Genomic DNA, 48,904 nt, shown 5'->3' with positions numbered 1-48,904 from the left:
TACGCCTCGACACCCTCATCACCACCCAAAAAACCCTCAACCTCGAGACCCTACTCGCCGAAGACTCCACCTTCTACGGCGACCTCTTCCCTCACGTCGTCAAATGGGGAGGCGAACTCTACCTCGAAGACGGCGTGCACCGCGCACTGCGTAACGCCCTGCACCGCCGCGCCGTCATGTATGCGCGCGTACTGGACCTGGACTCCATCTCCCCGGCGCTGCTGCCCGGCGCGTAAAAACCTACTCGCGTAAAAACCTAACCGCGTAAACGCCTACCCGAATACAGAAAATGCCGCGGACCGATGCAAAGAAGCATCAGGTCCGCGGCATTTTTGTGACGTATAACTGAGCTACGTTCCGCTACGCAGAGATACCACGCTTAGGATGCGACCTTCAGGTTCGCCTCCTGCAGCGGGGACTGCTCCGGCAGGGACTCCTCGGAGTCCAGGCGAACCGGGTTGCCCTCGGCATCAAAACGTGCGCCCAAGCCCATCTGAATAAAACGGATAGTATTCAGGATCTGGCGCTCGCGGGTCTCTTCATCCGGTGCATCCTCGGCGCGGCCAGCGCTCGAAGAGAGCGAACCGTGCACGAGCATCGCCAGTTCGCGAATGTCGTTCTTGGGAATGTAGTTCTCAACAATGGCGGCAGAGAGAATATGCGCCAGCACCATCTGCAGCTCGTGCACGTGCTTGCCGAGCTTTGCGTAGGACTCGGGGGAGAGCATGGAGCGCATTGCCGGACCCGGGGGCAGGTGGCGGCGCGCCAGGTCGTTGATCTGCAAGCGAATGTAGACCGCGAGCTGGTCGATTGGGTTTTCGATGCCCTCCAGGCCGACGCGCAGCTCGTTGAGGAAGCGTTCGGTCTCGTCCAGGGCGTAGGCGACCAGCAGTTCGCCCATGTCGGCGAAGTAGTTGTAGACTGCGGTGCGGCCGATGCCGGCGTTCTTGGCGACGTCGGTCATGGTCAGGCCGGAGAGGCCGCGGTTGTAGAGGATCTCGCCGAAGGAGTTGAGGATGGCGCGCTTGGTGTTTTCGCGCTGGGCGGCGTTGGTTGCTGCAGAAATACGAGGCATAGTGACACTCTACCCTAAATCGTCAGCAAATGACGAATGTATTGAATGTGTCACCAAGAAATTTGCCCAATCCATGCGAATTTTCACAAATATGACAGAACGACCGGCACTACAAGAAGCCCAAACGCGTAGCAGCCGCCAAATCAGCACCCACCAACGACGCAATCGGATACCCCGTATGGCCACGCCCCGGAGTCACCTGCAACAAAGTCCGCGCCCCCAAACCCTCGTAGAACGCACTACCCTTCTGCACCGCAATTCGCGCCGACCAACTCCCCTCAGAACTCGTCGCCATACGCCGACGACCCGACGGCGAACGCCCATCCAACACACCCACATGCCAGCTCATCAACAGATGCGCATGCGAAGAAGGATTCAGCGCAGCCCGTTCACGCACCGGAGCCGGCACGCCGTCAGCACCGCCTCCACCGATGAAAGTCGCGCCGCCTCCGCGAATCCACTCAATATCGTGCGACAGCAGCTCGTAGCTGAGAAACTCCGCACCACCTGAATAGCCCGCAAGCCAGACGCGGCTCATATCCACCTTGTACGCCAGGGCAATCTCCTCAATGAGGGCGCGAACCATCCTGCCGTTCGAGCGGGCACGAACCCACCAGTTATAGGTCAGCGGAGGCGCATAAGAATCACCATCGGCCAGGCGCGGCTCCCGCAGGCTACCCGGCGACAGCACCGGCACCGACAGCATATTGAACTCAGCCGCCACCTGCGCCAACTCGGCACGCAACGGGGAGTCTCGGCGCAACAGGCGGCTACCCACACGGGAGAGGTGGTCGCCATCAAAATAGAACAGCACACCGGGCGCAGACTCAGACTCGAACAGAAGGTTCAGGTTATCGACCCGATAGTAGATATTGCGCCCGCGATGCGTAAACGACCGGTAGCCGAGCAGCTCAGACGAAGCCAGAAACATCGGCTCCAGCAGGGAAAGACCGGTGCGCACAGCCTGCGCCGCATAGGTGAACAGCGGATGCAGACGCGGAATATGCGCGCTCAGCCGCCGCTGGTTACGGTGCCGCCGCCTACGCACCTGCTGTGAAGAACCCCGTACCGACCGCCGAAGCGAGGCGCGTAGCGCACGCCCCGCCCCCAGCAGGGATACCACCTGCTCAGTGCGGTGAATTCCGTGGCCCAGATTCTTCATACATTTATTGTAAATGTGCGGTCAGGAAGGCTGGCGGGGTGGTCATGAGCGTCCACACTCTTGAACGAAGTCCGTAAACCTGCCGCCAGCACAGCATATAGGTACTATTAGATAGGCTCGGGTGGCAGACGAGCCGGTGAGTAGCGCCCTGCATAGCGCGCTCACCCACCACGCGTGAGGGCTCGTACCTTACGTGAAGAAACACATCGCATGAAGAAAGACTTGGGGAAAGTAATGGCTAAACCCGTTAGCGAATCTAAGGCTCAGACGAGCACCGTTACGGTGCCCTGGGCTGGTCGCCGCGGCTACTTTGATCTGCTGCTGGGCGCATCCTGCGTCATCCTAATCATCTCGAATATTGGTGCAACCAAGGGTGTGGAGTTCGGTCCGCTGCCCTTCGAACTGCCCCTGATTGGCTCGACCATTGTCACCGATGGTGGTTTCTTCCTTTTCCCGCTCGCCTACGTGATTGGCGACCTTCTTTCAGAGGTGTACGGCTTCAAGCGTGCCCGCCGCGCGATTGTAGCCTCCTTCGGCTCGGCTGCTTTTGCTGCCCTGTGCTTCTTGCTGATCGTGCACCTGCCCGCTGCGAGCTTCTACACCGGCCAGGAGGCATTCGCTAGCGTACTGGGCCCGGTCTGGCAGATTTTTGCGGGCTCCCTGCTCGGTTACCTCTTCGGTCAGACCCTGAATGCCTGGGTCATGGTGGCAATGAAGAAGGCAGGCAAGGGCCGTTTCCTGTGGCTGCGTATGATTGTCTCCACCCTGGTTGGTGAGCTGCTCGACACCCTCATCTTCTGCTCCATCGCGGCACCGGTGCTCGGCATCGACACCATGGAAGCATTCATCAACTACGTACTAATCGGTTATATCTACAAGTGCCTGGTCGAGGTGATCCTCATGCCGATCAGCTACCCGATTATTGGTTGGTTCAAGCGTCACGAACTCGAGTACGTGGCATAAGCTAACCTCCTGACAGCTGATGTGCAGAGCCGCCCGGCCTAACGCCTGGGCGGCATTGCCATTTCAGCTTTATTCAATACACAGCATGTCTAAGAAAGAGATACGTTATGTCTAAACTGCAGGGGAACACCCCCGCGCAGTCGGAGAAGAACGACTCGTTGAATCGTTCCCTCTCCCACGGCCAGTTGACCATGATTGCGATGGGCTTGGCGCTGGGTACGGGCCTGTTCCTGGGCTCCTCCTCCGCCATTAAAATTGCGGGCCCTGGCGCAATCCTCTCTTACGCTATTGGTTCGATGATTGCGGCAACCATTGCTGCGTGCGCGGGCGAAATGTCCGTGCGTCACCCCGTCCAGGGCGGTTTCGGTACCATTGCGAGCCGATACCTGAACCCCTTTAGCGGCTACCTGACTCGCTGGGCGTATTGGGCGTGCACCGTGCCGCTGGCTGGTGCTGAGCTGGTGGCGGTTGGCCACTACATGGCGTACTGGTTCCCGGATGTTCCCCTGGCTGTGTTTGTCGTTCTCTTCGGCGCAATTATTCTGGTGCTGAACCTGGTGAGCGTGAAGTCCTTCGGCGCCCTGGAGTTCATGCTCTCTTCGATTAAGGTTTCTGCCGTCATCGTGTTCATGGTGATTGGTGTACTGCTGGTGTTCGTGGGCCTGCCCGGTCATGCCGCGGCGGGTACCGCAAACCTCGTGAACGACGGTGGCTTCCTGCCCAACGGCCCGGCCTCCATCTGGATTTCGATGGCTGTTGTCATGTTCTCCTTCGGCGGTGTGGAAATGATTTCTCTCTCCGCAGCGGAGGCGAAAGACCCGGCACGCTCGGTGGCAACCAGCGTGAAGGCAATGATTTGGCGCCTGTCCACCTTCTACGTGGTGTCCATGGCAATTATTCTGTGCCTGGTGCCCTGGCAGACCGCCGCACAGAACTCGGAGCTGACCGAGTCGCCGTTCGTGCTCGTCTTCTCCGAGCTGGGTATCCCCTTCGCGGCGGACATCATGAACTTTGTGGTGCTCGTTGCTGCGCTCTCTGGCGCTAACGCCTCCCTGTACGCGGCAACCCGCCTGCTGCACGCCCTGGGCTCTGACCGCATGGCTCCCGCAGTGGCTGCCCGCACCTCCTCGCGTGGCGTGCCGGTCGTGGCTCTGCTTATCTCCTTCACCGGCGTTGTCGTGGCAACCGTGATGGCTGTTGCCAAGATTGGCGACATCTTTGCCTTGCTCATGGCGCTGGTGACCCTGTGCATCCTGATCGTGTGGATCATGATTCTGCTGACCTACCAGGCGTACAAGAAGGACCAGAAGGACGCCTCCTCCTTCACCGTGCTGGGTGGCCGCGTCACCGCAGGTCTGGCTCTGGCGGGTGTTCTGGCGACCCTGGCGGCAATGTTCATGCTGCCCGGCTCGGGTGTTCAGGAATCCATCATGGTCGGCATCGTCTTCTTCGTGCTGATTTCTATTGGCTACGCCATCTCCTCGAAGGCTCAGGGCGGTTATGAGCGCCCCGACCTGGACGCTATGCACGCCGACGAGGATACCAGCGCGGCACAGCACTAAATAGCGTGAAAGCCTCGCGAGGCTAAAACATAAAAGGCACCGGATGGGGGAGCACCCCCGTTCGTTGCCTTTCGCTTGTGTGCTCTAGACGGTGCCGTTCTGAGCGATGTGAGTGTGCCCGTAGAATAGTTAACTATTCGTACCCGTCAACGAGGCTAGAAGCCGCAGAAGCCGGGTGCGAGCACACATTGCACATCACGCCCCTAAGGCGTACTGACGGAAGGCACCTTCGTGTCCCACAACGACGATACCCGCAGCCACGCTGCAGCGGGGACCGCCGGATCGCGCACCCTGAAGCGTTCGCTGTCCCACGGACAGATGACCATGATTGTGATGGGTTCTGCGCTCGGTACGGGCCTCTTCTTGGGTTCGGGCACCGCCATTGCGATGGCTGGTCCTGCGGTCATTCTCACCTACGCTATTGGTTCTGCGCTCGCTTCGGTGATTGGCGCGGCAACCGGTGAAATGGCGGTTCGCTACCCTGTCCGTGGCGGTTTCGGTACTATTGCTACCCGCTACTTGGGCCCCTTCGCGGGCTTTTTGACTCGCATTGCCTACTGGACTGCGACTGTTCTGATTGCCGGTGTTGAGCTGGTATCGGTGGCAACCTACCTGAATTATTGGTGGCCGCAGTTGCCTCTGTGGGTTGGTATTGCTGTGTTTGGTGTGGCGCTGATTGTGCTGAACCTGACCAGCGTGAAGTCTTTCGGCATGTTGGAGTTCTTCCTGTCTTCGATTAAGGTCATTTCGATTGTTGCCTTCCTGCTGGTGGGCCTGTGCCTGGTTTTCTTCGGTCTGCCCGGTCACGCTGCGGTGGGTACCGCGAACCTCTTCAACGACGGCGGTTTCATGCCTAACGGCCCCCAGTCGGTGTGGCTGTCGCTGGCTGTTGTGATGTTCTCCTTCGGCGGTATTGAGATGATCTCGATCTCCGCTGCGGAGGCGAAGGATCCTTCTCGTTCGGTGCGTTCCTCAGCGAAGGCGATGATGATCCGCCTGGCAACCTTCTACGTGCTGGCAGTTCTGATTGTTGTTGCTATCATTCCGTGGCGTTCGGCCTCGGGCATAGGCGATGCGGTGGATGCTTCCCCGTTCGTTCTGGTCTTTGAACAGCTCGGCATTCAGGGCGTGGCGCACTTCGTGAACTTTGTGGTACTGATTGCGGCGCTGTCGAGCGCGAACGCAAACCTGTACGCGGGTGCGCGTCTGCTGCACTCCCTGGCGGCTGACGGCATGGCGCCTCGCCAGCTGGCTCAGGTGAACCGTGCTGGCGTTCCGGCTCGCGCAGTGTGGGCGTCGACCAGCGGCATGGTCATTGCTATTCTGCTGGCGCTGTACAGCCCGAAGGAAGCGTTCCTCTCCATGATTTTCGTGATCATGGTGTGCGCACTGACCGTGTGGGTTCTGATTCTGTTCGCTTACGTTGTCTACAAGCGTGTTGAGCCTGCAACCAATGGTTTCCGCCTGTGGGGTGGCCAGTTCACCGCGGCGGTTGGCGTTTTGCTGCTCTTCGCGGTGTGGGTTGCGCTCTTCATGGTGCGCGGTTCTATGGTTCCGGCAATTGTGGGCGTGGGCTACTTTGTGGTGCTGAGCCTGCTGTACTTTGCTCGTATCCGCCACACTCACGTGATTGATGAGCAGACCTTCGTGGAGGCTCAGCAGGCAACTGCCGAGTACGATGCCATGAAGTACGACGCTGATCATGCCCTGGAGACTGCGGCGAAGCTGGGCCGTTAGGTTCTGCAGCTGCCGGGAGGGCCGGTGTTGGGGCCTGCAGAGACTCCAACACAGTAATAAACGAAAAATACGGAAAATTTCTGGAATTCCTCGTAATAAAACCGTAAAAATGCAGTTGGCCCTCAGAGTGGGGTCTATCATAGACAGTGAACCGTATGATCTTGTATGCGTTCAAATGTCTGTGTGTTGGATGAGGCTCGAAAGCATCGTAGCTTTCGAGCCTCATCGCTTTAACTATCAAATATATTTCTAGCCCCCGAATCATTATCAGCTGATTCATTTGCTGTACCTTGCGGATTCGTACGAATAGCCGCCCCACAGCGGCGGGGGAGTAGAGTTAAAACCATGCAAAGCCACGAAAAGAACCGCGAAAACACCCCCGCCCCTGAGGCCGGTACCACCGACGAACTGCTGGTGCACGTACCCGCACGCTGGGGCGATATGGACGCCTACGGGCACGTCAACAACGTTGCCATCCTCTCGGTCATGGAAGAAGCCCGCGTGGCGCTCTTCGGCCCACCGCCCTCCTCCGGGCAGAAGCCCACCGTGGCACCGCAGCCTCCGATTCCGCTTTTCGACCTGGTTGCCGAGGGTGTGCAGGCACTCATTGCCGAGCACGGCATCCGCTACCTGGCTCAGCTGCCCTACACTGGTGAGCCCGTGCCAGTGCGCCTGAGCGTGGAGAAGGTCAGCGCCGCATCCGTGCGTATTGGCTACTCGATTCTCTCCCCGGTGGACGGCCGCGAGTGCGTGCGTGCCTTTACCGTGCTGGCGTTCTGGGATTCGGTTGTGGGTCGTTTGACCCGTCTGAGCCCCGAGCAGCGTGAGCTGTTGAGCTCCTACCTGCCGCAGAAATAGGGGTAGATACCGGCGCTCCGCTGTAATAAACCGGTCTTGAACGGGGTCAAGCGTATGCTTTAAATACCTTCTGCAAAGGGTACAAAAGGTTCATTCCCGGGAGAGATAACAATGTCGTTCCACCACACTCAGGCAGACTCCGCCAGCCGGGGTCGCCGCACGATGCGCGCCACCGGATGCGCCGCCGCCCTGCTCCTCGCCCTGACCGGCTGCTTTGGCGGTTCTCAGAGCGAAAACTCTTCGTCGAGCCCCAGCCCCTCCAACACGGCTAACCACTCGCAGTACCCGCTCCCTTCCTCCACCGCGTCCCCGTCACCGACGAAGAAGACCGAGCCGACCGTCACCGAGACTCAGGTGTCAGCTCCGGCAGAGAGCGCCGAGGCGAAGGCGTCCGAATCCTCCGCACTCGCTGATGCAAAGGCAACCCCCGTCGCGGCAGCAACCCCCACCGGTGACACTCCCCGTGCGCCCGAGAAGGTGGAGGCTGAGCGCGCCTCCGCCGGCGAGCGCTGCGGACACATCGGACGCAAGGGCTACCTGAAGACCGGCGCGGAAATCATGGTGCTGCGCGGTACCGTGGACTGCGCCCACGCCCTGGACGTGCTGACCGAATACGTCACCACCCCGCGTGCCGACGACAACCTGACCCAGCACCAGGTGGCGAAGGTTCAGGATGCCACCTGCTACTGGAACCCGCAGTACGAGATGGCTGAGAACCGTCGCGAGGATCGCGGTGCCCCCGAATGCACCATTGGCGAGGATGTCGCCTTTGTGGCTCGCCTGGAAAACCCGGACGCTCCCCAGATTCCCTTCCTCATGGAGCCCTCCTACTATGATTCTGGCGCTGGCTATTACCGTTTCAAGAGCGATGACGAGCGCACCCTCTGCGAGCTGAACCCCGCGGATGGAACCCTGGTGTGCGAGCGCCGCACCGGCGAGCAGACCGGTGACGGTAACGGTGCGGTCGGTCGTACTTTTGCCGGTCCGGTGGAGGTGACTCGCATGAACTTCCTGACCGGCGCTAGCGAGGTGAATACCGTGAATGAGTCCTCGGCTCTGCACGCGGAAACCACCACCGCAAACACGAAGATGATGCACACCTGGGATGTGGTGACTGTGCCCGCAGCTGAGGGTCATCAGCTGACCTGTTTCGGCGAGATTGAGAATAGCTCGATAAGCTGCCATGACGGAAACGGCCACACTATTCTGGTGCGTGGCAGGCACGAAGGCTAAACACCCGCGTCAGAATTATTGAGTTGCTAACGAGCTATCAATGAGTTGTGAATAGCTAAGGAGGGGCTTTCCGCACTGCCGGGAAGCCCCTCCTTTCGTGCTCCTGGGGCTACCTCGCGAGTTCTTGAGATGTCATATCCGTATAGCTAGCTCACAGGTAGCGTCTTTAGAATACTGGTTAGGAACCCGAACCGATGACGCAGAAAGGTCACCATGCATCCGGCACAGAAGCACTCTACCCAGACTTCTACCCAGGCTCGTTCTACTACGCTCCGCACCGCTAAGCGCTACAGCCCCGTAGCGCTCGGTGCCACGCTGTTGCTGGCGCTGTCGGCATGCTCCGGAGGCGCTACCACCGCCTCCCCGAGCGCCACCGCGACCCTTAGCCCCAGCGCTACGAGCGCGAAGGCGACCCCTTCGCCCACCCGCACCGCAACGGTCACTGAAAGCACCCCGACTGCCGGTACCGTGCACACCCCCACCGCGGCGGCTACCGTGAGCCCCGGAACCATCACCACCGCAAGTCCCGCGGCGACCGCGCAGGCGAGCGCGGCGTCGAGCCCTTCCGCATCGGCTAAGGCGAATACTTCGGCGAAGGCGTCGAGCACCGCGAGCCTGTCCAGCTCGGATGTTCAGTCTGCGGGCGGTAGCTGCGGCAGCATGGACGCTACTGGCTACCTGAAGCACAACGCTACGGTTCAGGTGACCTCGGGTGCGGTGGATTGCCTGTTTGCGCGTGAGCTGATCCGCCAGTTTGTGGTGCAGAACCCCGCCGAGGTGACCGATAAGGCGAATGGTGAGCGTACCGTCATGTCGGCGCGCTGCTACTGGAAGCCGGGCGACGGCGCGGATCGTGCGACCCCCGAGTGTGTGTCCCTGGATGGTGGCAGCACCGTCATTACCGTGAAGCTGACCAACTAGTTTACGATTCCCACCCGGCAAGGCACGGGTATTAAACACAAGCGCCGCGTTGACGTATCATTCGTCAACGCGGCGCTTTAGTATTCCCACCCGCAGGCGGGCAGAATCAGAGCTGGTGCGAGTTAGAACTCTCCGCGGGCACGGGTGGCAAGCACGTTATCCAGGCGGGCGAAGGTCGAACGCCAGGTGGTGCGTACCTCCTCGTGAACCGAGGCGGGCATGGGGCCAATCTCAATAACGATGCGGGTACCGGCTCCCACGCCGTCGGCGGTAATCACGGTTTCGGGGAAGAAACGGTGACGCTGGTACACCAGCACGCTACCGGGGTTGCCCAGGTGGTCGGGCAGCTGCTCTGCGTATTCGAGCTCCTTGAACGGTTCAATGCTCAAAAAGCGGCTCTGCAGAATGCAGGACACCGAGGGGTCAACCTCGTTGATCATGGACAGACGCTGCAGACCGCCGACGACGGGCTCCACGACTACGTCGGTGGGGCGCACGTGCCAGCCGGCGGGGCCGTACCAGCGGACCAGCAGTTCGGGGTCCAGGTAGGCGCCGAAGACGTCCTCGACCGGGGCTGCGATCTCGTGGTCGAAGACGAGAAGCTCCTCATCGGGAACATGAGTGATGCTCATAGGGTTCTCCTTAAACGGGTTGAAGAGCGGGTTTAGGGCTTCTTGCCGGAGTAGTAGTTGCCGAGGAACTCGTCACGGTACTCGAAGTAGGTGCCGTCCTTGATGGCTTCGCGGGCGTCGTCCACCATGCGCACGATGAAACGCTCATTGTGGATGGAGGCGAGGGTCGCCGCCAGACGCTCGTCCGCCTTGAAGAGGTGACGCAGGTAGGCGCGGGTGTAGTGGGTGCAGGTGTAGCAGTCGCAGCCCTCGTAGATGGGCGAGAAGTCCGCCTTGAAGCGCGCGTTGGTGATGTTGTAGCGGCCGGTGGGGGAGTAGACGGCGGCGTTGCGTGCCACGCGGGTGGGGGAGACGCAGTCGAAGGTGTCTACACCGTTTTCGATGCCGACGAAGATGTCGTCGGGTTCGGAGATGCCGAGCAGGTGGCGGGGCTTGGATTCGGGCAGCTCTTCGGCGCACCAGCGCACGATGGTGCCGAGGTTTTCCTTCTCAAGCGCACCACCGATGCCGAAGCCGTCGAAGGGCATGGAGCCCAGATCCTGGCATGCCTTGCGGCGCAGGTCCTCGTACTGTGCGCCCTGAATGACGCCGAACAGCGCCTGGTAGGGCTTGCCCACGCGCTCAGTGGTCAGGCGCTGGTGCTCAGCGATGCAGCGTAGCGCCCACAGGCGGGTGCGTTCGAGCGCCTCCTCCTGGTAGCCGCGGGAGTTGTAGAGGGTGGTTAGCTCGTCGAAGGCGAACATGACGTCGGCACCAATCTGGTGCTGAACCTGCATGGACACCTCGGGGGTGAAGCGGTGAATCGAGCCGTCAATATGCGACTTGAAGTTCACGCCGTCGTCGTCAATGTGGGCGAGGCGTTCCTTGCCCTTTGCCACGTCGTCGTCACCGAGGGGGCGGCCGTCGGCGCCCTTAGCGCCCGCGACGGTACCCATGTCGATCACCTTCTTGAAGCCGGAGCCCAGGCTCATGACCTGGAAGCCGCCGGAGTCGGTGAAGGTGGGTCCGTCCCAGTTCATGAATGCGCCCAAGCCGCCTGCCGCGTCGAGGATTTCGGGGCCGGGCTGCAGGTACAGGTGGTAGGCGTTGGAGAGCAGAGCCTGAGCGCCGAGCTCCTTCATGGATTCGGGTAGGACCGCCTTGACGGTTGCCTTGGTGCCCACGGGGGTGAAGGCGGGGGTCTGGATCTGTCCGTGCGGGGTGGTGATGACACCGGTGCGTCCGCGGAACTGTCCGCCGTTGGCTTCTACACGTTCAGCGCTGGGGGAGGCGGTGTCCGCCAGGCGACTGGTGATGGTGAAGCCAAAGTCCTCGGTGGGGAAAGAGTTATCTAGAACGCTCATTCTTCTCTCGATTGTTTGCTTTCCGTCTGAATGTCTATACCCTAGCCTACCGGAAAACCCCGCCTCTCTCGCCGGAGGCGGGGTTTTCGCGGGTACCGTCAGGCTAGGGTACAGCCAGGCTGAGGTACAGGCAGACTAGGGTACAGGCAGGGTGGCTGGGTTTAGCTCGCCCTAGCCGGTGAAGTTAGCCGGCGAAGTCGCCGAGCATATCCACGGTCGGCACGAAGAAGAGGGTGCCAGTCACCGCGGTACTGAAATCCAGCAGACGGTCGTAGTTGGCGCCATCCACTCCCATGAACATGTTCATGAGCATCTTCTGAACGGTCGAGAAGGTGCTGGCGTAGCAGATGAAGTAGGTGCCCAGCTCGTTGTTGCCCACGGTGCCGAAGGGCATGTTGTCGCGAATAACCTTGAAGTCGTCACCGATATTGGCAATAGCGGAGTGCGAGTTGGCGGGCTTCTCGTCCTCGCTCATCTCGATGTCGTCGTGCTTGGAACGGCCAATGACCTTCTCCTGCTCGGAGACGGGCAGGGCATTCCATGCGGTCATGTCGTGAATGTACTTCTGCACGAACTGGTAGCTGCCGCCCTTGTACATGGGGTCGTTGTCACCGATGAGACCGAAGTATTCGCGTGCCGCGGGGGTCTGCGGGTTTTCGGTGCCGTCCACAAAACCGATGATGGAGCGGCCGTCCCAGTAGCGGAAGCCGTGCACCTCATCCGCGGTCTCAGCAATATCGCGTAGCGCCGCAGTAATAGCGGAGGCCATATCGTAGGCGACGGACGGCTGGGTCGCACGGATGTGGAAGTGCAGATCACCGGGAGTGGACACCGCGGTGTGCTTGGGGCCCCTAATCTCCTCAAATTCTTCGAGCTCCTGCGGCAGGGGCTTGGGCAGATCCAGGGTCAGCCACGCGCTGTGGCTAATGCCCAGAACAACGTTAGCGTTCTCGGGCGAGTAGCGGTTCGCGGCGGTGTGGTTGAGGTTAATGACGAGCCCGCAGAGGTTCTGGAACCCCTCAATGAGCGCATCCTGAGAGGTGCCTTCCTTGAACTTCCAGACCATGAAAATGGTGTTAGCGTTCGGGCTGGCAGTGACCTGTTGTGATTCTGGTGCAAGCATAAAATTCACCGTACGCCCGTGTACACGCCCCCGCAATGAATCTAGCTCTAACCTTCTGCACAGGCCCTAACCTTCTGCACTGAAGGGAGAAGATGAGGGCTGGGGGCAAAGAACAGCAGGGTTTTAGAAGCCGTACTTTAGAAACTGTGCTTTTAGAAACTGTGGGAGGCGAGGTGACGCGCATGCGCCAGACGCGCCGCCGTCTCAAAAATGGTCCACGCCTGCACCTGAGTGGACAGCTCCACCGGTGCACCGGGCTTCACAACCTTGCTCATCGGCTCGGTGAACCGCGGGGAGAACTGCACGAGCGCCTTACCGCGAATCTCATTCGGGTCAATGCCGTACTCGTTCATCGGCAGGTTGGGGTCGAACTCGCGGCGACCCTCCCACAGGGCGCGTGCGGTCGAGTACACCAGGGTCGAGGCGAGCGCTCGCGCCTCATCACTGAGCAGCGGCGAGGACGCCGCCATGCCCAGGTAGCGCACGAGAATGCCGGTGAACAGGCCGCCGTCGCCGTCACCGTGAGAGATGAGGATGCGGCGGCGCGCACCGGAGAGGAACTCCACCTCTTCGGTCATGTGCTTGACGATGCCGACGATGAGGCGCTCGGCGCGCTCGGCGGGGTCCACCTCGCAGGGCACACCGGAAGCTGCGAGGCTCAGCAGGGCGCCCAGGGCGGTTCCCTGGTTGTAGGTGAATTCGCTGCGCTCGTACTCGTACTCGTCGCCGCGCACGTTCACGCCGTCAATATAGAGCGAACGTTCTGCATCCCAGAGGGTTTCGTTCATCCAGTCCATGAGCGCGGCGGCAGTCTTCGGGTCGCCCGCCCGCACATACGCCAGAGCGGTCGGCGCGGTCGCCGCAGCATTCACAAAATCACGCTTGGACTTACGCCAACTCATGCCGCCCACCGGGGAGAAGCCCTTCGCCAGCTGCTCGAAGAGGGCGGCGCCAGCATCCTGGGCGGCAACATCATTAGCGCCGGTCAGTTCAATGCAGAAGGAGTTCATGCGGCCCACCGCGAGGGTTAGCCACGCCATATCGTCAAAGTAGTCGTTAGCGAAGCGGCCGTAGTTACGCACGTTAATGCCGCGCAATAGTGCGCGGGCGCGGTGCAGCTGCTCCTGGGCGGCAGTAATATCGCCCTCGCGCAGGTGACGCTGACCGGCATCAATCATGCAGTCCAGCAGGTGCGCCTGCCACCAGTAGTGCCAAATGCTCAGGCGCTGGCTCAGCGGGCGCGGGTCGGGAACCTGTACCGAACCGATGAGGGCGCCGGGAACACCGAGGATGCGGTGCACGAAGGTGTCGGTGACGCTGTCGGCTGCGGTAGCGGCGTGCGAGGAGGTGCGCTCGGCGTACTCGCTAATCGACTCCAGAGACTGCGCGTTGTGGGAAGACGGCTGGGAATTCATGGACCCTCTGTAGTTGCGGTGAAGTATTACGTCTGAAATTATCCCACTTTTTGCCCTCTGAGCGCCCGGATGCTGTGGGCGGGCTCTCGGGTGTGATTCCTTTTCGAGAGCCCGCCGAGAAGATGCACCGCGGGGAACGAGGTGAACGCCACTCAAAAACGGGTTAGGCGGCGGCAGCCAGCGAACGCCCGCTGTACAGGTCCACCTGTTCGCCGGTGATGGGGTGCTCAAAGTGCAGGCTGTACGCCAGCAGCTGCAGCGGGTACTCAGGACGGTCTGGGGCGTCGGGTAGCACCTGCGGGTAGAGCACATCGCCCAGAATGGGGGAGCCCAAAAGGTTCAGGTGCGCCCGTAGCTGGTGGGTCTTGCCGGTGTGAGGCGCCAAATCATAGAGCGTCCATTCTCGTTTTTCGTTCAGTGTAGGCTCGGCACGCCACCCCTCAACAGCCTGCGCACTCGGGGTGAAAGTCCGCAGAATCTTTACGGTCGTCAGCGTATTCGGTTCCACGCCCTGCGCCGCGCACTGCTCCTCCGAAAGTTGCTGAACCTGCAACTGATCACGAATCTTCTGAATATGCGAACGCACCTGCAGGCCCTCCTCGCTCAACGCCTGCTCGGCGGCGGTAGCATCGGCGGGAACCGGCGCCACGGCGCGGTAGGTCTTCGACACCTGACGGTGCTGAAACATCATCTGGAAGGGGCGGCGCGCCTCCACGGTCTTAGCGAAGAGCAGCACGCCCGCGGTCGGGCGATCGAGGCGGTGAATCGGAATCAGCAGCGGGTTGTCCTCGCGCACCCGCAGCTTGGTCAGCGCGGTCTGCGCAATATAGGCACCGCGCGGGGTGGTCGGCAGAAAATGCGGCTTATCAATCGCCAGCACGTGTTCATCCTCGTAGAGCACCGGCATATCGGAGGGTAGCTGCGGCTCATCGGCAAGCTCACGGAAGTACCAGATGCGCTCGCCGGGCATATAGGGGCTATCGCTGGTCAGCACCGTGCCGTCATCGAGGCGCACCTCACCGGTATTAAAGCGGGCGTGAATAATCTGCGGGTCGTTCGGGTAGAATCGCGCAACCAGGTAATCCGCAATGGTTGCCGGGGCCGTATTGTTCGGGGTGAGCTCGGCGGGGAGCTCCTCCACGCGCGGCAGGATCAGCTGAATCGGGTCGATACCGTTCTTCTGAGCCAGCGGAGGGGTCAGCAGACGGTGATGCGTGCGGCGTGCAGGCTTTGCCTGATAGGCGAGCTGTATTCCCTGCTGTGTATCGGGGCGTGCGATAGGCTGCGGGCGTGGGGTGTTCTGTGCGGGCATGGCTCTACTCTACCGCCTGAACCCTATCACCTGAGCGGGGTTAGGATCGAGGTAAGCTGAGCCGGACCGCCTGCCGGATGAGGCGGCTAGAAATATTGCCGTGGGCTTGGTGTGGGTTGCAGAAGACAGTTTTGTCTGACACTCATGAATGTTTGTGTGAATACGTGGAACAGAAAACGAAAACTTCACAAATTTTTGAAATTATTGGACATTTAATTTAAAAAAAGTGCATTAATTTTACAAAAACTATCGATTGAGTGCGGTATTTTCGAAAATGCTGTCAAATCAGAAACTAATAACCCTCAATTTAGCCCCTGTGGTTTTTCTAAGTATAAAAGATGTAAAGCAATTAAAGACCTGATAACCTGGGCATCCTACGTCATAAACACCTTAATAAAGGCTGGAAACAGCCTTAAAGCGGTACGATTAAGACACAGAAGTTCGATATTTCGAACGAAGGGGTCGAAATGGGACAGAAGCAGCGCAAGGATGCAGAGGTTAAAGGAACACCCCCAAATACAGCGGTGCAATCGGACAATTCCAAAGCACCGGAAAATGCGATAGGAGAGGTTATGGAACATTCACAAAAGAATGCGGAGCCTCGCACCGGTGCCCTGCGTATGGAGCCGCACGAACGCGAAGAGCAAATTCTGAAAATCGCTGCAGAACATTTCGCTCGCCGCGGCGTGCTCGGTGCCTCCATGAGCGCTATCGCCCGCGATGCAGGCATTACCCGCGCCCTGCTCTACCACTACTTCCCCGGCAAGGACTCCCTGGCGGCCGCTGTCACCCGACGCGAAGCCAACGCAGTCCTTGAGGCCCTGGGCGAGCATCACGAAAACCCCGAAGAGGCGTTGCGCAATGCGCTACGCACGTACTTCCTCGTTGTAGCCGGCGTTCCCACCCCCGGTGGGGAGGACTTCCCGAACAACCCTACCGACTACCTCGAATGGATGCTTGAACGCACCGGCATGCCGATTAATGACCGCACTCGCGTCATCCTCGGAGGCTGGTTGCAGCTCGTCGACTACTTCGCCATGCACGTCGTGCAGCTCAACCCCCGCGATCAGCGCACCGTTCGCTCCCGCGGGCTCGGGCTCGAAGAAGCTATCGACCTGTGCCTGGGTGCCGTTGACACCCTCACCGGCGGCTACTAGCCACCTGTCACCCTAAGAGGTAACAGGTCAGCGTAGGACTTCCCGCTCCGATGTTTGGTTATGTGCTCCACGGCAAAGGCGACGTGGACATCCGGGCGGTTATTCCTCCACCACGCCGCTTGCGACGTGGCGGAATCCGGGAACACCACCCGGTTCGTGAGTAGGGAAACATAATGCCCCGCACCCCCTTCCGTGAGGGTGCGGGGCATTATGATGCTCAGGTTGAGGTTAAAGGAATTGATTTAATCTGAGGTTGAGCTTGAGGCTCTTTCTGGAGAAGGCTAAATGGAACGGCGCAGCGACAGTCCGCGAACCGTCGCGTAGAACCCCTGTGCCTGCAGTGCTGCACGCAGAGCCTCCACCGGATGCTCCATAACCTCGCCGCCGGAGGCGCTCAAGGTATGGGTGCCCAAAAGCTCCACATCGTTGACCTTCTCCACCGAAATCTTCTCCGTACCACCGGCGGACACCAGGCGCGCCAGGGCGGGGGCCGCCGCCTCCAGAAGTACCGGGTCGGTGGTGAAAGCCAGCAGGGTCTTCGCGCCACGCTCCACATAGAGCACCGGGGCGCCATCCACCAGCACCACGCAGGCACCCGCCTTGCGTGCCGGGCGGTGCTTCACGGTGCCCTCGCCCTTGTGCGCAAAGGAGGGAATCGCGGGCCAGCTCAGCGCCGCACCGTACGGGTTCGCCGGGTCGGTCGCCGCCAACAGGGTCACCGTGAACGTGCCGTACACCCGCTCCGTATCGGTACGCTGCGGGGCGTAGGCGCTCGCACCAAAACCCTGTGTCGCACCAAAACCCTGTGGACTTGCGGGAACACTGAGGCTATCGGCGGTAGAACGCAGCAGGTCCACCGTCGCGGGGGCGGCGAACTGCGCCGCACCCAAACCCTCAATAAAGTAGCCACGACGCACCAGCGCACGATCCTCAGCCGCCGAATAAATCCGGTACAGCTGCGAGAACCCGCCGGCAGAATCCTCCACCTGCAGGCACCCGCGAGTCAGTACACCGTAGCGGTCCAGCAGCAGGTCGGCGCGTGCGAGCGCCGTAACCGTCGCCTCCACCGGCTCCTGCAACAGTGTGTCCACGCGCGAGAAGCGGCCGCTGTCCTGCGGGGCAACGGCGGGAGCGACGGCATGGAGCCCGCCGCGCAGGGAGCGCAGACCGCGCCCGGCGGCAGGCGCAGAGTAGCCGCTGGAACCATAGCTATCAGCGCCGTAACCGCCCGCCAAGCCGTTACCCATGGAGGCGCGCGCCGCCGCAATACGCCCCGCACCACGGCGGCCCACCCGCGTCAGACGCGCAGGAGCCGCCGGAGTCGGATGTGCACTGCGGACGCCCGCAAGCATCGCCCGAACCGGCGCGAAACTATCGTTCGTCACCGCACCAGCCCACACCAGACGCCACAGAGCCGCCGAAATCTCCGCCGTATCCGGGAAAGTCACCACCTGACCGGCAGGTGCCGCAGCGCTCATCAGCTGCGCCACCCGCTCACGCAGCGCCGGCACGAACAGGCCGCCGTGAGCCAGCGCCTCATAGATGGCGTGCTCGAGCGTGCCCGGAGCCTGCAGCGCCTCCCAAAGCTCCGGGTTCTCCGCGCGCAACAGCTGCTCTGGGTAGTCCTCACCCAGAGTCAGCGAGGAACTCTCGCTCAAGTGCAGGCGAATCCAGCCGTCAGACTTCTGCGCGCTACCGCCGCCGAGCTGCCCGGCGCCGGTGAAGAACACCCTGCCGCTTGCCATCAGCTCGTCCAGCATGTGCGGCTGGTAGCCGGGCACGCGTGCCGGAAGAATCAGCGTCTCCAGCGCGGAAGCCGGTACGCGCACACCCGCCAGTTGGTCGATGGCGGTGAGCAGATTCTCCGTGGCGGAGGCGGAATCTTGTCCCGTATGTTCTGCGCCATTCTCTGCCGCCGAGCCGAGGGGTGCCACCCTCTCGCCCACCACCGTGGCGGCGCGGCGGGAGGGCATGAACGCACCGTAGGCGCTCGCCTCCGGCAGGGTCTGAGCAACCCGCACGGATAAAGAACGAACGTTCTGCCACGAAGGTAGGAAAACGCCATAGACCTGTGCCGATACCGGCTCAATCTCCTCACGCAACGCCGCCAGAGAGCGGGCACGAATCGTACGCAAAACCTGAGCATCCACCCACTCAACACCGGCAGACCCCAAAGCACGCAGCACCTCGGGCAGGAACTCGCCAGAGCTCAGGCGGCGCTGCTGCTGAAGACGCTGCAACACCGGAGTCAGCACGCCCACACCCACCGGGGTCAGGCGCGAAAAATGCTCCGCCGCCTGCTGTGCCGTAAAGGGAATATGGGTGCGCGCGTAGCGAGAAACCAGATCCTCCAAAGGCTCCGCAACCGGCTCCAAAAGGGCAACAGGAAGCGCCGCGGCGGGCATAATGCCCAGCCCATCGCGCAGACGCGCGGCATCCTCAACCACCGCATAGTACAGCTGCGGCTCGGCGGAACCGTCGGCAGCTCCCATGTCGGCAGCTCCCATGAACGAGAACGCACGGCGCGAGCGCACCAGCTCCTCCGCTAGAGCACGCGCCTGATCCGTGCTGGCGTGCGCACTGTACTCCTCGCCGTAATCTTCGGAATCTTCATGCTCAATGCCGGGTGCCGCCGCCAGCAAGCTGTCAGCCCGCAAACGCAGGCTCAATTCCTGCGCGCTCAACGGGCCCAGCTGACGCAACAAATCCGCCACGCCCTCCACACCGCAGGCGCGGTAACGCTCACCCGTGCGCTGCAGACGCTGCTGAGTCTGCACCAGAACCGCCGGGTCCAGTAGCTCGCGCAGACCGCTCGACCCCAGCAACTCAGCCAGCAGAGCCGGGTCCAGTGACAGCGCGGCGGCGCGGCGTTCGGCGGCGGGCGCATCGCCGTCGTAGAGGTGCTCGGCAACGTACTCAAAGAGCAGGGTGCGCGCAAAAGGCGAAGGGTCGTTCGTCTCAACTTCCAGCATGGACACCGCCCGAGACTGCAACGAACGGTGTACCTGAACCAGCGCCGGAACATCGTACACATCCTGCAGACACTCGCGTGCCGTCTCCAAAAGCACCGGAAAATCAGGGTACTTACGCGCCACATCCAGCAGCTGCGCCGCACGCTGACGCTGCTGCCACAGCGGGGTGCGCTTACCCGGATCACGGCGCGGCAACAGCAGGGCACGCGCCGCATTCTCACGGAACCGAGACGCAAAAAGCGCCGAATCGCCCACGCGTTCGGTGACAATCGCCTCCAGCTCGTCCGGGTCGAAAAGGAACAGGTCAGCGCCGGGCGGCACATCCTCCACGGCGGGCAGGCGCAGAATCAAGCCGTCATCGCTCGCCATGACGGAGGCGTCCACCCCGTACTGCTCCTCAATGCGGGCGCGCACCGCCAGCGCCCAGGGCGCGTGTACCCCGTAGCCGAGCGGCGAGTGCAGGACCACGCGCCAATCGCCCAGTTCGTCGCGGTGCCGCTCTACAATCATGCGGGTGTCGGAGGGGACCGCTCCGGTGGATTCGCGCTGCTCACGCAGGTAGGCGAGCAGGTTATCGACCGCCCAGGTGTCCAGTCCGAGCTGTTCGAGCTGCTGGCGGGCGGCGGCGCTATCGGTGGCGTCCAGGCTGGAGAGGGCGCGCGTGAACGCACCCGTCTGCACGCCCAGGGCGTAGGGGCGGCCCATGCGGTCGCCGTGCCAGAAGGGTAGGCGCGCGGGCTGACCGGGTGCGGGGGAGACCCGTACCGCGTCGTGCGTAATTTCTTCAATGCGCCAACTGCTCGCGCCGAGGGTGATGACCTCGCCGGCGCGGGATTCGTACACCATTTCTTCGTCGAGCTCACCCACACGCTTGGGGCCGCGCTCTTCATCGCCGCTGACCAGGTAGACGGGGAAGAGCCCGCGGTCGGGAATCGTGCCGCCGCTGGTGACGGCGAGGCGCTGCGCACCGGGGCGGCCCTCAATACTTCCGGAGGGTGCCTCCTCGGTGGGGGTGCGGTCCCAGATGATGCGCGGGCGCAGTTCGGCGAACTCATCGGAGGGATAGCGTCCGGCGAGCATTTCGAGCACGGAGTCGAAGAGGGCGCGCGGTAGCTCGGCGTAGGGTGCGCTGCGGCGTAGCGCCTCGTACCAGGAGTCCACGCTGATGGGGCCCAATGCGCAGGCGGCGACGGTCTGCTGTGCGAGTACGTCCAGGGGGTTGGTGGGGACGGCAAGCGGTTCGAGGGTTCCGCTGCGCATTCCGGCGAGGGTGACGGTTGCACCGAGCAGGTCGCCGCGGTGCTTGGGGTAGAAGAATCCGCGCGAAATTTCGCCCACGCGGTGTCCGGCGCGACCCACGCGCTGCAGCGCGGAGGCAACCGATGGAGGCGCCGCCACCTGGATTACGAGGTCCACGTGACCCATGTCGATACCCAGCTCCAGGGAGCTGGTGGCGACCACGCAGCGCAGGGTTCCGCCCTTGAGCGCCTCCTCGATGAGGGTGCGCTGTTCCTTGGATACGGAGCCGTGGTGCGCACGGGCGAGCGGCGGCACCTCGGCGATGTCGCAGATGCCTGCCACGTAGTCTTCGGGGTCGATTCCCCGCTGCGTGAGGACGCGGCGCAGGTGAATATCGTTGAGTGCCGCGGTGAGCTTTTCCGCTAGTCCACGTGAGTTAACGAAAACAATCGTAGAACGGTTGTTCTCGATATGGTCTACGATGCGCTCCTGTACGCGCGGCCAGATGGAGGTCTCGGGGCGCTCGCTATCGGCGGTTTCACGGAGTGATTCTTCGGGGATGGTGAGCGTATTTTTGGGCGCGGTGTTATCGCTCTGTCGCGCCGGGTTTGCCTGCCCGGGGAATACGCCAATGGCATCTTCCAGTGTGTAGGGCGCGCTCGCCGGGATGTCTACGGCACTAGAGATAGGCCGTGCCGCACCTACCGGTGAACCAGCAGAAGCTGAGCCCTCGCCACCCGGCGCCTCCGAGGGCGCATATTCTGATGGGGCGTAGAGCCCCTGCCCGTAGTCGTTGGCGCCTCCGAGCGCCGCCATATTGGGTACGGGCACGCTCAGACGCAGGTCCCATTCTTTGGCGACCGGGCGGCTCATGATGGTCACCGGCTGAATGCCGCCGAGGAACCGGGCGACCGCCTCCGGGTTTTCGACGGTTGCGGAGAGGCCGATACGCTGTGCGGGCTTTTCGAGGAGCGCGTCGAGGCGTTCGAGGGAGACCGCCAGGTGCGCGCCGCGTTTGGTGGCGGCGAGGTTGTGAATCTCGTCCACAATCACGGTGGTGACGCCCGCGAGGGTGTTGCGGGCGGCGCTGGTGAGCATGAGGTAGAGGGATTCGGGGGTGGTGATGAGAATGTCGGGCGGGTTGCTGATGAGCTGGCGGCGTTCGCGGGCGGGGGTGTCGCCGCTGCGCACGCCCACGCTGATGCTGGGTTCACCCGTGTTGTTTCCGCTCAGACGGGTGATTCCGGCAAGGGGTGCGCGCAGGTTACGTTCGACGTCGGCACCGAGTGCTTTGAGGGGCGAGATGTAGAGGATGCGCGTGCCGCCTGCGGTTCCGGCTTCGTGTTCGCGGTGCAGGGCGTCGAGTGCCCAGAGGAATGCGGCGAGGGTTTTGCCGGAGCCGGTGGGGGCGATGATGAGGGTGTTGTTGCCGTTGCGGATGCTCTCCCATGCGCCTTCCTGGGCGGCGGTGGGTGCGCTGAAGGTGGCGCGGAACCAGTCGCGTACGGGTGCGGAGAAGTGGGAGAGTGCGTCGGTCATGTATCTATTATGGCGGGGTTTATGGTGTGCGCCTCTTGAATTGTTGGGGGCTGGGGGAGGAAGATGTGCTTGACAGGTTCCTAACAAGCCCGTAATGTTTTACTTGTAAAGTAATTGACTGAGAGAACAACACAAAGGAGCACCACCATGACCCGCCTGACCGACGAACAGCTCATTAACCTCTTCCACGAGCCGCGCACCGTCTCCTCCTTCACCGAGGAGCCCGTCACCGACGAGCAGCTGCGCCGCATCCAGGAGCTGACCTTCTACGGCCCCACCGCCTTCAACAGCCAGCCCCTGCGCATCACCTGGGTCAAGAGCCCCGAGGCACACGAGCGCCTCGTCGCACACCTGGCAGACGGCAACAAGGCTAAGACTCAGGCGGCACCGGTCACCGCGATTCTCTCCGCAGACGCAAACTGGGTAGAGCATGCTGACACCTTCAACCCCAACGCTGCCGGCTTCATCAAGGGCTTCTACACCTCCGAGGAGCTTGCTACCCCCGCCGCTGAGCTGAGCGCTCACCTGCAGGCAGGCTACTTCATCACCGCAATCCGCGCCCTCGGCCTGGATGCTGGCCCCATGACCGGCGCAGACTTCGCCGGCATCAAGAAGGAATTCTTCGCGGATAACGCAGAGATCCCCTTCCTCGTCGTCAACATCGGTCACGGCGAGGCTCCCGCATACCCGCGCGGTGCACGCTTCAGCCACGACGAGGTCGCTCGCTCCCTCTAAGAGCGTGCGGCTACCGCATAGCTCAAGCTAAACCCTAGGTTTATAGACAGTTCAAGGGCGGTTCCCCATCGAGGGGAACCGCCCTTGAACTATATGCGAACTATATGCGCACACAACGTGCCAGAGATGTTGTCACATCTGCAACGCCGCGTTAGCGGGCACCAAATTGACCCACCGACAGCTGCGGAACAGACGAGGAACATGCGGTCGTATCCAGCGGAACAATCACGCCACCGGAACCGGAGGGAAGACCCACCAGGAAGCCCTGAACCGGGCGGCTACCGCAATCGTCACCGAAGCGTGCCGGGTACACCGAACGCAGTACCGCGGTGGTGCTATCGCCGGGGTTGAGGGTCACACCCGCAGGGTTCATGTACTCGTCGGAGGTGGAAGCCTCACGACCAACCCAGGTTCCCGAAGGACCCGCATGGACCACGCGCGGGTAGCCGCGCAGGGTGCAGGGGGAGTTCGAGGAGTTCTGGAAGTACAGGGTGTAGTTTCGGGCGCCGGGGGAGCCTTCTCCAATAGCAACCGAAACGTTCAGGTCATCCAAATCGCACTGGCCGGGACCCTCAACGTTGTTGTTGGAGGAGTTAGAGGACTTCTCCGAAGAGCTCGAGGAATTCGAGGAGTTGGAAGAATTCGACGAGTTCGAGGAACCGGAGGAGTTCGAAGAGTTGCCCGAAGAGCGAGAACCCGACTGCGAAGACGAGTCTGAACTCTTCTGGGAGTCCTGCTGAGAATCAGAGTCGTCCGACTTGTTCTGCTCGGAACCCTCGTGGGAGGACTCAGAGGAATGAGAGTCAGAGCTCTGCTTCGACTCGTGAGTCTCGGTGTGGGAGGAAGACTCGGAGTGCTCAGAGGAAGACTCGTGGTGTTCCGCGTCGGGGGAGTTCACCACGGTAATGGAGCCCGGGCTCACCGAAGGGGTAGCCCCGTCGGAGGCTACTCGAATCGTGCCGGGCTTGACCGAAGCCGAAGCGCTCGGCTGGGCCGAGGTGCCTTCAGCTTCCTGACCGGCCTGGGACGCGCCGCATCCACTGAGCGCTAGCACGCAACAGAGGAGGGTGGTTGATGCGAGTACCTGAGCCGATTTAAACATGATTACATCGCCGCCTGCATTTGGATTTCTGCTCCGTCCATACCGGGGGCGTACTCGACCTGGCAGCACAGGCGAGAGTACTCGTTGGCGACATCGTCGACCATGTCGAGCAGGTCCTGCTCAGCTTCGGTGCGCTCACCGGAAGCCTCGAAGTGCTCGGGGTCGATGAAGCCGTGGCAGGTAGCGCAGGATGCGTTACCACCGCAGGTTGCGAGGACCGGCACGCCGTTAGCCTGGAGGGTTTCCAGGAGGGTGTGGTGGTCTTCCCACTGAATGTCGTAGTTTACGCCTGCTTCGTCAGTGACCTTAATCGTTACGCCCATGCGTTCTCCTTCTTCTGTAGTGATGCGTTTCTATTGTAGAGGTAGGGGCTGTTATTCACCGTACTTTGTGGCGCATCCCCAACCCTACCGTCACGCATATCACGGGAACGCATATTAATTTTTATGCTGAATAGCATGTCTGTATTGCCCCCAGTCTACCCCGTATTGCCCTGACAACGCGGGATATAGGCGCATATGAATACTGCCCCCAGATGCAAAGACATGCTGGGGGCAGTATAAAGAACCGGCACGCGGGCGCGCTTCAACGGCTATGCTTCAACTGTGACGAAGAGCTACTCGGATTCCTTCTCCGCAGTCTTCTCGGCGTCCTGCTTTTCTGTGCTGTGGTTATCGGAATTCTGGACGCTTCCTCCGGGACCGCGCACAATACCGCGTACGCTATCGCGCGGGTCGGCGTAGCGCAGGTCGATACCGAAGGTATTGCGGATCTGGCGTGCCGAGTTCAGGTGCCAACGCTGCGAATCTGAGGGGGTCACGGAGGTGACCGCCTTCTGACCCGGAGCCAGCTTCTCGTGGCGAATATCGTAGTGCTTACCGCCCATGGTGATGGTGAAGCCGTGCTCTTGCAACAGCTGCACGAACGCATCCACATCGTGCGGGATCTTGCGGCCGCGCTGCCTCTTTGTGCCGCTCATCCTCGGCTGCGACTCGAAGGGGTTACGGCTGGGCGCGGTGCCGCGGCTAATACGGATTACCTGCTGGTCGGAGTGCGAGAACTCCACCTGGTAGCCGTTGAGCGAGTACACGGTGCGGCTACTGCCGGGAATTGGGCGGCGGTCCTCAGCCTCATCCAGGATGCGGGCAATGTACTCGCCGGTCAGACCGAGCGCCTTCAGCTGTGCCTGAGCATCGGGGGAGAGCTGGTAGCCTCCCGCCAGAGCCTGCAGCGGGCGCAGCGCGAGCACTTCGGCAGTCAGGGGGTTGAGCACCACCTGGTAGCCTTCCTCTTCATGCGTGTAGAGGGTGACTTCGCGGCCGTAACGGTTCTCCTGCGCGCTCTCTTGAACCACGGTGCTTGCGGGCGATTCGATGATGTCCAGCAGTAGCTCGTAGGTGAGACCGTGGCGCATCATATAGTCCATCACGCCCGGGAGCACGCCGTAGATACGGCGGCGCGGCGGCACCTCGCCGTAGAATTCCTTCTCGATGCGCGCGGCAATACGCTGGTTCTCCAGCGGCACCTCGGTCAGCGGGATGAGGCGCTGGTTGGAGGGGCGAATCTTGGCGCGTGCGGCGGCGGGCTTGGGCGCCTGACGGTATGCGTCCACGAGTGCCTGCTGTTGCTCCACGAATTCCTGGGCGATGAGCGGCAACAGGGTGAAGTAGAGCTCTGCGGCTTCGGGCTTGAGCGCGCCGTTCTCATCGAGCAGGGAGGCGCCGTCCTTAGTGAGCAAATCCCACGGCTTATCGTTTGCCGCGCTCTCTTCGGAACCCTGGTTCTCCCGGTAGCTATAGGTTGCGAGGGAGGCAAGCTCCTGCAGGCGAACGTACACCTCAAGAGGAACGGTAATCTGCTTAGCGGACATTATTTCTCCTCCTCAACGGTGTTTTCTGCCTGGGCTGCGCCATCTTCTGCCCAATCAGCGGCATTTTCTGGTTCTTCCGCCTGCTGAGCCAGAGCATTACTGAGCTCTTCGAGCTGCGCCTTGCGCAGGGTTTCGGCGTGCAGGTGATGGAAATCCGGGGTCTTCGCCAGAGCCATAACGGTCCGCTCATCGGGCGAAATCGCAATTTCCAGACCCTGCGCCGCGTAGATGCGGGTCCAGCCTTCAGCCATGCGCACGCTCTCGGGGTTGCTCAGGGCATGAAGCATCAGATCGAAGACGAAGGGCGGGTTCTTCTTCAAGAAGGTGCGGGCGCGCTCGCTGAATTCGAGTTCCAGGGCGTTGAGCGAGTTGTATTCGCCCTGCGCCAGGGATGCCTGCGCCGCTTCGTTGTATTCGGCGTCGTATTCGTCAATGACCGTAATGACTTCTGCGGAGGCGGTGTTGACGTCCACCCGGTAATCGTCGTGGGTGAAGCGAATCGTCCAGTCGTTGAGTCGTTCTGCCGCGCCTTCACGCAGGATGGTGCGCACGAGCTCTTCGCTGATGTTTTCGCGTTCGAGGCGGGCGCGCAGGCTCGGGCGCAGGCGGTAGCTGCGTTCGCGGTCCTCTTCGCTGACGCCGCGAGGCGCGGTCGGTTCGGCGGCTACCGGCTGAGCCGCGGGCTCGCTGAGGGCCGCCGGAGCAGCGGGGACCGGGGCTGCGGGCTTCGGCGCGCTCGGCTTCGGGGTATTCGTCTCCGGAGCGGCGGGCGCACTCGGTAGGGACTGGCTGAGTACGGGCAACTCTTCAACAGGTGCCTGCTCGCTAGCTACTGCCGTATGGGTAGCTTCTGCGGCTTCGGCAGCCTGTTGGCGGGCACGCAGACCCTCCAGGTACTCTTCGATGCGCGGCGGGCGGTAGGTCAGCGTGGACTTGCGGAACATGCCGGGGGAGGGCGTACCGGGAGTAGGCGCTGCCGGCTTCGGTGCTGCGGGCTTGGGCGCTGCGGGAGCAACCGTGGCGGGCGTCGGTATAGGAGCCGTCTTTTCTGCTGTTGCCTCTGCGGGTGCTTCCACAGATGCTTCTTCCGGCACGCTGGGAGCAGGGCTGGGAGTCGGGGCGGGTGCCTGTGCCGCGCGGGCGGCAAAGAGCGCGGGGGAGGGCGCCGGCTTCGGCGCCGCAGGCTTCGGGGTTGCCGGCTGGGGAGTAGCGGTTGCGCTCACCGCGGCGTCCTCACTCACTACACCCTCGTTGGCCTCTGCGACGGGAGTCTCAGCCATGGAGGCTTCGGCCGCTTCGGTTGCCTGCAGGTCGGTCTGTTCCTCTTCAGCAGGCTTAGTGTCGCTGGCTTCCTCATCGCCGCGGCGTAGGGCGGCAACGAGTTCCTGGCGGGAAGTATAAGGAATGATTTCCTCGGGCGAATCGATATATCGCGGGAAATTCTCGTAGAGAATCTTCGCCGCGGCCTCAAAGAGCTTCTCCGCGGTGGTGTTGGCGGCGGGTGTGCAGGGGCAGAGGAGCTCCTGGCGCTGCGCGTCATAGAGGGACCAGTGGGCGCATCGTTCGGTGGGCGGGAAGTAGTCGAGTGTTCCAAGGTCGGCTATATCGATGAGTGCACCTATCAGGGACTGCGGAATGGATAGCTGTGCCATAGTGCTCCTTCGCGTTGTCTGCTCTCCAGCCTATGTGTGGAGGGTCCTCTTTCCATCCTATGCGTTTTTTGGCGGGTGTGCCCCGGGGCACGTCATCTGGGAGCATAAATCTGTGGATTCACAGGTTGGGGTGCTTTGGGGCGCGGTTTTTGGCACGGATGGGGCAGCGTCAGCTGGTGAAGCGTCCTTGCTACACCTAGCTAGAGCCTGCGGCGTGTCGTACTGCAACATGTTGTACTGTGCAGTGGCTTGAGCTCTGCCCGGGGCTTGTGTCAGAGCGTTTTCAGCGCGCTTGTTTCCCAAAGATGTCTTCCAGGGGTGTGTCTTCCGGGGTCTATCTTCTGGGCATACAAAAAATCCCCGGTTCCAAAGAACCGGGGATCGGTGGTGCGCCCGAAGGGATTCGAACCCCCAACCTTCTGATCCGTAGTCAGATGCTCTATCCGTTGAGCTACAGGCGCATGTTCCTCGCTTCGGATTTCTTCAACCCGTCGCGGCAACAGGTACTACTATACGGATGTCTCCAAGGGTGCGCAAGCCGAAAAACTCGAAATTGACCCAAAATCCCCTCCGAAAGACTCGATAATGCCCTGTTTTACCGCATGATTCCGGGGTTTTTGGTGGCGTAAAATTTTTTCAAAATATTTTCTCGGCACCCTAAAACCGGTGCTGTAGGCCCCTAAAATCCCCGAAGGGTCCCGCCATACGACCTAAAAATTCTTTACAGAAATCTTCTCGTACTCTAAGAATGTGATGCGCAGAACTTAAGAAATGGCGTTATAGAAAGCTCTACAGACCATTAATGCGTTATTCTGTAAGCATCACGAGGAAGTGGAGACTGTCCAAGCGTGCATATTCACGATTATTTGCACGCTTGTAGTGTTTAACTGCTTCTTTGTTACCGCAGACCTAACCGGATCAATGTAGTATCCGGGCCACCGATTGAAGGGGAAAATGTCAATGGCTGACACCTCAACTCGTACTCTCTCTGCCGAACTCGAAAAGGAGCTGCAGAGCGCACCTACCACCCACCAGGGCCTCCTGGATTGGGTTCGCGAGGTTGCGGCACTGACCCAGCCCGCACACATCTACTGGGTCGATGGCTCCCAGGAAGAATATGACCGCCTGGCACAGGAACTGGTTGACGCCGGTACCTTCGTTCGCCTCAGCGATCACGAATTCCCGAACTCTTACGCAGCTTTCTCCGATCCCGACGACGTTGCACGTGTCGAGGAGCGCACCTTCATCTGCTCCGAGACTGAAGAAGGCGCAGGCCCGACCAACAACTGGCGCGACCCCGTCGAAATGAAGCAGACCCTGACCGGTCTGTTCGAGGGCTCCATGCGCGGTCGTACCCTGTACGTCATTCCTTTCGTCATGGGCTCCCTGAAGGCTAAGAACCCCAAGATTGCTGTTGAGCTCAGCGACTCCGCATACGTTGTCTGCTCCATGCGCATCATGGCAACCATTGGTAAGGAGGTTCTTGCCAAGCTGAACGAGACCAACGGCTTCTTCGTCAAGGCTCTGCACTCTGTTGGTGCACCCCTGGAGCCCGGTCAGGAAGATGTTCCCTGGCCTTGCAACCCCGAGAAGTACATCGTCCAGTTCCCCGAGACCCGCGAAATCTGGTCCTTCGGCTCCGGCTACGGCGGTAACGCACTGCTCGGTAAGAAGTGCTACGCACTGCGTATCGCATCCGTTATCGGTCGCGATGAGGGCTGGATGGCAGAGCACATGCTCATCCTGAAGGTCACCAACCCCGAGGGCAAGGTTCGCTACATCTCCGCAGCGTTCCCTTCCGCATGTGGCAAGACCAACTTCGCAATGATGGAACCCACCATTGACGGCTGGAAGGCTGAGATGGTCGGCGACGACATCGCATGGATCGAGTTCGACGAGAACCACCAGGCACGCGTGGTCAACCCCGAGGCTGGCCTGTTCGGCGTGGCACCGGGCACCGGTTACTCCACCAACCCGAACGCTATGAAGGCTATCGCCAAGGGCAACACCATCTTCACCAACGTTGCACTGACCGACGACGGCTCCGTCTGGTGGGAGGGTAAGACCGATGAGGCTCCCGAGCACCTGATTGACTGGACCGGTCAGGACTGGACCCCCGAGTCCGGCCGCCCGGCAGCTCACCCGAACTCCCGCTTCTGCACCCCCGCATCCCAGGTCGACATGCTCGCTCCCGAGTACTACGACCCCGAGGGTGTGCCGCTGAGCGCTATCGTTCTGGGCGGTCGCCGCAAGACCACCATCCCCCTGGTTTCCGAGTCCGAGAGCTGGGAGCAGGGCGTCTTCCGCGCAGTTACCCTCTCCTCCGAGACCACCGCGGCTGCTAAGGGCGCTGTCGGTGTGATTCGCCGCGACCCGATGGCAATGCTGCCCTTCATCGGCTACAACGCTGGTGATTACTTCAAGCACTGGCTGGACCTGGGCAAGAAGCACGGCGCTGAGAATATGCCGAAGGTCTACTACGTCAACTGGTTCCGCCGTACCCCCGACGGTGGCTTCGCATGGCCCGGCTTCGGCGAGAACTCTCGCGTTGTGAAGTGGATCTGCGACCGCCTCGACGGCAAGGCTGGCGGCCAGGAGACCTTCCTGGGCACCGTTCCCACCAAGGAAGACCTGGACCTGACCGGTCTGGAAATCTCCGAGGAAGAACTGAAGGCTGCTCTGGCTGTCTCGAAGGAAGAATGGGTTGCTGAGCTGCCCAGCATCGACGAGTGGCTCGAGAAGTTCGGCGACAAGCTGCCTGCTGAGGTTCGCGAACAGCGCGACGCTCTGGCGAAGGCTCTGGAGGGCTAAGACACTCCAGCTAATACCTAAGGTTTAGCGCATTGAAGGAGCGGAATCTCCCGATGAGATTCCGCTCCTTCCTTCTGCTTGGGGAAAATTTGAATCCCCGTCAGCTGGGGGGAATGATAAGTTTTCTCGCAAAGGTGTGAATGTAAGGCTATGCAGTCCACTTGCTCTTGAGAAATACTTTAAATCCCCGCCGGGGTGGTTGGGGCACAGAAGCAGCTGGTTATAATTTCTTGCCTCTCTTATCACCCCTATACAATTCCAATGTAAGATTTTTGAATGCACATGGCTTTCACGAGCTGCGCATATCCGCTGCTACATGTACTGATATGTGGTGGCACGAGAGATTAGAAGGAGTATCCATGCGTTTGACAGCATTCTCGGATGTCTCGCTCCGCGTTCTGATGCTCCTGTCTGCTCTGGAGCCCGGTCAGAAGCTTTCCACCCAGAAGATCGCTGAAGGTGTGGACACCCCCTACAACCACGTGGCGAAAGCTGTAGCTTTCCTCGTGAACATGGGTTACCTGGACTCGACTCGCGGTCGTTCCGGTGGCGTCATGCTTTCGGATGCGGGTCGTTCTGCGACCGTCGGCACTATTCTTCGCGCTACTGAGGGCGATATCCCCATGATTGAGTGCGAGGACGAGAATGGCCACTGCCCCCTCGATAAGTTCTGTCGCCTGCGCAATGTGCTGGCGAAGGCTCGCGAGGCATTCTATGCATCGGTTGATTCGGTGATCATTAGCGAACTGACTGCCGGTGCGCGCCCCGTTGGCCCGGTGTTCGTCGAGCTGGGCTTTGGGCCTCCGGAGAATGCGTTGCCTGCGCGCTAGTCGTAAGTATTCAAGCGATACGTGATGCCTGTGGAGCTTTCCAGTGGGAGGCTCCACAGAGTTTTTAACACGGAGGTTTGGGCGTTTCTGTGCTTGATGCGGGGGCTGCTAGGCGGTTCGCGCGGGGGTGTTTCGTGGGGGTTTTGAGGGCCGCGGGGGAGTGTTTTTGACTCTGCGTGCGCGGTTGTCGGCACCTGCACGAACCCGGAAAATGTGCAGTAAATGCAGGATATTGCAAATTTGCTTTTCAAATGCAGAAAATGTGACCATATTCATTTTTGCACCGCACTGCATACTTTCCCTAGTAAATATATTTTCGCTCCAGAATTTTTATGCACACTTCGGGGCTAGTCACCCGGCGAACTCAAAAACAGTGCTGAAAATATATAGTGTGACGCTCGGCTCTCTCTTTGAGTCAGGGTGAACCATAAGTAGCATCTGTAGCGCCAAATAACCCTCGGGGCATGACCTGCACACAGCGCAAGCACCCCGCAAAATGCTACGGTAAGGGTGCTTTATAAACACTTCGTCACCAACTGAGCTGTCCGAGTGAACGCCCCAGCATCACACATATCAAGGGCATCATCACAACGACCAGGTGACCACACAGGAAGAAGGCATGACATGCTCTCTGAGAAGTCCCGCCCCATTATTGAGGCAACGCTGCCCATTATCGCTGAGCGCATCAACGACATCACCCCCGACTTCTACCGTCGAATGTTTGCTGCCCGCCCCGACCTGATGGACGGCATGTTCTCCCGCTCCTCTCAGCTCGAAGGCACCCAGCCCCGCGCACTGGCTGGCTCCATCGCAGTATTCGCTTCCTACATTGTCGAGCACCCGGACTCCTACCCGGACGAGGTCCTCTCCCGCGTGGCCCACAAGCACGCATCCCTGGGCCTGAAGGAAGAAGAGTACCCCACCGTCTACAAGTACCTCTTCGAGGCAATCGCCGCTAACCTCGGCGACCTGGCAACCCCCGAAATCGTTGAGGCATGGACCGAGGTCTACTGGCTCATGGGCAACGCCCTCATCAAGCTGGAGAAGGGCCTGTACGCTTCCCAGGCAAACGACGTCATGTTCGCACCCTTCAAGCTCGTTGACCGCAAGGAGACCGGTGAGAACGTCGTAGTTCTGACCTTCGAGCCCGCCGACGAGACCCCCATGACCGAGTCCAAGGGCGGCCAGTACATCTCCATCGTCGTTCCCGCACGTGACGGCCTGCGCCAGGCACGCCAGTACACCCTGCTGCCCAGCGAAAAGAACCAGCGCCGCATCGCTGTGAAGCTCGACCCCAACGGCGAGATGACCTCCATCCTGCACGAGCTGGAAGTCGGCGCAGTCGTCGAAATCTCCAACCCCTACGGTGACCTGACCCTGGAAGGCTTTGGCGACCCCCAGGCACCCCTGTACCTCTTCTCCGCAGGCATCGGCACCACCCCCATGCTCAGCTTCCTCTCCGAGCTGGCGGAGAAGGGCTCCGAGCGCCCCGTGACCGTGGTCCACGCAGACCGCCGCCTGGACACCTGGCCCCTGCGCGAAGAGCTCACCGAGCTCGTCGGCAAGCTGCCCAACGCACGCCTCGTCTCCTTCATCGAGGGCGAAGGCGGCGACTTCACCGGTCGCGTCGACGTCTCCAAGCTGGATGTTCCCGCCAACGCTAACGTCTACCTCTGTGGCCCGCTGCCCTTCATGCAGGGCGTACGCTCCGCACTGGTGGAGGCAGGCGTTCCCGGCAAGAACATCAACTACGAAATCTTCGGCCCGGACCAGTGGATGCTCCACGACCAGGCACGCGAGGCGTAAAAACCCCGTAAGCCGGCTCGTCCGCTAGGTTTCTTGGAACTTAATAAAAAGATCCCGCCCGCAGAAACAATCTGCGGGCGGGATCTTTATATTTCAACTGCTCAAAGAGCAGAAGAGAGAATGTCTACGAAAGACTAGGCCTGGCGAACCAGAGCCAGAACCTCGTCGCGGACGCGCTCCATAGTCGCAACATCCGGTGCCTCAAGGTTCAGGCGAAGGAAAGGCTCGGTGTTCGAAGGACGCAGGTTAACCCACCAACCCTCTTCAGTGTTGGTGAAGGTGGTGCCGTCGGAGTCCTCAACAACCACGGGAGCGTTAGCGTAGTGTGCACGCACGCGGTCCACAGCGGCAGCCTTGTCTTCAATCTCGGAGTTAATCTCACCGGAAGCAACGTACGGGGAGTACTTCGCGCTGATCTCGGAGAGAGGCTCATCGCTACCACCCAGAGCAGCCAGCACGTGCATTGCAGCGAGCATGCCGGTGTCTGCGTTGAAGAAGTCCTTGAAGTAGTAGTGAGCGGAGTGCTCGCCACCGAAAACGCCGTTCTCCTTGGCCATAACAGCCTTGATGAAGGAGTGGCCCACGCGGGTCTTCACTGCGCGGCCGCCCAGCTTCTCAACCAGCTCAGGAACAGCCTTCGAGGTGATCAGGTTGTAGATGATGACGGGCTCTTCGTTACCCTCTGCCTTCGCACGAGCAATCTCGCGCTCAGCAACCAGAGCGGTCACAGCGGAAGGAGTGACAGGCTCACCCTTCTCGTCGATGACGAAGCAGCGGTCAGCGTCACCGTCAAATGCCAGACCAATGTCAGCACCGTGCTCAACAACAGCCTTCTGCAGGTCAACCAGGTTAGCCGGCTCCAGCGGGTTAGCCGGGTGGTTCGGGAAGGTGCCGTCCAGCTCGAAGTACAGGGGAACGATTTCCAGGGGCAGGCCCGGCAGGATGGTGTCGCCCAGAACAGCGGGAGTGGTCATACCACCCATGCCGTTACCAGCGTCAACAACAACCTTCAGGGGGCGGATGGAAGACAGATCAACCAGCTTGCGCAGGTACTCTGCGTAAGGCTTGAGAATGTCCTTCTCAGAAACGGTGCCAACCTTCTCAACCGAAGGAATCTCGCCCGAATCCAGGTACTTCTGAGCCAGGTCGCGAATATCGAACAGACCGGACTCGGAAGACAGAGGAACAGCGCCAGCCTTAGCCATCTTCATGCCGTTGTACTCTGCGGGGTTGTGGCTAGCGGTGAAGGTAACACCGGCAGCGTTCTCAACGCCACATGCGAAGTACAGAACGTCAGTGGAGATCAGACCGATCTTCTCAACATTTGCACCGCGAGCGGTTGCACCCTGGGCGAATGCATCCATGAATTCGGGGGAGGAGGGGCGCATGTCGCCGCCGACCAGAATGGTCTGGCCCTCCAGGCCCAGAACGTCTACGAAAGCCGCGCCAGTAGCGCGAACAGTCTCTGCGGTAATGGTTTCGCCGACGATGCCACGCACGTCGTACGCTTTGAATGAGTCATGTAGATTAATAGTAGTCACGCCTTTTATTTTAGCGGTAAAGAAGTGCAAGTAGCCTCTATAATGGGCTGGTAAAACCTTATAAATTCCGCTGAATGTATGGGTTTTTTATCACGTCACTTGCTTCAAATAACTCACGTCGAGAGGTATTTTCCCCCATGGGTGAGATTTTTTCCCTAAAAAACCAGATTCAGAATTATGCGTGGGGTTCCCGCGAAATTCTCGGACGCATGCGTGGCGTGCCCGTACCCACCGAGCAGCCCGAGGCTGAGGTGTGGGTTGGTGCGCATCCGGCTGCTCCCTCCCGCGCAACCGTTGACGGCACCGAGTCCCCGCTCAACGAACTGATTCAGGCTGAGCCCTCCCGTTTCCTGCGCCCGGACCGTACCTCCGACTGGTTCCCTTTCCTCTTTAAGATCCTTGCGATTGATGCACCCCTGTCGATTCAGGTGCACCCCACCCCTGAGCAGGCTATTGCTGGCTTCGAGGACGAGCAGGCACGCGGCATCGCGATTGATGCACCGCACCGCAACTACAAGGATCGCTACTCCAAGCCCGAAACCGTTATTGCGCTGACCCCGATGCGTGTGCTCACCGGTGTGCGCCCCGTCGAGCAGCTCAAGACCCTGGCCGCCGCATTCGGTGCCGCCTGGCTGGCCGAGCGTGCCGAGCTCAGCCCCAAGCAGCTGCTGACCGAGATCATTCGCATGCCCGAAGAGACCGCCACCGCGGCTGTTGAGCAGCTTGTCGAGGCGGCAGCACAGCTGACCGACTCCGAAAACGCTGCTATTGCTGATGCCGCGGAGCTCGTGCAGATCGTTGCCGGCAAGTACCCCGGCGACCGCGGTCTGCTCGTAGCATTCGTCATGAACCTGGTACACCTGGCACCGGGTGAATCCGCCTTTACCCCCGACGGTCAGGTGCACGCCTACGTCTCCGGTACCGCTATTGAGCTGATGAACCCCTCCGATAACGTGATGCGCGCGGGTCTGACTGCAAAGCACATCGACACCGAGGAGCTCATCAAGGTTCTCGGCGAAAGCCAGGACGCCCCCGTGATTCAGCGACCCACCCCCGATAACGCACCCGTGGGCACCTATGCCATGTGGGATGCGCGCATGAGCGTAACCCGCATCCGCGTTGAAGAGGGCAAGCCGCAGGAATACACCTTCGAGGGTATTAGTGCCGCACTGAGCGTATCCGGTGAAATCACCATTCACGCGGCAGACGGCAACGGCTCCGAAGAGTTCGTGCTGGGCGCCACCGAGTCGGTACTGCACGTGGGTGAGCCCTCCGAGGCAACCTTGAGCGGTAATGGCGAGCTGTACATTGCTTCTTATGTTTAGGAAATAATCCTCGATAACTAAAACTTCTAGACAGTTATAATCTAGCCAGATATAAGGAGTGTCGAAAGATACATCAAGACTGGCACATAATAAAGAATCCACGTTCTTCCCTGTATTTATTCAGACCGGGAAGGCGTGGATTTTTTATGCCCCGAATATGGGATGCAGGGGATATTTTTGTGTCTACCCTGCACAGTGTGTTCTGAGTAACCTATAATTGGTCTTATAAATATGCGTATACCTGTGCCTTTATGCACCTCTTCCTCAGGTACGCAGCCCCAAACTGCTAGGAGAACACTGTGAAGATCATCCTCACCGTCACAGGCATCGACCACGAAGGCATCATCGCTGCCGTGACCGCAACCCTCGCCGAGCGTAAGGTCAACGTCCTCGACGTCTCCCAGACCATCATGGGCGAATACTTCACCATGATCATGCACTGCTCCTTCGACGAAGCGCAGCAGAACCTCATCGATCTGCAGGAAGCCATGATCGGTGTCGAACACGAACAGAAGGTGCAGATTCGCATCCAGGCAGAATCCATCTTCAAAGCAATGCACGCCATCTAGGGCTCCACTGATGCGCAACACCAATATTCTAGAAACCATCCGAATGATCGAGGAGCAGAAGCTCGACATTCGCACCGTCACCATGGGCATCTCCCTGCTCGACTGCGCCGACTCCGACGGCGAAGTAGCCCGCCGCAAAATCTACGACAAGATCACCAACCGCGCCGCAAACCTCGTCAGCGTCTGCGAAGGTATCGAAGCTGAGCTCGGCATCCCGATCGTCAACAAGCGCATCGCCGTCACCCCCATCGCGCTGGTGGCAGGCGCCTCCGGCGACGAGGACTACGTAGAGTTCGCTCGTACCCTCGACGCAGCTGCGAAGGCAGTCGGCGTGAACTTCGTCGGCGGCTTCAGCGCCCTCGTCGATAAGGGCATGACCCCCGCCGACGAGAAGCTGATTCGCTCCATCCCGCGAGCGCTCGCAGAAACCGACGCGGTCTGCTCCTCCGTAGACATCGGATCCTCCCGAGCCGGCATTAACATGAGCGCAGTCAAGCTCATGGGTGAGACCATCCGCGCCACCGCAGACCTGACCGCGGATGCACACGGCTTCGGCTGCGCCAAGCTCGTCGTCTTCGCGAACGCCGTCAGCGACAACCCCTTCATGGCGGGCGCATTCCACGGTGTTCAGGAGGCAGACACCACCATCTCCGTGGGTGTCTCCGGCCCCGGCGTGGTACACCGCGCCCTGCAGAAGGTCCGCGGCGAATCCTTCGACACTTGTGCAGAAGAAATCAAGAAGGCAGCCTTCAAGATTACCCGCGTTGGCCAGCTGGTCGGTACCCTCGCCGCTGAACGCCTTGGCGTGCAGTTCAACATTATCGACCTCTCCCTGGCGCCCACCGCAGAGATTGGCGACTCGGTCGCACACATCCTCGAGGAAATGGGTCTGGAAACCGTCGGTACCCACGGTACCGTTGCGGCACTCGCGTTGCTCAACGACGCGGTGAAGAAGGGTGGCCTCATGGCGTGCTCAAATGTCGGCGGCCTCTCCGGGTCCTTCATCCCGATCTCTGAGGACATCGGCATGATTGAATCCGCAGCCGCCGGACACATCAGCCTCGATAAGCTTGAAGCGATGACCGCCATCTGCTCGGTGGGCCTGGACATGGTCGCGGTTCCCGGCGACACCCCCGCCGCGACCCTCGCCGCAATGATTGCCGACGAGGCAGCAATCGGCGTGATGAACCACAAGACCACCGCGGTTCGCGTCATCCCGGCGGTCGGCCTGGGCGTAGGCGACATGGTCGAATTTGGTGGCCTGCTCGGTCGAGCACCCGTCATGCCCACCCACACCCCCAGCGCGGAGGCGTTCATCGCCCGCTGCGGTCGTATTCCGTCGCCGGTTCACGGTTTCCGCAACTAAGCTCGAGCCCACAACTAAGCTCTAGGGGCGCTGAGAACCAATAGAAAAGGGGAGGCGCCGAAGATTATCTCTTCGGTGCCTCCCCTTTGTGCTGTACCCCTTTGTGCTGTATAAGCTACCAAGAAGCTACTGATACACGAAACGGCTCATCAACGCCTCAAGCGCCAGACGCGCATTCGCGTTCGTCCGCAGGCGGCGCAGAGTCAGCTCGACCGCCTGCACATCCTCCAGCAGCTGCTGGGCGGAACGGCGGGTGCAGAACGCCTCCAGGAGCTCACGCAAATGCTCATTGACCAGCGGAGCCTGAGCCGACAGTGCCACCGTCAACGCATCACGCAGAACCGTCTGAACCTGCGCCACGGAACGCAGCAGCGTATCGGATGAAACGCGCTTAGCGCGGCGCTTCTGCTGCTCCTCCAAGCGGCGAACCTGCGCTCGTAGAGACGGCGAAACACGCTCACCCTCGCGAATACCCAGCAGTGCCAGAAGCTCCTGGCGTTCCTGCTCATCCTTGAGAGCGGCGACAGCCTGTGCGTCCTGGTCGGCAAGGTCGGTGAGCTTCTCGGCTGCGTTGAAAGCCGAAGAAATAGAACGAACATTCAGAATCAGGGAGGTAATCAGCTCCCGACGAGCCATCGCCTGCTCATCGGTCGCCAGACGGTACCCCTCCTGCGCATCACCCAGAGCCAGACGCGCCGCACGCTGCGCCAAAGGATCAGCCACACCGTGCGCCAGCAGATACTCGTGCACCTGCGCATCGGTGGGAACCGGCAACTGCACCGGACGGCACCGCGAACGAATCGTCACCAGCACATCGGTGGGGGAGGGCGCCGTCAACAACCAAATCGTATGCGGCGGCGGCTCCTCAATCGCCTTCAGCAGCACATTGGAGGTACGCTCCGGCATGCGTTCGGTGTCCTCCACCAGAATCACGCGCCAGCGACCTACGGTCGGGCGGTCCTGAGCCTTCATGACCAGCTCGCGCGCCTCATCAATGCTGATGTGCGTCGCCTCGGTACTAAAGTGCGTAAAATCTGCGTGCGAACCGTTCATGACGGTCACGCAGCCTTTGCACTGGCCGCATCCGCGGTTCTGCGGGTCGGGCTGCTCGCACAGTAGCGCGGCAGCGAAAATTTTTGCAGCCTCACGGTGAGGCGCACCGATCGCGCCCGTGAAAAGCCAAGCGTGCGTGGGGCGGGCGGCAGCGGCATCCGTGCGTAGTTGCTGGAGCTTATCGGCGGGAATCAGCAGGGTATCCCAGAGGCTCATGAGTCCTCCTGACCGGTGCGGACCAGTTCGCGGGCGGCAAGCAGAGGCTCAATCACCTCAAGCACGCGCGCGTGCACCTCATCAATTGTGCCCACACCATCAATGATGCGGTGCGAACCGTTAGCGTCCTCGCGGGCGATCTGCTCGAACGCACCGTGAATGCGGGCCTTGAACGCGGCGCCTTCAGCCTCAATACGGTCGACGGTGCCGCGCTGGTCCATGCGTTCCTGCTCGGCGCTCAACGGCACACTCAGCAGTAGGGTCGCGTCGGGCACCAGATTGGCGGTAGCCCAGCGGCTCAAATCGACGATGGTTTCAATACCCAGATCACGGCCAACACCCTGGTACGCGGCGGAAGAATCAATATAGCGGTCACTGAGCACGATGGCGCCCTCAGCGAGCGCCGGGCGAATCAGCTGGGAAGCGTGAGCCGCGCGGGATGCCGCAAAGATTAGCGCCTCGGTGCGGTCGTCAATAGTGCCCTGACCCGCTTCAAGGACGAGGGCACGCAGCTTTTCGCCAATCTCGGTGCCGCCGGGTTCGCGGGTGGTGATGACACGGTATCCGCGGTCGCGTAGTGCTTCATCCAGCAGAGCGAGCTGGGTGGTTTTGCCGGCGCCGTCGCCTCCTTCAACCACGATAAAAAGCCCGCGGCGACCGGTCGGGTCGGCGGGAAGATTCTGCGCATCGGGGGTGTAGCTGAGAGTATCCATCACTTCTTAAGGGTACCGGGTCTGCCCAAATCCTCGGTGTGGCTTTGGCGACGGTTCTGAACAACGCTGAGTGTGCCTGTAGGTAAAAAACATGTAAATCCTGTCCTCTGTTACCGGCGTGGGCGTGCGTTCTGGGCGCGGGTGTGCCAGGCTTAAAGACATGAGTGCAGATAACCACGACATGAATTACTCCGCAGAGACCTTCGTCGTCTCTGGCGGCCGCCCGGCACACGAGCATGACGCGCCGGTGAACCCTCCGATTGTTCTTTCTTCCACCTACCGCGGTGTGGACGCCGTCAATATTGAGCAGGACCGCGTGTACGCCCGCTTCTCGAACCCCACCTGGGAGGGCATGGAAGAGGTTGTGGCAAAGCTGGAGAACGCTACCCAGCCCGGTCTGCTGTTCCCCTCCGGTATGGCTGCTGTCGCTGCTGTCATCGACCTGGTGCCGGTTGGTTCCATCGTTCTGATTCCTAAGCACGCATACATGGCGTCGGTGACCCTGTGCAAGGATTTGGAACGCCGCGGCATCATTGAGCTTGTTCGCGTGGACATTGAAGACACCGAGAGCGTTATCGCCGCTATGGAGGATGCCGCATCCCGCACCGGCGTGACCCCGGAGAACGTGAACTACTCGGAGCCGAAGGTCCTGGCGTGGCTGGAGAGCCCCACGAACCCGATGCTTGAGGTTGCTGACCTGCCTGCCCTGCTTTCTGCTGCTCGCCGCTTGGGCATTGTGACCGCGGTGGATAACACCTTCGCAACCCCGATTCTGCAGCGTCCCCTGGATCTGGGTGCAGACGTAGTGGTTCACTCCGCTACGAAGTTCCTTGCGGGCCACTCAGATGTGCTGCTGGGTATGGCTCTGACCTCGAACGAGGAGCTGTACAAGGCGATGCGTCACCACCGCATCACCAACGGCGCAATCCCCGGTCCGGTGGAGGCGTGGCTTGGTTTGCGCGGTCTGCGCACCCTGGCGCTGCGCGTGGAGCGTGCTGTAGAGAACGCGCAGGTTCTTGCAGAGCGCCTGAGTGAGCACCCCTTCGTGACTGAGGTGCGTTACCCGGGTCTGGAGAGCGACCGCGGTCATGAGGTTGCGAAGAAGCAGATGGACGATTTCGGTGCGATTTTGTGCGTCACCCTGGATACCGACGCATCGGGTGCCCGTAACGTCGTGGAGGCGTTGAAGCTGTGGACCCCGGCAACCTCTCTGGGCGGCGTGGAGTCTCTCGTGGAGCGTCGCCGTCGCCACGGTAACGAGCCGGATTCGATTCCCGAATCCCTGCTTCGCCTGTCGGTAGGTATTGAGAACGTCGATGACCTTTACAATGACTTGGTTGAGGCCTTTAAGGCTGTCCGCTAGGCACTTTGCTAGGGTTGTCTAGAGAAGCTGCTGATTCTAAGGAATACTATGTCTCCTATTCTGTTGGTCATCTATGTGACCACTCTTATCGATGTGCTACTGGCTGTTGCCGGCGCTGTGGTTGGTGTGCTGGCTTTTGTTCGTGCGTGGTCGTCTCCGGCTAACGCTTACGATTTTGCTGGTAAGCGCCCGAAGAACACGTGGCTGGCTTTGACCGGTGGTTCCGCTGCGGTGTCGCTGTTTAGCGTTTTTGCTGCGGTGACTGGCGGCGGTAATAGCGTGCTGATTCTTCAGCTGATTGCTGCTGTGATTAGCTGCGTGTTCCTGGCTGGTGTGTGGCCTTCGGTGGGTCGCCGCCGTTTCTAGCGTTAGCTTTTGCGCTCGCTTTGTGCGATAGATGGTGAAGCCTCGTGCGCTGTCTGACGGGTTTGTCCCGGTCGGATGGTGTGCGGGGCTTTTCCCTTTTCTGGCGGGGTTTTTGAGCCTTTCGTTCTGGTGGAAAAGACCCTTATAAATTTTTGGGAGAATGCATATTTTCTAGGCTCTAAGGCATGACAAACCGGCGGGTAAATGAAAAAATAGAGGTATGACTTACAAACTAGTACTCCTGCGCCACGGCCAGTCCGAGTGGAATGAAAAGAACCTGTTCACCGGTTGGGTGGACGTTAACCTGACCGATAAGGGCCGCGCTGAGGCTAAGCGCGGCGGCGAGCTGCTGGCAGAGCGCAACATCCTCCCCGATGTTGTTCACACCTCCCTGCAGCGTCGCGCAATCAACACCGCAAACCTTGCACTGGATGCAGCAGACCGTCTGTGGATTCCCGTCAAGCGCACCTGGCGCCTGAACGAGCGTCACTACGGTGCTCTGCAGGGTAAGAACAAGTCCGAGATCCGCGAGGAATACGGCGACGAGAAGTTCATGACTTGGCGTCGTTCCTACGACGTTCCGCCGCCCCCGCTGGACGACAACGACCCCTACTCGCAGGCAAACGACCCCCGCTACGCGGATGTTGAGAACGCTCCCCGCACCGAGTGCCTGAAGGACGTTCTGGGCCGTATGCTTCCCTACTGGGAGTCGGACATCAAGCCCGACCTCGCAGCAGGTAAGACCGTTCTGGTTGCTGCACACGGTAACTCCCTGCGTTCGCTGGTTAAGCACCTCGAGGGTATTTCCGATGAGGACATTGCTGGCCTGAACATCCCCACCGGTATTCCGCTGTACTACGAGCTGGATGAGAACTTCCAGCCCGTCAAGGCTGGCGAGTACCTGGACCCCGAGGCTGCTAAGGACGCTATTGCTGCCGTAGCAAACCAGGGCAAGTAATACCTCCGGCAGGGTTTCACCCCTGTCATTGTGATGAGCCGTCCACCGTTGAGGTGGGCGGCTCATTGCGTTCTCTGCAGGGTTTCTGCACGGGGAGCCTGTCTGAGAAGAGGGGCGTTCGCCCAAGTGCTGGGTATCGGCCACATTTATACTTATGGGGTACCCGAATGGAAGGGAAGTACATGGATGCCGGTCTGATCGCCTTTATTGCGGGCATGATAGGTCTGCTGGTGGGCGTCCTGAGCATGAACGCGGTGGCGCGTAGTGAGCGGGAGCAGGAGCGTAGCTTGGTGTCGGCGCCGGCGCTGCGTGATGGTGCCGCTCAGGTGCTTGCTGTGATTGGTCGTGCCTATCTGGTGATTGATGAGGTGGGCGGCGTGGTTCAGGCTTCTCCTGGTGCGTATGCGATGGGTTTGGTGCGTGGTCATACTGTGGCGTCTGATGAGTTGGCGGATATGATTCGCATGGTGCGTCATCGCGGTATTTTTGCGGAGCGTACTTTTGAAATTGACCGCGGTGAGGGTGAGGCGCTGGTGCTGGACGTTCGCGTGGCTTCTTTGGGTGACGAGTACATTCTGGTGCTCGCGGATGACCGCACTGAGATTTCTCGTGTGCAGCGTATGCGTAATGATTTTGTGGCGAATGTGTCGCATGAGTTGAAGACTCCGGTGGGTGCGGTGAGTCTGCTTGCGGAGGCTATTGAACAGGCGAGTGATGACCCGGAGGCTATCGAGTATTTTGTGGGTCGTCTACATAAGGAGACTCGCCGCCTCTCTGCGCTGGTGCGTGACATTATTGAGCTTTCGCGTTTGCAGTCGACCGACGTGATTGCGCGTGGTGGTCCGGTGTCGGTGCCTTCTTTGGTGGCTGATGCGGTGGACCGTTCGCATATTGTGGCGGAGGAGAAGGACATTCAGATTTCTACCCGCATCGAGGAGGTCCCCGAGGTGTACGGTGACGCCGAGCTGCTCGGTATTGCTGTGCAGAACCTGGTGGAGAACGCGGTGCGTTATTCGCCGGAGCATACGAAGGTGGATATTTGGGTGCATCGTGTGGCTGATCAGCTGCTGGTTGAGGTTGCTGATCAGGGCGTGGGTATCCCGGAGGACGAGCAGAAGCGTATTTTTGAGCGTTTTTACCGGGTTGATCCGGCTCGTTCGCGTCAGACGGGCGGCACTGGTTTGGGCTTGAGCATTGTGAAGCATGTGATGACTCAGCACGGTGGTAGCGTGACGGTTCGGTCGATGCCGCAGGAGGGCTCGACGTTTACGTTGGCGTTGCCGCTGAATGAGCCTCCGGCCGCAGTGTAGTGTTAGCGGTATAGGTTTTATGGAATCGAAGGAAGTTATTGATGTCTAAAATTCTGATTGTTGAGGACGAAGAGGCCCTCTCGGATCCCCTTGCGTTTTTGCTGGGTCGTGAGGGTTTCCAGACGATTGTTGTGGACAACGGTCTGGATGCTCTGCCGGTGTTTGACCGCGAGGGCGCGGATTTGGTGCTGCTGGATGTGATGCTTCCGGGCATGTCCGGTATGGAGGTGTGCCGTAAGCTGCGTGAGGTGTCTTCGGTCCCGATTATCATGCTGACCGCTAAGGACTCTGAGCTGGATAAGGTGCTCGGTCTGGAACTGGGCGCTGATGACTATGTGACGAAGCCGTATTCTGCGCGTGAGCTGATTGCTCGTATCCGCGCGGTGTTGCGTCGTCGTTCGGCGGAGACTGATTCTGCTACTGAGTCGGTGCTGCAGGGCGGCCCGGTGCGTATGGACATTGACCGCCACGTGGTGACGGTTAATGGTGAAGAGATTTCTATGCCGTTGAAGGAGTTTGAGCTCCTTGAGATTCTGCTGCGCAATGTGGGTCGTGTGATGACTCGTGGCCAGCTGATTGAGCGCGTGTGGGGGGCCGACTATGTGGGTGATACGAAGACCCTGGATGTGCATATTAAGCGTCTGCGTTCGAAGATTGAGCCGGATTCTTCTGCCCCGCAGTATGTGGTGACGGTTCGCGGCTTGGGCTATAAGTTCGAGGCGTAGGCGGGCTTGAGACTGATGAGTTCTGCTTCTGCGGCGAATACTGCTGTGATTGTTTTGGCGGCTGGTTCGGGTACTCGCCTGGGTGAGCCGATTCCGAAGGCTGCTGTGCGTGTGCATGGTCGTACCCTACTGGATTATGCGTTGGAGGGTGCGCTCGCTTCAGGTATTGCTGAGCATGTGGTGGTGACTGTTCCTGCTGATTGTTCGGCGAGTTGCCCGGAGCTTTTGGAGGATGCCCGCCGTGCCGGTGCGTTGATTACTACCGGTGGTGATACGCGTACTGCTTCGGTGGTTGCGGCGTTGGATGCTTTGAAGGATGCGCAGGTTCCGGTGAATTATGTGCTGATTCATGATTGCGCTCGTGCTTTTACTCCGCCGCAGGTGTATCACCGCGTGCTTGAGGGTTTGGGTTCTGAGAGCCCGCAGGGTATTGTGCGTGCGGTGATTCCTGTGTTGCCGGTGGTGGATACGGTGAAGACCGTGGATTCTGCTGGTTTGGTGACGGGTACTCCTTCGCGTGCGCAGATGCGTGCGGTGCAGACTCCTCAGGGTTTTGAGGTGGCTGCCCTGTTGGCGGCGCATGAGCGTAGCCGTTCCCTGCCTGCTGAGGAGGCTGAGCTGCTCACTGATGATGCGATGGCGATGGAGGCGGCGGGTGAGCCGGTGTTGACGGTTGCCGGTGATGCGGATGCGTTTAAGGTGACGACTCCGATGGATTTGCGGGTTGCTCGCGCGCTGTTTGGTGATTCTGCTGCCTAACCTTGCCGCCTAATGCCTCTTTTGCCGAGGCGTTGTTGCTGAGAAGATTTTTGATCGATTGAAGGGTCCTGTGATGACTGTTATTCCTCGTGTTGGTACCGGTGTTGATGTCCACGCTTTTGGTGAGGAGGGCACTCCTCTGTATATTGCTGGTCTGCATTGGCCGGGTGAGCGTGGTTTGAGCGGCCATTCTGATGGTGATGTGGTGGCTCATGCTGCCGCGGATGCTCTTTTTGCCGCCTCCGGCACGGGGGATTTGGGCTCTAATTTCGGTGTGGACCGCCCGGACATGAAGGGCGCTTCTGGCGTTCGTATTCTTTCTGAGGCTGCGGCGATTGTGCGTGCTGCTGGTTTTGAGATTGGTAATGTGAGCGTTCAGCTGGTGGGTAACCGCCCGAAGTTCTCTCCGCGCCGTGATGAGGCGAACCGCGTGCTGAGTGAGGCGGCGGGTGCTCCGGTGACGGTGATTGCGACGACTACTGATGGTTTGGGTTTGACTGGCCGCGGTGAGGGTGTGGCTGCTATTGCGACGGCGCTGGTGTATCCGCGTTCGTAGGTGTTTGGTTGCTTCGAGCCATTCTGTAACCTATCGCTGATTTACCGCCCCGGCGTTTGAACCGACCCCGTAGAATGAGAGTGTGACTATGCGTTTTTATGATTCAGCTTCCGCGACTATTCGTGAGTTTGAGCCCGTCGTGCCCGGTGAGGCGCGTATCTATTATTGTGGTGCTACGGTGCAGGGTGAACCGCATCTGGGCCACATCCGTTCGGCGTTGGTTTTTGACCAGTTGAGCCGTTGGATGCGTTACCGCGGTTTGAAGGTGACGACGGTCCGCAATGTTACTGATATTGACGACAAGATTTTGGCGAAGTCTGCTGAATCTATGGAGCCCGGTTTTGAGGGTGAGTTCCCGAATGAGCAGTGGTGGGCGCTCGCGTACCGTTTTGAGAAGGTTTTTGCTCAGGCGTATGCGGCGCTGGGTATTGATCCGCCGACGTATGAGCCGCGCGCGACCGGTCATATTCCGGAGATGTTTGCTCTGATTCAGCGTCTGATTGATCGTGGCCACGCGTATCCTGCGCTGGATGATTCTGGTGACGTGTATTTTGATGTGCGTTCGTGGGATAAGTATGGTGCGCTGACGAATCAGAGCGTTGAGGATATGCAGGATTCTGCGGATGCTGATCCGCGTGGTAAGCGTGACCCTCGCGATTTTGCCTTGTGGAAGGGCTATAAGGAGGGTGAGCCGCTGACTGCTTCGTGGGAGTCTCCGTGGGGTCGCGGCCGTCCGGGCTGGCACCTGGAGTGCTCGGCGATGGCTGGCAAGTACTTGGGTTCGCGTTTCGATATTCACGGTGGCGGTTTGGATTTGCGTTTCCCGCACCATGAGAATGAGCTGGCGCAGTCGACTGCTGCCGGTGATGATTTCGCGAACTTCTGGATGCATAACGGCATGGTCACCTATGAGGGTGAGAAGATGTCGAAGTCTATCGGTAATACGATTTCGCCGGCGCAGATGCTGCAGATGGCTCGTCCGCTGGTGGTTCGCTATTACCTGGGTAGTGCGCATTACCGTTCGATTCTTGATTACCGTCCGTCGTCTCTGCAGGAGGCGGCAACCGCTATTGAGCGTGTTGAGGCGTTCCTTGCTGCAACTCAGGATGTGCTGAAGCCGGGTCGTGAGGTTCCGGAGGCTTTTGCTGAGGCTATGGATGATGACGTGAATATTCCACGTGCTTTGGCGGTTCTGCATGAGCAGACTCGTGCGGGTAATGCTGCGCTTGCTGCTGGTGAGGATGCTTCGGAGGCGGCTAACGCTGTGATGGCTATGGCTGAGGTTCTGGGCCTGGCGCAGCTGATGAGTTTTAATGCTGAGGGTACTTCGGGTGCTGAGCATGAGGCTCTGGATGCGCTGATTCAGGCTGTGTTGGCGGAGCGTGCTGATGCTCGTGCTCAGAAGGATTGGGCGAAGGCTGATGCGATGCGTGATCTGTTGGCGTCTGCTGGTGTGCAGGTGAAGGATGGCGCGAATGGTTCGAGCTGGAGCGTTGGCTAGAGGGTGATGTGCCCCGCGTTTGTGCGTAAGGCTTAGGTCGCGCGGGTTTCTCTCGCGTAGACTCGTATTCATTACTTTGACGAAGGAAGAGAAGAATGGCTAAGGCAGGTTCGCGCCCGGGCGCTACCAGCAAGAAGAAGGGTGCTACTAAGGGCACTGGTGGTCACGGTCGTAAGGCGCTTGAGGGTAAGGGCCCTACTCCGAAGGCTGAGGACCGCGTTTATCACAAGGCGTATAAGATGAAGCGCGCGGCGGAGCGTCGTGCTGCTACCGGTACGAACCGTAAGTTCCAGACTCGTCTGGGCGGTAAGCGTGCTAGCGATGAGCTGGTGACTGGTCGTAATGCGGTGCTTGAGGCTCTGCGTACTGAGATTCCCTCGAAGCACTTGTACATCATGAGCCGTGTTGAGGTTGATGACCGCGTTCGCGAGATCATGACTATTGCGAATAAGCGCAATATTCCGATGCTGGAGATTCCGCGTAGCGAGCTGGATCGTTTGACTGATGGTTCTGTGCATCAGGGTGTTGCGATGCAGATTCCTCCGTACAAGTACCCGGACGCTACTGACCTGGTGCTGGATACTATGGAGCGTTGGCACTCGGGTAAGCTGTCGACTCCGCCGCTGTTTGTTGCTTTGGACGGTATTACTGATCCGCGTAACTTGGGTGCGATTATTCGTAGCGTGTCCGCGTTTAGCGGTGATGGCGTGATTATTCCTGAGCGTCGTTCGGCTGCTGTGACTGCTGGTGCGTGGAAGACTAGTGCTGGTGCGGCTGCTCGTATTCCTGTTGCGATGGCGACTAATCTGACTCGCGTGATTCAGCAGGCTAAGGAGCAGGGTATTTTCGTGATTGGTCTGGATGGCGGCGGCGATATTGAGTTGCCGGCTCTGGAGCTTGCGAATGAGCCGCTGTGCGTGGTGGTTGGTTCTGAGGGTAAGGGTCTGTCCCGCCTGGTGACTGAGAACTGCGATCAGATTGTGTCGATTCCGATTGATTCTGCGATGGAGTCTTTGAACGCGGCGATGGCTGTGGGTATTACTCTGTACGATGTTTCTCGTCGTCGCGCTTCCGCGAACTAAAGTTTTGAAGCTAGCGAGCTACAGCCTGTAGCTCTGTAGTTTGAATAAGGAGGGCGCCCCCGTGAGGGGTGCCCTCCTTTTCTGTGCTCTTCTGCGCTCTCCCCATATGTAGGTGCTCATATATAGGGAGGTGCAGAACGGGGGAGTGCAGCGGTACAGAAATACGGCGGTATGAAATACAGAGATGGGGGAGGGGCGGAGCCCCTCTTCCCATCTTTTCTTCCCGTCTTCTCTTCCTATCTTCTTGATGCTGAGGGGCTCTTCTGCCCTTCTATATGGGCTCTATAGGGAGCTTCTGCAGGTTTTCGAGGTCTTTTGAAGGTTTTTAAACTTTTTTTGAAGAACTTTCGGGAGGCTTATCCTGCGTTGACTAGGGGTTTTGCTGTTCTGTTTAGGTCAGGATGAACCTAAACCCCCGTATTTGTGGTCTACTTCACCCATTTTCGGGTTGC

Annotated in this window: 39 protein-coding genes and 1 tRNA gene; 24 read left to right on the top strand and 16 right to left on the bottom strand. The window is 60.1% G+C overall.

The annotated features are described in order from the left end of the window. On the top strand, nt 1–236 hold a 236-nt coding region (locus tag HMPREF2710_RS02275; RefSeq protein WP_070599308.1), incomplete at its 5' end, for a type II toxin-antitoxin system VapB family antitoxin. A gap of 143 nt (nt 237–379) precedes the next feature. Here the strand turns inward: HMPREF2710_RS02275 and HMPREF2710_RS02270 are convergent. After that, complete coding sequence (locus HMPREF2710_RS02270) at nt 380–1,075, bottom strand: TetR/AcrR family transcriptional regulator (RefSeq protein ID WP_070599306.1); 696 nt, start codon at nt 1,073–1,075, stop codon at nt 380–382. Nucleotides 1,076–1,184: 109 nt separating this feature from the next. Further along, nucleotides 1,185–2,237 (bottom strand): alpha/beta hydrolase family protein, encoded by a 1,053-nt coding sequence (locus HMPREF2710_RS02265; protein ID WP_070599304.1) that lies wholly within the window; start codon nt 2,235–2,237, stop codon nt 1,185–1,187. Nucleotides 2,238–2,471: 234 nt separating this feature from the next. Between HMPREF2710_RS02265 and HMPREF2710_RS02260 the strand changes: the two genes are divergently transcribed. From HMPREF2710_RS02260 to HMPREF2710_RS02235, 6 genes are all read left to right on the top strand, one after another. Then, nucleotides 2,472–3,200 carry a queuosine precursor transporter gene (locus tag HMPREF2710_RS02260; RefSeq protein ID WP_070599302.1) on the top strand — a complete coding sequence of 243 codons (729 nt, stop codon included), beginning with the start codon at nt 2,472–2,474 and terminating at the stop codon, nt 3,198–3,200. Between the two features lie 107 nt (nt 3,201–3,307). Further along, nucleotides 3,308–4,762, top strand: coding sequence for an amino acid permease (locus tag HMPREF2710_RS02255; RefSeq protein WP_070599300.1), 1,455 nt, complete (start codon nt 3,308–3,310; stop codon nt 4,760–4,762). A gap of 231 nt (nt 4,763–4,993) precedes the next feature. Beyond that, nucleotides 4,994–6,499, top strand: a complete 1,506-nt coding sequence (locus tag HMPREF2710_RS02250) for an amino acid permease (RefSeq protein ID WP_070599297.1) — start codon at nt 4,994–4,996, stop codon at nt 6,497–6,499. 345 nt (nt 6,500–6,844) lie between these two features. Further along, nucleotides 6,845–7,357 carry an acyl-CoA thioesterase gene (locus tag HMPREF2710_RS02245; RefSeq protein WP_049340311.1) on the top strand — a complete coding sequence of 171 codons (513 nt, stop codon included), beginning with the start codon at nt 6,845–6,847 and terminating at the stop codon, nt 7,355–7,357. Nucleotides 7,358–7,468: 111 nt separating this feature from the next. Beyond that, nucleotides 7,469–8,590 (top strand): RAD23 family protein, encoded by a 1,122-nt coding sequence (locus HMPREF2710_RS02240; protein WP_070599294.1) that lies wholly within the window; start codon nt 7,469–7,471, stop codon nt 8,588–8,590. A 213-nt stretch (nt 8,591–8,803) separates the two neighbouring features. Further along, nucleotides 8,804–9,511 (top strand): hypothetical protein, encoded by a 708-nt coding sequence (locus tag HMPREF2710_RS02235; protein WP_070599291.1) that lies wholly within the window; start codon nt 8,804–8,806, stop codon nt 9,509–9,511. A gap of 122 nt (nt 9,512–9,633) precedes the next feature. Here HMPREF2710_RS02235 and HMPREF2710_RS02230 read toward each other — a convergent pair whose 3' ends face one another. The 5 genes from HMPREF2710_RS02230 to HMPREF2710_RS02210 form a co-directional block, all read right to left on the bottom strand. Continuing rightward, nucleotides 9,634–10,143: an SRPBCC family protein gene (locus tag HMPREF2710_RS02230; RefSeq protein WP_070505903.1), complete on the bottom strand. Its 510-nt coding sequence runs from the start codon at nt 10,141–10,143 to the stop codon at nt 9,634–9,636. Nucleotides 10,144–10,175: 32 nt separating this feature from the next. Next, nucleotides 10,176–11,486, bottom strand: coding sequence for a tRNA guanosine(34) transglycosylase Tgt (gene tgt, locus HMPREF2710_RS02225; RefSeq protein ID WP_049340315.1), 1,311 nt, complete (start codon nt 11,484–11,486; stop codon nt 10,176–10,178). Between the two features lie 184 nt (nt 11,487–11,670). Then, the gene (locus tag HMPREF2710_RS02220) at nt 11,671–12,609 is read right to left on the bottom strand and encodes a Dyp-type peroxidase (RefSeq protein WP_070599290.1); all 939 of its coding nucleotides are present in this window, start codon (nt 12,607–12,609) and stop codon (nt 11,671–11,673) included. Between the two features lie 152 nt (nt 12,610–12,761). Continuing rightward, entirely contained in the window at nt 12,762–14,024 is a 1,263-nt protein-coding gene (locus HMPREF2710_RS02215; RefSeq protein ID WP_070599288.1) for a glycoside hydrolase family 76 protein, read from the bottom strand. A 163-nt stretch (nt 14,025–14,187) separates the two neighbouring features. Then, nucleotides 14,188–15,336: a pseudouridine synthase gene (locus tag HMPREF2710_RS02210; protein ID WP_083303476.1), complete on the bottom strand. Its 1,149-nt coding sequence runs from the start codon at nt 15,334–15,336 to the stop codon at nt 14,188–14,190. A gap of 572 nt (nt 15,337–15,908) precedes the next feature. On the opposite strand from HMPREF2710_RS02210, the gene HMPREF2710_RS02205 reads away from it, so the two are divergent. Next, a complete protein-coding gene (locus HMPREF2710_RS02205; RefSeq protein ID WP_005507171.1) occupies nt 15,909–16,493 on the top strand; it encodes a TetR/AcrR family transcriptional regulator in 585 nt (194 codons plus the stop codon). 281 nt (nt 16,494–16,774) lie between these two features. On the opposite strand, the gene HMPREF2710_RS02200 is transcribed toward HMPREF2710_RS02205, so the two are convergent. Further along, nucleotides 16,775–22,243: a DEAD/DEAH box helicase gene (locus HMPREF2710_RS02200; RefSeq protein ID WP_070599285.1), complete on the bottom strand. Its 5,469-nt coding sequence runs from the start codon at nt 22,241–22,243 to the stop codon at nt 16,775–16,777. 147 nt (nt 22,244–22,390) lie between these two features. On the opposite strand from HMPREF2710_RS02200, the gene HMPREF2710_RS02195 reads away from it, so the two are divergent. Further along, nucleotides 22,391–22,978 carry a malonic semialdehyde reductase gene (locus tag HMPREF2710_RS02195; protein ID WP_070599284.1) on the top strand — a complete coding sequence of 196 codons (588 nt, stop codon included), beginning with the start codon at nt 22,391–22,393 and terminating at the stop codon, nt 22,976–22,978. A gap of 151 nt (nt 22,979–23,129) precedes the next feature. On the opposite strand, the gene HMPREF2710_RS02190 is transcribed toward HMPREF2710_RS02195, so the two are convergent. From HMPREF2710_RS02190 to HMPREF2710_RS02170, 5 genes are all read right to left on the bottom strand, one after another. Then, entirely contained in the window at nt 23,130–24,080 is a 951-nt protein-coding gene (locus HMPREF2710_RS02190; RefSeq protein ID WP_012904175.1) for a DUF4232 domain-containing protein, read from the bottom strand. Between the two features lie 2 nt (nt 24,081–24,082). After that, a complete protein-coding gene (locus tag HMPREF2710_RS02185) occupies nt 24,083–24,403 on the bottom strand; it encodes a 2Fe-2S iron-sulfur cluster-binding protein (RefSeq protein WP_005509285.1) in 321 nt (106 codons plus the stop codon). A 293-nt stretch (nt 24,404–24,696) separates the two neighbouring features. Continuing rightward, entirely contained in the window at nt 24,697–25,950 is a 1,254-nt protein-coding gene (locus HMPREF2710_RS02180; RefSeq protein ID WP_049361803.1) for a hypothetical protein, read from the bottom strand. Further along, nucleotides 25,950–27,602, bottom strand: coding sequence for a DNA repair protein (locus HMPREF2710_RS02175; protein ID WP_070599283.1), 1,653 nt, complete (start codon nt 27,600–27,602; stop codon nt 25,950–25,952). Before HMPREF2710_RS02175 ends, HMPREF2710_RS02180 begins: the two co-directional genes overlap by 1 nt. 385 nt (nt 27,603–27,987) lie before the next feature. Then, nucleotides 27,988–28,063 (bottom strand) — tRNA-Arg (locus tag HMPREF2710_RS02170). 499 nt (nt 28,064–28,562) lie between these two features. On the opposite strand from HMPREF2710_RS02170, the gene HMPREF2710_RS02165 reads away from it, so the two are divergent. The 3 genes from HMPREF2710_RS02165 to HMPREF2710_RS02155 all read left to right on the top strand — a co-directional run bounded on the left by HMPREF2710_RS02165 (nt 28,563) and on the right by HMPREF2710_RS02155 (nt 33,049). Next, nucleotides 28,563–30,413, top strand: a complete 1,851-nt coding sequence (locus HMPREF2710_RS02165) for a phosphoenolpyruvate carboxykinase (GTP) (protein WP_070599281.1) — start codon at nt 28,563–28,565, stop codon at nt 30,411–30,413. 359 nt (nt 30,414–30,772) lie between these two features. Beyond that, a complete protein-coding gene (locus tag HMPREF2710_RS02160; RefSeq protein ID WP_044150790.1) occupies nt 30,773–31,243 on the top strand; it encodes an RrF2 family transcriptional regulator in 471 nt (156 codons plus the stop codon). A gap of 624 nt (nt 31,244–31,867) precedes the next feature. Beyond that, entirely contained in the window at nt 31,868–33,049 is a 1,182-nt protein-coding gene (locus HMPREF2710_RS02155) for an FAD-binding oxidoreductase (protein ID WP_070599279.1), read from the top strand. 134 nt (nt 33,050–33,183) lie between these two features. On the opposite strand, the gene HMPREF2710_RS02150 is transcribed toward HMPREF2710_RS02155, so the two are convergent. Next, complete coding sequence (locus HMPREF2710_RS02150) at nt 33,184–34,590, bottom strand: phosphomannomutase/phosphoglucomutase (protein WP_049358231.1); 1,407 nt, start codon at nt 34,588–34,590, stop codon at nt 33,184–33,186. Nucleotides 34,591–34,727: 137 nt separating this feature from the next. On the opposite strand from HMPREF2710_RS02150, the gene manA reads away from it, so the two are divergent. From manA to HMPREF2710_RS02135, 3 genes are all read left to right on the top strand, one after another. Further along, the gene (manA, locus tag HMPREF2710_RS02145) at nt 34,728–35,915 is read left to right on the top strand and encodes a mannose-6-phosphate isomerase, class I (protein ID WP_070599277.1); all 1,188 of its coding nucleotides are present in this window, start codon (nt 34,728–34,730) and stop codon (nt 35,913–35,915) included. Nucleotides 35,916–36,214: 299 nt separating this feature from the next. Further along, nucleotides 36,215–36,484, top strand: a complete 270-nt coding sequence (locus HMPREF2710_RS02140) for an ACT domain-containing protein (RefSeq protein WP_049340339.1) — start codon at nt 36,215–36,217, stop codon at nt 36,482–36,484. Between the two features lie 10 nt (nt 36,485–36,494). Then, nucleotides 36,495–37,850 carry a PFL family protein gene (locus tag HMPREF2710_RS02135; protein WP_070599275.1) on the top strand — a complete coding sequence of 452 codons (1,356 nt, stop codon included), beginning with the start codon at nt 36,495–36,497 and terminating at the stop codon, nt 37,848–37,850. A gap of 126 nt (nt 37,851–37,976) precedes the next feature. On the opposite strand, the gene HMPREF2710_RS02130 is transcribed toward HMPREF2710_RS02135, so the two are convergent. Continuing rightward, nucleotides 37,977–39,119, bottom strand: a complete 1,143-nt coding sequence (locus HMPREF2710_RS02130; protein ID WP_070599273.1) for a DNA polymerase III subunit delta' — start codon at nt 39,117–39,119, stop codon at nt 37,977–37,979. Next, entirely contained in the window at nt 39,116–39,832 is a 717-nt protein-coding gene (gene tmk / locus HMPREF2710_RS02125) for a dTMP kinase (protein ID WP_083303475.1), read from the bottom strand. Before tmk ends, HMPREF2710_RS02130 begins: the two co-directional genes overlap by 4 nt. Nucleotides 39,833–39,992: 160 nt before the next feature. On the opposite strand from tmk, the gene HMPREF2710_RS02120 reads away from it, so the two are divergent. The 9 genes from HMPREF2710_RS02120 to rlmB all read left to right on the top strand — a co-directional run bounded on the left by HMPREF2710_RS02120 (nt 39,993) and on the right by rlmB (nt 48,452). After that, entirely contained in the window at nt 39,993–41,195 is a 1,203-nt protein-coding gene (locus HMPREF2710_RS02120) for a trans-sulfuration enzyme family protein (protein WP_070599271.1), read from the top strand. A gap of 48 nt (nt 41,196–41,243) precedes the next feature. Next, nucleotides 41,244–41,561: a DUF2516 family protein gene (locus HMPREF2710_RS02115; protein ID WP_049340347.1), complete on the top strand. Its 318-nt coding sequence runs from the start codon at nt 41,244–41,246 to the stop codon at nt 41,559–41,561. 220 nt (nt 41,562–41,781) lie between these two features. After that, nucleotides 41,782–42,519, top strand: a complete 738-nt coding sequence (locus tag HMPREF2710_RS02110) for a phosphoglyceromutase (RefSeq protein ID WP_012904159.1) — start codon at nt 41,782–41,784, stop codon at nt 42,517–42,519. Between the two features lie 167 nt (nt 42,520–42,686). Continuing rightward, on the top strand, nt 42,687–43,829 hold the full coding sequence (locus tag HMPREF2710_RS02105; RefSeq protein ID WP_239665180.1) for a sensor histidine kinase: 1,143 nt from the start codon (nt 42,687–42,689) through the stop codon (nt 43,827–43,829). Between the two features lie 41 nt (nt 43,830–43,870). After that, complete coding sequence (locus tag HMPREF2710_RS02100; protein ID WP_005507150.1) at nt 43,871–44,554, top strand: response regulator transcription factor; 684 nt, start codon at nt 43,871–43,873, stop codon at nt 44,552–44,554. 15 nt (nt 44,555–44,569) lie between these two features. After that, on the top strand, nt 44,570–45,313 hold the full coding sequence (gene ispD / locus HMPREF2710_RS02095) for a 2-C-methyl-D-erythritol 4-phosphate cytidylyltransferase (protein ID WP_070599268.1): 744 nt from the start codon (nt 44,570–44,572) through the stop codon (nt 45,311–45,313). A 73-nt stretch (nt 45,314–45,386) separates the two neighbouring features. Further along, nucleotides 45,387–45,869 (top strand): 2-C-methyl-D-erythritol 2,4-cyclodiphosphate synthase, encoded by a 483-nt coding sequence (gene ispF / locus HMPREF2710_RS02090; RefSeq protein ID WP_005509302.1) that lies wholly within the window; start codon nt 45,387–45,389, stop codon nt 45,867–45,869. A gap of 82 nt (nt 45,870–45,951) precedes the next feature. Continuing rightward, complete coding sequence (cysS, locus tag HMPREF2710_RS02085) at nt 45,952–47,370, top strand: cysteine--tRNA ligase (protein ID WP_049358237.1); 1,419 nt, start codon at nt 45,952–45,954, stop codon at nt 47,368–47,370. Nucleotides 47,371–47,465: 95 nt separating this feature from the next. Further along, on the top strand, nt 47,466–48,452 hold the full coding sequence (gene rlmB / locus HMPREF2710_RS02080; protein ID WP_005507146.1) for a 23S rRNA (guanosine(2251)-2'-O)-methyltransferase RlmB: 987 nt from the start codon (nt 47,466–47,468) through the stop codon (nt 48,450–48,452). Nucleotides 48,453–48,904 lie beyond the last annotated feature (452 nt).

The organism is Rothia sp. HMSC069D01 (genome assembly GCF_001810135.1).
Lineage (GTDB): Bacteria > Actinomycetota > Actinomycetes > Actinomycetales > Micrococcaceae > Rothia.
Note: the sequence above shows the minus strand (reverse complement) of the source record. Positions and strands in the feature narration are given on the sequence as shown.

Coding starts and splice junctions, on each gene's coding strand:
- HMPREF2710_RS02270 (WP_070599306.1), bottom strand. CDS start 1,075: ATGCCTCGTATTTCTGCAGCAACCAACGCCGCCCAGCGCGAAAACACC.
- HMPREF2710_RS02265 (WP_070599304.1), bottom strand. CDS start 2,237: ATGAAGAATCTGGGCCACGGAATTCACCGCACTGAGCAGGTGGTATCC.
- HMPREF2710_RS02260 (WP_070599302.1), top strand. CDS start 2,472: ATGGCTAAACCCGTTAGCGAATCTAAGGCTCAGACGAGCACCGTTACG.
- HMPREF2710_RS02255 (WP_070599300.1), top strand. CDS start 3,308: ATGTCTAAACTGCAGGGGAACACCCCCGCGCAGTCGGAGAAGAACGAC.
- HMPREF2710_RS02245 (WP_049340311.1), top strand. CDS start 6,845: ATGCAAAGCCACGAAAAGAACCGCGAAAACACCCCCGCCCCTGAGGCC.
- HMPREF2710_RS02240 (WP_070599294.1), top strand. CDS start 7,469: ATGTCGTTCCACCACACTCAGGCAGACTCCGCCAGCCGGGGTCGCCGC.
- HMPREF2710_RS02235 (WP_070599291.1), top strand. CDS start 8,804: ATGCATCCGGCACAGAAGCACTCTACCCAGACTTCTACCCAGGCTCGT.
- HMPREF2710_RS02230 (WP_070505903.1), bottom strand. CDS start 10,143: ATGAGCATCACTCATGTTCCCGATGAGGAGCTTCTCGTCTTCGACCAC.
- tgt (WP_049340315.1), bottom strand. CDS start 11,486: ATGAGCGTTCTAGATAACTCTTTCCCCACCGAGGACTTTGGCTTCACC.
- HMPREF2710_RS02220 (WP_070599290.1), bottom strand. CDS start 12,609: ATGCTTGCACCAGAATCACAACAGGTCACTGCCAGCCCGAACGCTAAC.
- HMPREF2710_RS02215 (WP_070599288.1), bottom strand. CDS start 14,024: ATGAATTCCCAGCCGTCTTCCCACAACGCGCAGTCTCTGGAGTCGATT.
- HMPREF2710_RS02210 (WP_083303476.1), bottom strand. CDS start 15,336: ATGCCCGCACAGAACACCCCACGCCCGCAGCCTATCGCACGCCCCGAT.
- HMPREF2710_RS02205 (WP_005507171.1), top strand. CDS start 15,909: ATGGAACATTCACAAAAGAATGCGGAGCCTCGCACCGGTGCCCTGCGT.
- HMPREF2710_RS02200 (WP_070599285.1), bottom strand. CDS start 22,243: ATGACCGACGCACTCTCCCACTTCTCCGCACCCGTACGCGACTGGTTC.
- HMPREF2710_RS02195 (WP_070599284.1), top strand. CDS start 22,391: ATGACCCGCCTGACCGACGAACAGCTCATTAACCTCTTCCACGAGCCG.
- HMPREF2710_RS02190 (WP_012904175.1), bottom strand. CDS start 24,080: ATGTTTAAATCGGCTCAGGTACTCGCATCAACCACCCTCCTCTGTTGC.
- HMPREF2710_RS02185 (WP_005509285.1), bottom strand. CDS start 24,403: ATGGGCGTAACGATTAAGGTCACTGACGAAGCAGGCGTAAACTACGAC.
- HMPREF2710_RS02180 (WP_049361803.1), bottom strand. CDS start 25,950: ATGTCCGCTAAGCAGATTACCGTTCCTCTTGAGGTGTACGTTCGCCTG.
- HMPREF2710_RS02175 (WP_070599283.1), bottom strand. CDS start 27,602: ATGGCACAGCTATCCATTCCGCAGTCCCTGATAGGTGCACTCATCGAT.
- HMPREF2710_RS02165 (WP_070599281.1), top strand. CDS start 28,563: ATGGCTGACACCTCAACTCGTACTCTCTCTGCCGAACTCGAAAAGGAG.
- HMPREF2710_RS02160 (WP_044150790.1), top strand. CDS start 30,773: ATGCGTTTGACAGCATTCTCGGATGTCTCGCTCCGCGTTCTGATGCTC.
- HMPREF2710_RS02155 (WP_070599279.1), top strand. CDS start 31,868: ATGCTCTCTGAGAAGTCCCGCCCCATTATTGAGGCAACGCTGCCCATT.
- manA (WP_070599277.1), top strand. CDS start 34,728: ATGGGTGAGATTTTTTCCCTAAAAAACCAGATTCAGAATTATGCGTGG.
- HMPREF2710_RS02135 (WP_070599275.1), top strand. CDS start 36,495: ATGCGCAACACCAATATTCTAGAAACCATCCGAATGATCGAGGAGCAG.
- HMPREF2710_RS02130 (WP_070599273.1), bottom strand. CDS start 39,119: ATGAGCCTCTGGGATACCCTGCTGATTCCCGCCGATAAGCTCCAGCAA.
- tmk (WP_083303475.1), bottom strand. CDS start 39,832: ATGGATACTCTCAGCTACACCCCCGATGCGCAGAATCTTCCCGCCGAC.
- HMPREF2710_RS02120 (WP_070599271.1), top strand. CDS start 39,993: ATGAGTGCAGATAACCACGACATGAATTACTCCGCAGAGACCTTCGTC.
- HMPREF2710_RS02115 (WP_049340347.1), top strand. CDS start 41,244: ATGTCTCCTATTCTGTTGGTCATCTATGTGACCACTCTTATCGATGTG.
- HMPREF2710_RS02110 (WP_012904159.1), top strand. CDS start 41,782: ATGACTTACAAACTAGTACTCCTGCGCCACGGCCAGTCCGAGTGGAAT.
- HMPREF2710_RS02105 (WP_239665180.1), top strand. CDS start 42,687: ATGGAAGGGAAGTACATGGATGCCGGTCTGATCGCCTTTATTGCGGGC.
- HMPREF2710_RS02100 (WP_005507150.1), top strand. CDS start 43,871: ATGTCTAAAATTCTGATTGTTGAGGACGAAGAGGCCCTCTCGGATCCC.
- ispD (WP_070599268.1), top strand. CDS start 44,570: ATGAGTTCTGCTTCTGCGGCGAATACTGCTGTGATTGTTTTGGCGGCT.
- ispF (WP_005509302.1), top strand. CDS start 45,387: ATGACTGTTATTCCTCGTGTTGGTACCGGTGTTGATGTCCACGCTTTT.
- rlmB (WP_005507146.1), top strand. CDS start 47,466: ATGGCTAAGGCAGGTTCGCGCCCGGGCGCTACCAGCAAGAAGAAGGGT.